At 51.7% G+C, this 57671-nt stretch carries 54 protein-coding genes and 1 pseudogene (1 of these 55 cut by a window edge); 39 read left to right on the top strand and 16 right to left on the bottom strand.

Going from position 1 to position 57671, the window contains the following annotated elements; genetic code table 11:
- From ACS5NO_RS28585 to ACS5NO_RS28575, 3 genes are all read right to left on the bottom strand, one after another.
- On the bottom strand, positions 1–18 hold the start of the coding sequence (locus ACS5NO_RS28585; protein ID WP_439418298.1) for a GntR family transcriptional regulator. It extends 1008 nt beyond the left edge of the window; only the first 18 of its 1026 coding nucleotides appear in the window; it begins with the start codon at positions 16–18; the stop codon falls past the left edge of the window.
- Between the two features lie 318 nt (positions 19–336).
- Entirely contained in the window at positions 337–1944 is a 1608-nt protein-coding gene (locus ACS5NO_RS28580; protein WP_439418297.1) for a RagB/SusD family nutrient uptake outer membrane protein, read from the bottom strand.
- Positions 1945–1966: 22 nt separating this feature from the next.
- Positions 1967–5167 (bottom strand): SusC/RagA family TonB-linked outer membrane protein, encoded by a 3201-nt coding sequence (locus ACS5NO_RS28575; protein ID WP_439418296.1) that lies wholly within the window; start codon positions 5165–5167, stop codon positions 1967–1969.
- A gap of 162 nt (positions 5168–5329) precedes the next feature.
- On the opposite strand from ACS5NO_RS28575, the gene ACS5NO_RS28570 reads away from it, so the two are divergent.
- From ACS5NO_RS28570 to ACS5NO_RS28520, 11 genes are all read left to right on the top strand, one after another.
- Complete coding sequence (locus tag ACS5NO_RS28570; protein ID WP_439418295.1) at positions 5330–7717, top strand: ankyrin repeat domain-containing protein; 2388 nt, start codon at positions 5330–5332, stop codon at positions 7715–7717.
- 23 nt (positions 7718–7740) lie between these two features.
- Positions 7741–9315, top strand: a complete 1575-nt coding sequence (locus ACS5NO_RS28565) for a glycoside hydrolase family 28 protein (RefSeq protein ID WP_439418294.1) — start codon at positions 7741–7743, stop codon at positions 9313–9315.
- A 242-nt stretch (positions 9316–9557) separates the two neighbouring features.
- Complete coding sequence (locus ACS5NO_RS28560) at positions 9558–11402, top strand: glucosidase family protein (RefSeq protein WP_439418293.1); 1845 nt, start codon at positions 9558–9560, stop codon at positions 11400–11402.
- A 268-nt stretch (positions 11403–11670) separates the two neighbouring features.
- Positions 11671–14850: a PVC-type heme-binding CxxCH protein gene (locus tag ACS5NO_RS28555; RefSeq protein ID WP_439418292.1), complete on the top strand. Its 3180-nt coding sequence runs from the start codon at positions 11671–11673 to the stop codon at positions 14848–14850.
- A gap of 20 nt (positions 14851–14870) precedes the next feature.
- Positions 14871–15782 (top strand): TIM barrel protein, encoded by a 912-nt coding sequence (locus ACS5NO_RS28550; RefSeq protein ID WP_439418291.1) that lies wholly within the window; start codon positions 14871–14873, stop codon positions 15780–15782.
- A gap of 35 nt (positions 15783–15817) precedes the next feature.
- Complete coding sequence (locus ACS5NO_RS28545) at positions 15818–16228, top strand: gluconate 2-dehydrogenase subunit 3 family protein (RefSeq protein WP_439418290.1); 411 nt, start codon at positions 15818–15820, stop codon at positions 16226–16228.
- Positions 16174–16350 carry a gluconate 2-dehydrogenase subunit 3 family protein gene (locus ACS5NO_RS28540; protein ID WP_439418289.1) on the top strand — a complete coding sequence of 59 codons (177 nt, stop codon included), beginning with the start codon at positions 16174–16176 and terminating at the stop codon, positions 16348–16350. The genes ACS5NO_RS28545 and ACS5NO_RS28540 overlap by 55 nt, the downstream gene beginning before the upstream one ends.
- A 2-nt stretch (positions 16351–16352) precedes the next feature.
- On the top strand, positions 16353–18062 hold the full coding sequence (locus ACS5NO_RS28535; RefSeq protein ID WP_439418288.1) for a GMC oxidoreductase: 1710 nt from the start codon (positions 16353–16355) through the stop codon (positions 18060–18062).
- Positions 18063–18130: 68 nt separating this feature from the next.
- Complete coding sequence (locus ACS5NO_RS28530; RefSeq protein WP_439418287.1) at positions 18131–19000, top strand: sugar phosphate isomerase/epimerase family protein; 870 nt, start codon at positions 18131–18133, stop codon at positions 18998–19000.
- A gap of 36 nt (positions 19001–19036) precedes the next feature.
- Complete coding sequence (locus ACS5NO_RS28525) at positions 19037–19258, top strand: hypothetical protein (protein ID WP_439418286.1); 222 nt, start codon at positions 19037–19039, stop codon at positions 19256–19258.
- Complete coding sequence (locus ACS5NO_RS28520; protein WP_439418314.1) at positions 19192–19419, top strand: rhodanese-like domain-containing protein; 228 nt, start codon at positions 19192–19194, stop codon at positions 19417–19419. The genes ACS5NO_RS28525 and ACS5NO_RS28520 overlap by 67 nt, the downstream gene beginning before the upstream one ends.
- Positions 19420–19427: 8 nt before the next feature.
- Here the strand turns inward: ACS5NO_RS28520 and ACS5NO_RS28515 are convergent, their stop codons facing one another.
- From ACS5NO_RS28515 to ACS5NO_RS28500, 4 genes are all read right to left on the bottom strand, one after another.
- On the bottom strand, positions 19428–19661 hold the full coding sequence (locus tag ACS5NO_RS28515) for an integrase core domain-containing protein (protein WP_439418285.1): 234 nt from the start codon (positions 19659–19661) through the stop codon (positions 19428–19430).
- Between the two features lie 177 nt (positions 19662–19838).
- Complete coding sequence (locus tag ACS5NO_RS28510) at positions 19839–20312, bottom strand: IS3 family transposase (RefSeq protein ID WP_439418313.1); 474 nt, start codon at positions 20310–20312, stop codon at positions 19839–19841.
- Positions 20309–20611 carry a transposase gene (locus ACS5NO_RS28505; protein WP_439418284.1) on the bottom strand — a complete coding sequence of 101 codons (303 nt, stop codon included), beginning with the start codon at positions 20609–20611 and terminating at the stop codon, positions 20309–20311. The genes ACS5NO_RS28510 and ACS5NO_RS28505 overlap by 4 nt, the downstream gene beginning before the upstream one ends.
- A 137-nt stretch (positions 20612–20748) precedes the next feature.
- Positions 20749–21009 carry a hypothetical protein gene (locus ACS5NO_RS28500; protein WP_439418283.1) on the bottom strand — a complete coding sequence of 87 codons (261 nt, stop codon included), beginning with the start codon at positions 21007–21009 and terminating at the stop codon, positions 20749–20751.
- A 120-nt stretch (positions 21010–21129) separates the two neighbouring features.
- Here ACS5NO_RS28500 and ACS5NO_RS28495 point away from each other — a divergent pair, with 120 nt between their 5' ends.
- The gene (locus tag ACS5NO_RS28495; RefSeq protein WP_439418282.1) at positions 21130–22587 is read left to right on the top strand and encodes an SGNH/GDSL hydrolase family protein; all 1458 of its coding nucleotides are present in this window, start codon (positions 21130–21132) and stop codon (positions 22585–22587) included.
- Between the two features lie 7 nt (positions 22588–22594).
- On the opposite strand, the gene ACS5NO_RS28490 is transcribed toward ACS5NO_RS28495, so the two are convergent.
- Positions 22595–23620 (bottom strand): glycoside hydrolase family 2 TIM barrel-domain containing protein, encoded by a 1026-nt coding sequence (locus ACS5NO_RS28490; protein ID WP_439418281.1) that lies wholly within the window; start codon positions 23618–23620, stop codon positions 22595–22597.
- Positions 23621–24161: 541 nt separating this feature from the next.
- Between ACS5NO_RS28490 and ACS5NO_RS28485 the strand changes: the two genes are divergently transcribed.
- The 6 genes and pseudogenes from ACS5NO_RS28485 to ACS5NO_RS28460 all read left to right on the top strand — a co-directional run.
- Positions 24162–24767 (top strand): Crp/Fnr family transcriptional regulator, encoded by a 606-nt coding sequence (locus tag ACS5NO_RS28485; RefSeq protein ID WP_439418280.1) that lies wholly within the window; start codon positions 24162–24164, stop codon positions 24765–24767.
- Between the two features lie 63 nt (positions 24768–24830).
- Complete coding sequence (locus tag ACS5NO_RS28480) at positions 24831–25364, top strand: GlcG/HbpS family heme-binding protein (protein WP_439418279.1); 534 nt, start codon at positions 24831–24833, stop codon at positions 25362–25364.
- A gap of 11 nt (positions 25365–25375) precedes the next feature.
- Positions 25376–25783: a hydroxyisourate hydrolase gene (gene uraH / locus ACS5NO_RS28475; protein ID WP_439418278.1), complete on the top strand. Its 408-nt coding sequence runs from the start codon at positions 25376–25378 to the stop codon at positions 25781–25783.
- Between the two features lie 534 nt (positions 25784–26317).
- Positions 26318–26689, top strand: coding sequence for a helix-turn-helix domain-containing protein (locus ACS5NO_RS28470; RefSeq protein WP_439418277.1), 372 nt, complete (start codon positions 26318–26320; stop codon positions 26687–26689).
- Positions 26686–26916 carry a hypothetical protein gene (locus ACS5NO_RS28465; protein ID WP_439418276.1) on the top strand — a complete coding sequence of 77 codons (231 nt, stop codon included), beginning with the start codon at positions 26686–26688 and terminating at the stop codon, positions 26914–26916. Before ACS5NO_RS28470 ends, ACS5NO_RS28465 begins: the two co-directional genes overlap by 4 nt.
- A gap of 24 nt (positions 26917–26940) precedes the next feature.
- Positions 26941–27612: pseudogene (locus ACS5NO_RS28460) on the top strand (IS3 family transposase); the annotation flags it as partial.
- 115 nt (positions 27613–27727) lie between these two features.
- On the opposite strand, the gene ACS5NO_RS28455 reads toward ACS5NO_RS28460, so the two are convergent.
- Together ACS5NO_RS28455 and ACS5NO_RS28450 are read right to left on the bottom strand one after the other, a co-directional pair.
- Complete coding sequence (locus tag ACS5NO_RS28455) at positions 27728–28426, bottom strand: hypothetical protein (RefSeq protein ID WP_439418275.1); 699 nt, start codon at positions 28424–28426, stop codon at positions 27728–27730.
- 18 nt (positions 28427–28444) lie between these two features.
- The gene (locus ACS5NO_RS28450; protein ID WP_439418274.1) at positions 28445–28870 is read right to left on the bottom strand and encodes a plasmid pRiA4b ORF-3 family protein; all 426 of its coding nucleotides are present in this window, start codon (positions 28868–28870) and stop codon (positions 28445–28447) included.
- A 709-nt stretch (positions 28871–29579) separates the two neighbouring features.
- On the opposite strand from ACS5NO_RS28450, the gene ACS5NO_RS28445 reads away from it, so the two are divergent.
- The 9 genes from ACS5NO_RS28445 to ACS5NO_RS28405 all read left to right on the top strand — a co-directional run bounded on the left by ACS5NO_RS28445 (position 29580) and on the right by ACS5NO_RS28405 (position 37698).
- Complete coding sequence (locus ACS5NO_RS28445) at positions 29580–30584, top strand: alpha/beta hydrolase family protein (RefSeq protein ID WP_439418273.1); 1005 nt, start codon at positions 29580–29582, stop codon at positions 30582–30584.
- 4 nt (positions 30585–30588) lie between these two features.
- Entirely contained in the window at positions 30589–31794 is a 1206-nt protein-coding gene (locus ACS5NO_RS28440; RefSeq protein WP_439418272.1) for a DUF418 domain-containing protein, read from the top strand.
- A 42-nt stretch (positions 31795–31836) separates the two neighbouring features.
- Positions 31837–32649 carry a LytR/AlgR family response regulator transcription factor gene (locus ACS5NO_RS28435; protein WP_439418271.1) on the top strand — a complete coding sequence of 271 codons (813 nt, stop codon included), beginning with the start codon at positions 31837–31839 and terminating at the stop codon, positions 32647–32649.
- Between the two features lie 448 nt (positions 32650–33097).
- Positions 33098–33805, top strand: a complete 708-nt coding sequence (locus tag ACS5NO_RS28430; protein WP_439418270.1) for a S41 family peptidase — start codon at positions 33098–33100, stop codon at positions 33803–33805.
- A 20-nt stretch (positions 33806–33825) separates the two neighbouring features.
- Positions 33826–34494 carry a S41 family peptidase gene (locus ACS5NO_RS28425; RefSeq protein ID WP_439418269.1) on the top strand — a complete coding sequence of 223 codons (669 nt, stop codon included), beginning with the start codon at positions 33826–33828 and terminating at the stop codon, positions 34492–34494.
- A 476-nt stretch (positions 34495–34970) separates the two neighbouring features.
- The gene (locus ACS5NO_RS28420) at positions 34971–35564 is read left to right on the top strand and encodes a hypothetical protein (protein WP_439418268.1); all 594 of its coding nucleotides are present in this window, start codon (positions 34971–34973) and stop codon (positions 35562–35564) included.
- Entirely contained in the window at positions 35561–35989 is a 429-nt protein-coding gene (locus tag ACS5NO_RS28415) for a DUF2846 domain-containing protein (RefSeq protein WP_439418267.1), read from the top strand. Before ACS5NO_RS28420 ends, ACS5NO_RS28415 begins: the two co-directional genes overlap by 4 nt.
- Entirely contained in the window at positions 35986–37002 is a 1017-nt protein-coding gene (locus tag ACS5NO_RS28410; protein WP_439418266.1) for a sensor histidine kinase, read from the top strand. The genes ACS5NO_RS28415 and ACS5NO_RS28410 overlap by 4 nt, the downstream gene beginning before the upstream one ends.
- Complete coding sequence (locus tag ACS5NO_RS28405; RefSeq protein WP_439418265.1) at positions 37003–37698, top strand: LytR/AlgR family response regulator transcription factor; 696 nt, start codon at positions 37003–37005, stop codon at positions 37696–37698.
- Positions 37699–37836: 138 nt separating this feature from the next.
- On the opposite strand, the gene ACS5NO_RS28400 is transcribed toward ACS5NO_RS28405, so the two are convergent.
- The gene (locus ACS5NO_RS28400) at positions 37837–39021 is read right to left on the bottom strand and encodes an AraC family transcriptional regulator (protein WP_439418264.1); all 1185 of its coding nucleotides are present in this window, start codon (positions 39019–39021) and stop codon (positions 37837–37839) included.
- Between the two features lie 169 nt (positions 39022–39190).
- On the bottom strand, positions 39191–39604 hold the full coding sequence (locus tag ACS5NO_RS28395) for a hypothetical protein (RefSeq protein WP_439418263.1): 414 nt from the start codon (positions 39602–39604) through the stop codon (positions 39191–39193).
- 146 nt (positions 39605–39750) lie between these two features.
- Between ACS5NO_RS28395 and ACS5NO_RS28390 the strand changes: the two genes are divergently transcribed.
- Positions 39751–40959, top strand: coding sequence for a serine hydrolase domain-containing protein (locus ACS5NO_RS28390; protein WP_439418262.1), 1209 nt, complete (start codon positions 39751–39753; stop codon positions 40957–40959).
- A gap of 24 nt (positions 40960–40983) precedes the next feature.
- Here the strand turns inward: ACS5NO_RS28390 and ACS5NO_RS28385 are convergent, their stop codons facing one another.
- Entirely contained in the window at positions 40984–41865 is an 882-nt protein-coding gene (locus tag ACS5NO_RS28385; protein WP_439418261.1) for a helix-turn-helix transcriptional regulator, read from the bottom strand.
- 205 nt (positions 41866–42070) lie between these two features.
- Between ACS5NO_RS28385 and ACS5NO_RS28380 the strand changes: the two genes are divergently transcribed.
- The 11 genes from ACS5NO_RS28380 (at position 42071) to ACS5NO_RS28330 (ending at position 52517) form a co-directional block, all read left to right on the top strand.
- Entirely contained in the window at positions 42071–44458 is a 2388-nt protein-coding gene (locus tag ACS5NO_RS28380; protein WP_439418260.1) for a TonB-dependent receptor, read from the top strand.
- Positions 44459–44460: 2 nt separating this feature from the next.
- Positions 44461–45291, top strand: a complete 831-nt coding sequence (locus ACS5NO_RS28375) for a DUF4249 domain-containing protein (RefSeq protein ID WP_439418259.1) — start codon at positions 44461–44463, stop codon at positions 45289–45291.
- Positions 45292–45406: 115 nt separating this feature from the next.
- Positions 45407–45913, top strand: coding sequence for a nuclear transport factor 2 family protein (locus ACS5NO_RS28370; RefSeq protein ID WP_439418258.1), 507 nt, complete (start codon positions 45407–45409; stop codon positions 45911–45913).
- Positions 45914–46034: 121 nt separating this feature from the next.
- Positions 46035–48305 carry a carbohydrate binding family 9 domain-containing protein gene (locus ACS5NO_RS28365; RefSeq protein ID WP_439418257.1) on the top strand — a complete coding sequence of 757 codons (2271 nt, stop codon included), beginning with the start codon at positions 46035–46037 and terminating at the stop codon, positions 48303–48305.
- Between the two features lie 84 nt (positions 48306–48389).
- Complete coding sequence (locus ACS5NO_RS28360) at positions 48390–49502, top strand: sensor histidine kinase (RefSeq protein WP_439418256.1); 1113 nt, start codon at positions 48390–48392, stop codon at positions 49500–49502.
- Positions 49465–50187: a LytR/AlgR family response regulator transcription factor gene (locus ACS5NO_RS28355; protein WP_439418255.1), complete on the top strand. Its 723-nt coding sequence runs from the start codon at positions 49465–49467 to the stop codon at positions 50185–50187. Before ACS5NO_RS28360 ends, ACS5NO_RS28355 begins: the two co-directional genes overlap by 38 nt.
- A gap of 157 nt (positions 50188–50344) precedes the next feature.
- Positions 50345–50701 carry a hypothetical protein gene (locus ACS5NO_RS28350; RefSeq protein ID WP_439418254.1) on the top strand — a complete coding sequence of 119 codons (357 nt, stop codon included), beginning with the start codon at positions 50345–50347 and terminating at the stop codon, positions 50699–50701.
- On the top strand, positions 50649–51020 hold the full coding sequence (locus ACS5NO_RS28345) for a hypothetical protein (protein WP_439418253.1): 372 nt from the start codon (positions 50649–50651) through the stop codon (positions 51018–51020). Before ACS5NO_RS28350 ends, ACS5NO_RS28345 begins: the two co-directional genes overlap by 53 nt.
- 38 nt (positions 51021–51058) lie before the next feature.
- Positions 51059–51376, top strand: coding sequence for a helix-turn-helix domain-containing protein (locus tag ACS5NO_RS28340; RefSeq protein WP_439418252.1), 318 nt, complete (start codon positions 51059–51061; stop codon positions 51374–51376).
- A 24-nt stretch (positions 51377–51400) separates the two neighbouring features.
- Positions 51401–52024: a hypothetical protein gene (locus ACS5NO_RS28335; protein ID WP_439418251.1), complete on the top strand. Its 624-nt coding sequence runs from the start codon at positions 51401–51403 to the stop codon at positions 52022–52024.
- Between the two features lie 40 nt (positions 52025–52064).
- Entirely contained in the window at positions 52065–52517 is a 453-nt protein-coding gene (locus tag ACS5NO_RS28330; protein WP_439418250.1) for a nuclear transport factor 2 family protein, read from the top strand.
- Between the two features lie 51 nt (positions 52518–52568).
- On the opposite strand, the gene ACS5NO_RS28325 is transcribed toward ACS5NO_RS28330, so the two are convergent.
- From ACS5NO_RS28325 to ACS5NO_RS28315, 3 genes are read right to left on the bottom strand one after another with little or no spacing between them, the layout of a single operon-like run.
- Positions 52569–54755: a xanthine dehydrogenase family protein molybdopterin-binding subunit gene (locus tag ACS5NO_RS28325; RefSeq protein WP_439418249.1), complete on the bottom strand. Its 2187-nt coding sequence runs from the start codon at positions 54753–54755 to the stop codon at positions 52569–52571.
- Positions 54752–56953 (bottom strand): xanthine dehydrogenase family protein molybdopterin-binding subunit, encoded by a 2202-nt coding sequence (locus ACS5NO_RS28320; RefSeq protein WP_439418248.1) that lies wholly within the window; start codon positions 56951–56953, stop codon positions 54752–54754. The genes ACS5NO_RS28325 and ACS5NO_RS28320 overlap by 4 nt, the downstream gene beginning before the upstream one ends.
- Positions 56950–57417, bottom strand: coding sequence for a (2Fe-2S)-binding protein (locus ACS5NO_RS28315; protein WP_439418247.1), 468 nt, complete (start codon positions 57415–57417; stop codon positions 56950–56952). Before ACS5NO_RS28315 ends, ACS5NO_RS28320 begins: the two co-directional genes overlap by 4 nt.
- Positions 57418–57671: the final 254 nt, after the last annotated feature.

Raw genomic sequence — 57671 nt, 5'->3', positions numbered from 1 at the left:
TTCGGAATGGCTATTCATAGCAAAGGCAGGATAAAGGTTGGTGGTTGAAACACCTTAACCGGGGAGAATAAGCCAGAGACTAAACAGCAACAGCGCACTCAGCAGGAGCAACATCGCTACTTCCAGCCATTGCAACCAGCGCTTTACTTTACCATTCATTCTGTTTTATTTTTCCCCGGTAAAGTGCTACAAATCTACCTGCCAGGACACCTGTTCACGCTGGATAAATCCGCCAAATAATAGCACAAAACCGCCTGATCAACGTTTAAATTAGCCGAAAGGCCAGATCCTGGCCTTTCGGTAAGCATTACCAACCAATTATTCTTCTACTGATCATCAATAACCCGGATTTTGAACCAGTGCCGGGTTGAGGTCGCGCTCGCTTTGCGGAATGGGCTTCAGCAAGTTCTTCGTCGTCCAGTTTTTGTTGGGATCGACCCGACCAAAATCAATATCTTTTTTGATGTCGATCTTCCCGGTCCGCTGCCAGCGCACCAGGTCGTTGTAGCGGTGACTCTCGAAAGCCAGCTCGACCCGGCGTTCGTGAACCAGGGCTTTGAACAGGTCGGCTTCGGTGCCCACCGGCACGTCGGGCAGGGCTTTGGCGGTCGGGTCGGCCCGCCGACGCACCTGATTGATTAGCGCAGCCGCCCCGGCGAGGTCTTTGGTCGGTCCCAGAATTTTGCACTCGGCCAGCATCAGCAGCACATCGGCGTAGCGAATGACGCGTTCATTGTTGACACTTAGGGGCGAACGAAAATCGATATTGTTGTCGCCCAGCACATATTTGGCAATGGACGATCCGGTTGCCGAATACACACCTTTATACATCCACTTTTTAGATCCATCTACGTTCTCACCGGTGTTGAAGGGGTCGCCGTCAAGAAAAAGAGTGCTCACCCGGCGCGGATCGCCCGGTTCAAACTCCCGTTGCAGCGAACTTGTAACCACCACCTCCCCGTAGCCCTGGGCATTGGCACCCGGCGCACAATCCTGCGGATTAAGGCCGCAGGAAGCCCGAAAATAAATCAGCCGGGCGGTGCCGGCCGAGATGTCCTCGCCGTTGCCGTCGAAATTGAAATCGACGGGAAGCCAGGGATTGAAACCGCCAATCCCCATCTGAATCTCAAAAACTGATTCCGCGTTGTTTTCGGTGGTGGGTGTAAAGTTATCCTGAAAGTTCTTCACCAATGAATAACTGCCTGCCAACCCCTGAAACTCAGTTGCGGCCTGGCCATACAGATCGTTTTTGTTCTCCCATTGGGCCCGGAACAGCAGTGCCTTCCCCAACAGGGCCTGCGCGGCTCCGCTCGTTGCCCGACCCAAATTGTCGTTATTCCATTTCCTGGGAAGATTGGTTTTCGCAATGCGCAAATCAGCGATGACAGCGTCCCAAAGCTGCCCCGGTGACGAGTTGCCGGCCCGGGTTTCCTCCAGTGTGCGGGGCGTTTTTTCGATCAGCGGAGCCTGTCCAAAATGGATCGCCAGCACAAAATTGAAGTACGCCCTCAGAAATCGTGCTTCGCCCTCAAATGCTTTCTTCGATGAATCGGACAGGGCCGTTGCCAGGGGCAGCTTTTCCAGGATCACGTTCGACCGCTGAATGCCTTTGTAAGTCGTTTGCCACACCGCCCGGAATGGCCCGTCGTTGGGTGTCCAGTTGAAGATTTCCAGACCATTGACGGTATTGTTCTCCGGCGTTGTGTCATCGTCGGGCATCAGTACACTTTGAAACCAGCCCCCGCCATCAAACTGCTCGTAGGTATAATTGAGCAGGGATGAGTAGGCCAGCAACACGGCTCCTTTAAAATCGTCTTCGCTTTGAAAAAACGTTTGCTCATCGAGTTTACCCAGCGGGGCCAGGTTTAATTTTTTTTCGCACTGCGTAAACAGGCCACAAAGTAGCAGAAAAGTAAGCGTATGGGTTATCAGTCGTTTTTTCATGTTTTCGCTTTTGATTGGGACGTTAAAATGTCAGGTTGGCACCGAGTTGAACCGTAACGGGCTGGGGAATATTACCCGCGTCGGAACCGGCAAACAACTGTGACGAAGGCTGGCCGTACGTAACCACTTCAGGGTCAAGACCACTGTATTTCGTAATCCGAAACAGGTTGGTAGCCGCCACATAGACGCGGGCACCCTGGAACACTTTTATTTTATCGAGCACTACGCGGGGCAGCGCGTAACCAAGCTGCACGTTTTTAAAGCGCAGGAAACTTGCATCTTCTATCCACCGGTCCGAGAAGCGACCATTGCTGTTCAGATCGTTGGCTGTAGCGCGGGGCATCGTGTTGCTCGTTCCTTCGCCCGTCCAGCGGTTGGCGGTCGAGGCTAAGCCGTTGCGGCCTACTCCCCCTAAGTTTTCAGCACCCCGCCGAAACTGGTTATACACGCTAATGCCCGCAACGCCCTGAAACAGCATATTCAGGTCGAAGCCTTTCCAGTTGGCGTTGACACCGAAACCGTAAAAGAAATCGGGAATGGTTTTTCCCAGATAGGTCCGGTCTTCCACGTTGATCTGTCCGTCGGGCGTGCCGCTGAACTGCTGCCCATTGGTACCGGGCCCGTTGTTGTCCTGGAAGATGACATCGCCCGGCACTGGCTTGTTTCTACCGTTGGCAATATCGAGAATAGCGGCATCGGCCTGGGCATTGTTCTGGTAAATGCCCAGCGTTTTGTAGCCGTAGAAATACCCGATGGGGAAGCCCACTGCCGTTCGGTAATCGCCACTGGCAAACTCCTGAACGCCCGGCGCGAGTGACACCAAGCGGTTACGAACGGTGGTAATATTGCCGAATAATTCGATGTTGGCGCCCTTTCCTACTCCGGTGCGGTAGCTGGCTTCGATCTCAATGCCACGGTTGTTCACCTGCCCTAAATTAACCGGTATGCTGCTGAAACCTGAGGTGAGATTGACCGGCAGATTATACAGAAAGTCCTTCGTGTTGCGGTTGTAATACGTAGCAAGCAGATTCAGTTTACCAAAAAACGTTATATCGAAACCCGCGTCGATGCTCTCGTTAACTTCCCATTGCAAGTTCCGGTTGGTCAATACCGGAATGCCCGTTCCGCGCAGGGTCGTTTGTCCCGCGCCGATGGTGTACCACGGCTGCTGCACCACGCGGGCTACGTAGGGGAAGTCGCTGCCGATGCGGTCGTTGCCCAACTGTCCCCAGCTGCCCCGTAGTTTCAAATCGGTAATGAAGGGCAGCTTATTTTTGAAAAACTCTTCGTTGGAGATGCGCCAGGCTGCCGACACCGCCGGAAACAACTTGGCACGGTTTTCGGGCGCGAAGTTGGACGACATGTCGTAGCGGGCCGTTAGGGTCACTAAATACTTATCCTGATAATCGTAACTAACTCGCCCAAAGTACGCAAAATACGCCCGCTCCGACAGCCCCGACCCGACATTGGGGAAAACGAACCCTCCCTTACCGTCAGAGTTACCCTGCTGGTTGCGAAGGCTTCGGTAAAAATTAGGGTTGGTGCTGCTGAAATTAAAACCGGTATAACCCAGATTCGTACTCCTGATTTGCTGATACTCCATGCCGCCAATGGCGTTGATAGTATGGTTGCCAAACACACCGTCGTAGTTGAGCGTATTGGTAAAAACCTGTTGTACGCCCTCACCCCGGTCGTCGCCGGCACTGTTTGTGTTGCGCTCCTGCCCCAGTTCAAGGGCGGTGTAACCGGGTTGCCAGCTTGTGTTGCGGGAGGTGCTAAAATCCAGCGCGGCCACCGACCGCAACTTTAGGCCGCGAATCAGTTCCAGTTCGCCATAAATATTGCCCAGCAATCGTAATGAGCGGTCCGTAGCGCTAACGACCTGGTTGATTCCCGGCGTGTTGAGAATGGTCAGTCCGGCTACATTCAGGTTGCCTGTGTAGCCATACCGGTTGTTGGGGATTGAGTTGTTTACGTCGAGGTAGTTAAAGAACGGTGGCATCGTTGCCGCAGCCGCGTACAAAAAACCGTCGCCACCGGCATTGCTACCCCGCTCGGTCTGATTGTAGGCAATGGTAAGCGCCTGCCCAATTTTCAGCCGCTTCCCCACGCGGTGGTCGCTGTTGATCCGGAAAGAATAGCGGCTCAGGTCCCACTTCTTTACCATCGACTTCTGCTGAAAAAGCCCTGCCGAGACAAAATAGTTAGAGTTTTCGTTGCCGCCCGACAGAGAGAGATTGTAGTTGCGGATCGGCGCATTCTTCTCTACTACCGACTCGCGCCAGGTGTCGCGATTGTCGATTCCCAGCAGTTTACCACCGGGCCGCAAATCGGGGGGCAGAACCAGAAAGCCCGACGTGCCGGGTTGGGCCCCGCTCTGTGCGTTAGCCCGGTCGAAGCTTTCCTGCGCCAGCGATACGTACTGCGCGGTGCTGTTCATTTCGTAAAATTTCGGAAAGTTCTGCACGCCCGAATAAACGTCCAGGCTTACGCGGGGCTTGCCCGATTTACCACGTTTTGTCGTGATCAACACAACGCCGTTGGCCGCCCGCAACCCATAAATTGACGACGACGAGGCATCTTTCAGTACCGAAATCGTCTCGATGTCGGCGGGGTTGATCTGGTTTCCGGTGCCGTCGCCGATGGGAACACCATCCACTACAAACAGCGGCTGGTTGTTGCCCACCGTCGATACACCCCGAATACGGATCGAAACCGGGCTACCGGGCGTTCCGTCGACGTTGGTGATCTGCACGCCCGACACGCGCCCCTGAATAGCGGCTTCGGCGTTGGCAACGGGGAGTCGCGTGATGTCGCGGGCCTGCACCGTGCCGATGGATTCGGTGAGTTTGCGGGTCGTTTTCTGACCATAACCCACCACCACCACTTCGTTGAGCGAACGAATGTCGGCCTGGAGCGAAATGTTCAGGATGCTGCTATTGCCGATGGTCACTTCTTTGGTCTGGTAACCAACCGACGAGACGACTAACGTACTGGCTCCGGGCGGCAGGTTGAGCTGGTAAGTTCCCTCAGCGTTTGTCGTGGTGCCAACACTGCTGCCTTTCAGCACAATATTGACACCGGGCAAGCCTTTGCCGTCGGTATCGTCGGTAATCCGGCCTGACAGAGAGCGGGTCTGGGCATAAACTGCGTTTGTCTGAATCAGCAGCAGGGTAATCAGAACAGCCGGTAGGATGCGTATTAAGTAGCGGATCAAGGTCATAAAGGTTTACATTACAGGGTGTTTTAACCATAAAGAAAGAGAACCTTATCAGAAAATCTGGGGGGGTCTGGGCGGCTTCACATTGGCCGTGATCTGTTATATGTCCTTATTGCAATCTGAAAATATCGGCTTTACGTCATGCACCATACGCTTATTGTTCCAATGCGCTTAGCAGTTTGCCTAGGGGGACTGGCCCTGTCGGCCTGGGGGCAGACACCCATCCATGTTTCTATTCAACCGGCACAAACGCACCAGACCATTGAGGGTTTTGGCTCCTGCATCATCGATTTTACCGATGCGCCCTCCTTTTACGCCGATTCTGGGTTCTACGACCGGATTGTAGATGACCTCGGCCTAACGATGCTGCGGATGTCGATTCCGCAGGAACTCGAAGCAGTCAACGACGATGACGACCCGAATCATTTCGAGTGGAAAAACTTCAACATGTACTTTATGGAACGCCGGATGCGGTTTGCGCAAGCCCTGAAACGGCGGGGAGTTACGCGGTTCATTGCCGCTACCTGGTCGCCCCCGGCGTTCACCAAAACACACCGGGCCACCGTGCAGGGGGGGCATCTGCGCGCCGATATGTATGCCGAATACGCCGAAAATATGGCCGCGTTCATCATTGCCGCCAAACAGAACTGGGACATCGATATTGGTTCGATCAGCATTCAGAACGAACTCCTGTTCATTGAACCCTACAAGTCGTGCCTCTACAACCCCCAGCAGGTGCGCGAAGCGGTGCGTGCCCTGATGCGCAAGTTTAAGCGCGAGGGCATTACCACAAAAATTCATCTGCCGGAAGACATGATGTTTTCAGACCGAATGCTCAACAGTATTCGCCCGACGATGGCCGACCCCGAAACGGGCAACTTTTCCGGCCATTTTGCCACCCACCGGCAGGAGGAATTCGCGGGCGTTCAGAAGTGGCATGAAGCCACCAAACAGTATCACCGCCAGACGTGGATGACCGAAACCTCCGGCCACGACCAGACCTGGCCGGGGGCCTTGAAAATGGCGGGCGATATGCACGATTATCTCGTAGGTGGCAACATGAGCGCGTGGCTCTACTGGCAGATTGCTGAACCCCACAGCGTATTCGCCCTGATGGACAGCACCCGAACATCCCCTAAATATTTTGCGGCCAAGCATTTTTACCGCTACGTGCGGCCCGGTGCAGTACGGGTCGAAAGCGCATCAACCAATCCCGATGTACTGGTTTCGGCCTTCCGGCACCACACAAACGGGACGCTGACAACGGTGCTCATCAACCGAACTGACCGCCCGCAAACCGTGCAGGTAGCCCTTGGTGAAACCGGCGGTCCGGCGACGTACGCGGTTTTTCGTTCCACCGAAACCGAAGGTTGTGCGCAAGTCGGTACGTTTCGTTCAAACCAGCCGATTCTTACCCTGCTGCCCCGCAGCATCGTCACATTGTTTGGGCAGGGAATACCGGATGTTGCGGCCAAACAGACGGAATGGCCGGTGGCTTATGCGTCGAAACTGAGCGGAAAAATTGGTTCATTTGAAAAACCGGATGTGGGGCCGGGTTTCAATATTAATATCGTCTCGGAACGACCCAACATGACCGCACTCCGGGCGGAAATTAGCGGGGGAAACATTAGTATACCCATTGCCAACGGCTGGACGGCCCTGCACTCGGCCCTGCTCGGCGGCAATTATGATGCCGTGGAGCTGTTGCTGACGAATGGTGCCGATGTAAACAAACCTGCCCATGATGGCTGGACTCCGCTGCACATGGCCGCCGGCACGTTTGTGGGTACGGTCGATCATACGCGCCAGGGAGTCGAACAATCCAAATACGATCTGTTTCGGCTTATCATGGACAAAGCTCCCGACATAAACGCCCGCACCCGTGATGGCTGGACACCCCTTCACGCAGCCGTAGCCAACGCCCATTCAGCCTGGCGACAACCGGAGAAACACGCTCTCGACCGTATCCGGGACTTAATCGGGGCCGGAAGCGAACTCGAAGCACCCGACCAACAGGGCCGAACAGCGCTGCATTGGGCTGCCTGGCAGGGATATTCGCGCTTTACCGATGTCCTAAGCGTAACGGATGCGGTGGTGCAGGTGCTGATTGCTGCGAAAGCGAACCTGAACGCGGTCGATCACATTGGGCGCACGCCTTTACATTATGCCGCCGAAATGGGATATGACCCGATTGTGGCCGCGTTGCTGCGGGCCGGAGCCAGTCTGGTCATCCTCGACAAGGCCGGAAAAACACCCGCTCAACTCGCCGAAACCCGTGGGTTATCCGCTACACTAACTGTTTTGAAAACCGGTAAAATGGCGGTTTCAATACCCGAGAAAAAAGCTGTTTTCGCTGGAAATGGCAAGTTAGGTAAGGAATTGGTGCAGGCTGCCTGGAAAGGAGATTTGTTGGTGGTGAAGACATTGCTTGATGAGGGAGCCGATGTCTATTATCAGGACAGCGACGGGTTCCGGGCCATCGAACGCGCCCGCGACAACGGCCATCAGGCTATTGTAACGATCTTGCAGGAAATGGAAAAAGTAAAAAAGTGAAACGATTTGAATCTTATAACGCCTTGAAAAAAAGCATTTTTCTTCTAATTTCCCTTGCGTGGCTGAACGTACTCGCGCAGGCAATACCCCCGGTTTACAACATCCGCGACTACGGAGCCACCGGCCATAAAAGCGATAACGCCACCGAGGCCATTGCCAAAGCCATTGCAGCTGCCAAAGCCGCTGGCGGGGGGCTGGTGCAGGTGCCGCCCGGCGATTATACCTGCCTGGGTATTGTGCTTTACGATAACATTACACTTCAACTTGACGCAGGAGCCATTTTGTACTTCGATTTGCCCAATCCTGACTTCAAGGCGCGCGGGTTTATTTATGCGGAAAACGCAAGAAATATCGCCATCCAGGGTCGGGGAAAAATTGACGGGCAGGCCTGCTATCAGTGGACCGATTACAACTATGGCGATGTAGAAATTGCCAAGGAAGTGGAAATCGCTAAAAAGGCGGGGGTGGAGATGAAGCGGAGTTATCGGGTGGGTAAAAGTACGTTCGGAGTGCTGTTGAAGGAGTGTGAGAACATAACCATCGACGATGTCACCATCGTCAATACCTCGCTCTGGTGTATGCGTATATGGGGGTGTAATGGATTAAAAATTAGGGGGGTAACCATATTTTCAGATCTGAAGATGGGCGTCAATTCCGACGGTATCGACCTCGACGGCACCTCCAACGCCCATATCTCGGGTTGCACCATTTCGACCGGGGACGATGCCATTTGCCTGAAATCCGGCTCATGGGATTTTAAGGATAGCGGCAAAGCCTATCCGACCGAAAATATTCTGGTTGACAATTGCATTCTGACCAGTTCCTCAACCGCGCTGATGATCGGCACCGAAACCCTACAACCCATGCGGCATATTCTTTTTACCAACTGCGTGATTCGGAACGCCAACAAAGGCGTAGGTATCAACGTACAGGACGGGGCCACCATCAGCGACGTGACGTTCAGTAACCTCACCATGGACCTGCAACGGAGGCACTGGAACTGGTGGGGCAATGCCGAAGCGTTTTACTTTGTCCTTAAAAAACGAACCCCCGCTTCGCCCATCGGCACCATCAGGAACGTCACCATCGACAACGTGACGGCCTACGCACAAGGTACCAGCCGGGCCATTACCACGGTGGACAAACCCATCGAGAACCTGCGCATCCGCAACCTCCAGATTTTTATGGATCCCGAGGCCACACCCGACAAACGAACCGCCGACGCACTGCTGTTTTCCGGAGTCGATGGCCTAATTCTCGAAAACGTAACCGTACACTGGAACGACCGGAAGCCCGAACCAGCCTGGCAACACGCGCTGGTAATGAACAGGGTGAGTAATTTCCGCCTGCGCGACATATCGGTCCGACAGGCGCAACTTGCCTCTACCCTGCCCGCTATAGCGCTGACCGACTGCACCAACGGCATCATCAGCGAGTCGATGGCACAACCCAAAACCGGTCTGTTTCTGTCTATCAGTGGCAAGGACACCAAAAACCTGCTCTTGCACACCAACTACCTCAGAAACGCCCGCCAGCGAATAGCCATCGGTAAAGACGTTGGCAAGGGGATGGTGGTCTATAAACTGTTCGCCCAATGAGAAAACCGCCACCCATAACATACCCATCAAATAGTATGCGTAGCTCGAATCCAGCCCTACGACGGACATTACACTTTGGAACCATAACCTGCCTGTTGATGGCCGTCTTTCTGTCAGTGCACGGGCAGACACCGACCCCACCCGTCATCCCGCAACCTGACCGCTGGGCACTTTTACCGGCAGGGGCAATCCGCTGGTCTGTGGCAAAGGACGAACGTTTACCCCATAGCGACCATATTGAAATGAGCGGACGGAAAATTTCCGCCGTTATCCGGTACGGTGCAGATACCAACCGGCGTCTTACGCTGAGTCGGGTGATGTATTGGCCCACACTTCGCACCATTCCCGGCCCCGGCGAGCCGGACTATGCCAAATACCGGTCTTATCTCAAACGATCCTACGCAGCCGACGTTGCTCCTTCGGTTACGGTCGATGGAAAAGCGCTCGAAGCCAGTTCACTGAAACAGGTTGTGCTTGATGGTATCCTCACCCTATATCACCAGCCCAACCAGGGATTAACACTGACACGGACCCTCTTTCCATCGACCAGCCGGGGAGCTTTTGTCGAACACTGGAATTTGCGAAATACCTCTTCCCGGCCCATTCAGGTAGCGGTAACGGCAAGGCGTCAAACCGAGCAATTGACGGGATTGTATGGGGTCTACATCATCGAGACCACGGTAATTGCCCAACCCCTAATCACCCTGAAACCCGGGCAGTCGCTGACAACGGGTGTCGTGTTCAGTGCCCGTCTGCAGAGCGAACCCGCCATAACTCTATCCCCGACCGGTGAGGAAGCCTCCCGACGGGCTTTTCTGCGGGCGGTGAACACATCGCTAGTGCTGACCACGCCTGATGCGCTCCTGAACCGGGCTTTTGCTTTCGCTAAAATCCGCGCATCAGAAAGTCTGTTCGACACAAAAATGGGCCTCGTTCACTCACCGGGTGGCGGCCGCTATTATGCCGGCGTTTGGACGAACGACCAGGTTGAATACGCAGGGCCTTTCTTTCCGTTTCTGGGCTACGCACCCGCCAGTGAAGCATCGCTGAACGCCTATCGGCTTTTCGCCCGGCTCATGAAACCCGACTACGGGCGAATTTGGTCCTCGCTGGAAATGGAAGGTGATTTTCCGTGCTGTTCCAAAGACCGGGGCGATGCCGCCATGTACGCCTACGGAGCGGCCCGATTCAGCCTGGCCTCCGGAAATCCAGCCATTGCCGCCGAACTCTGGCCAGCCATCAACTGGGCCCTGGAGTACGGTCGGCGGCACACCAACGCCGAAGGGGTCGTGGAGTCGAAAACCGATGAGATGGAAGGGCGAATGCCTACCGGCACGGCCAACCTCTCTACCTCGGCCCTGACTTATGGAGCATTACGTTCAGCTGCTCACCTGGGGCGGGCACTTGGCCGGGCCGATACCGCCCTAATCTACGACCGCCGGGCCGATACACTACGGCAGGCCATTGAAACCTACTTTGGAGCTGACATTCAGGGATTTCACACGTATCGGTACTTCAAAGAACACCAGACCCTGCGCCACTGGATTTGCCTGCCTTTGACAATGGACATTCCGGACCGGAAAGAAGGTACGATACAGGCATTGCTAACGCGGCTCTGGACACCCGACGGACTGGCTGTTGAAGCCGGAGATCCGCAAATCTGGGACCGGGGAACCCTGTATGCGCTGCGCGGAATACTCATGGCAGGTGAAACCGAAACCGGTCTGGCCTACCTTCATGCCTACACCCGGCAGCGATTGCTGGGCAACCACGTTCCATACGCCGTCGAGGCTTCACCCGAAGGTGGTCAGGCGCATTTATCGGCGGAGAGTGCGTTGTATGGCCGCATCATCACCGAGGGATTGTTTGGTATTCGACCCACGGGACTTCGCTCTTTTACGTGTGTGCCCCGTTTGCCCGCGGCCTGGCCGCAGATGCGGCTGTCGGGTATGAAGGCATTTTGCCTGGACTCGGACGTACTCGTTATGCGCATCCGCGACCAGATTCGATTGGTCATCAGCCAGCAAAACCGTGTGATTTTCGACCAGGTCGGGCCATTGGGAACGGCTTTTACGGTAGAATGGTAATTATTTTAGTGATCCTACTATCAATTCCGATTGGTTTGCCAAATGCTGGTCTGTCCGATTCCATTCCCCGCGTTTCGCTGACCGACTTTGGCGTGTACCATTTTCACCGGCCTATCGACCTGCCCTACCCAGACCCACCCAGATACGGGATTATAAACCGTGATATTGGAACGCCGATCACACTGACAAAGTATACACTAAGTTAAAATCGAGTAATATCGGGGTACATTCAGCTTATGTATCAAGTAGTTATAACGTACTTTACCCTATGCTTCTACCAAACCTACGCCCACTGTTTCTGCCCCTTTTTAGTGCTGCGGCAATGGTCGGACTATTGAGCGGGTCAGAACCGCAGCGACCCGCCATACTGGTAACTCCTAATCCCTTCTTTCAGGCAGCAGCAGCCGAAAAGTTAGCCCATATCCGCGTGCCGGACGGGTATAGTGCAGAAGTGGCGGCCGGGCCGGATCTGGTCGATTTTCCGATGTTTGCTACCGTGGACGAAACCGGGCGCCTGTTCGTCTATGAATCCATCGGTCATGTATACAAAAAAACGAAGGACGCACTCGACCATCCGCAGTTCCGGATCAAACTCCTGACCGACACCAACGGCGACGGAAAATATGATAAAAGCACCATTTACGCAGATAAAGTGGGTTTCCCGCAGGGGGGCGTTTTCTACAAAGGCAGTCTCTACGCCACGTCGGCCCCGGACCTGATCAAATTTACCGATACCGATAACGACGGCGTTGCCGACAAACGCGAGGTAATACTGACGGGCTGGGTGTTGAACGTCAACGCCAACAGCGTTATCGGCCCGTTTGCCGCGCCCGATGGGTGGCTCTACGTAGCCAGTGCCGGTACGGGTTTTGACATTATGTCCAGAGAAGGCAAACGCTTGAAGGGCAGCACCGGCCGCATTTGGCGGTTTCGGCCCGACGGGTCGGGGCTGGAATGGATTTCGGCTGGGGGCATGAACAACCCCGTCGAACTGGCTTTTACCGAAGCTTCCGAACCCATCGGCACCGAAACCTACTTTACCGAACCCCAGGCCGGGCTACGCGATGCCCTCGTTTACTGGACCGAAGGGGGTGTATATCCCAAACCCAGCAACCGCATTGCGCAGGACAACCTGGTCCGCACAGGTGAGCTGATGCCGGTTGTCACGAAGTATTCGCGGGTAGCTCCGTCGGGGATTGGCCGCTACCGGCATACGGCACTGGGGGCCGGTTTCAAAGATAATCTGTTCAGTGCCCAGTTTAATACCCACCGGGTACTGCGTCATAAGCTCATCCGGGAGGGCGGGTCGTTTCGGACTGAAGACTCCGTCTTTTTTTCGACTGACGACGAAGATTTTCACCCCACCGATGTGCTGGAAGATGCGGATGGGAGTTTGCTGGTGGTTGAAACTGGGGGCTGGTTTATTGAAGGGTGTCCGCTTTCGCAGGTATCGAAGGCCGGGTTAAAGGGCAGTATTTACCGGGTGCGCCGGAAAGCCGCTCCGCCCGCTACCGACCCCACCGGCAACCGCATCGACTGGACGAATTTACCCACTCCCCAGGCGATCAGCTACCTGACCGATACCCGGCCTACCGTTCGCGACCGGGCCGTAGAACGGCTCGTCGACCTCGGTGCGACTGCGGTGGGAGCACTGACCAGCGTGGCGAAGCAATCGAAAAACGCCGATGCCCGCACAAAGGCTGTTTTCGCATTGTATCGGATTGGTACGGCTCCTGCGCTAGCGGGGGTTCGGGCGGGCCTAACCGATGCCAACGGGCAGGTGCGCGTTGCCGCGGCCCGCGCGGTAGGGCTGGCGCGGGATGCTTTGGCGATGCCCATGCTAATACAGATGCTGGAAAATCAACACTTGGCCACCCGCCGACAGGCCGCTACGGCCCTGGGTCAATTGGGCATAGCCAAAGCGGTTCCGGCTCTGCTGGCCGCTACGGCCAAAACCGAAGACCGTTTCGTGCGGCACGCGCTGATTTATTCGCTTATAACTCTCAACCAGCCCCAGCCCGTTGCGGCTGCGCTGACAAACTCGTCGCACTTGGTGCGCGAAGCGGCCCTGATTGCCCTCGATCAGATGCGTCCTTCATCCCTGCGGGCAGATCAGTTAACGGCTTTTCTGACCAGCCCGGACAAGGGGTTGCAGCGTACCGCCCTGTGGGTTGCGTCGCACCATGCCGACTGGTCAGGCGAGATGACCGCGTTCCTAAGAAAACGGTTTGGTGGACCGCCCCTCACCGCCGACGATGAGCAACTGTTTGGCGATATGCTGGTGGCATTCAGCGAAAATGTCTTGATGCAGCAGTTTATGGCCGACCAGCTCAAAACGGCTCCGGCGGCCCGGAAACTGTTCCTGCTGAGCACGATGGCCCGTTTTCCGAAAGAAAAACTACCCGTAAACTGGGTGGAGGGGATCGGGCAGCAGCTTGTGTCGGGTCGTGAACCCGGAGTCCAGGCCCGCGCCCTCGAACTGACCGGCCTGCGCAACCTCACCGCGCTGACGGGTCAGCTCCGGCAGGTAGCCGACAATGCGCAATTACCCGCGTCGCTGCGGATGAGCGCACTGGGTACGTTGCTCAAAACCCAGCCAACGTTCTCAGATCCGCACTTTTCGTATCTGTATGACCAGCTCAGTGCGGGGGCCGATGCCCCCCTTCGCCAACAGGCCGCAACGGTTTTGGCACTGGGGAAACTGACGGATAGGCAATTGATGAAACTGGCGCAGGACTATCTGCCCAACGCCGACCCATTCATACTGCCGCGCCTGGTGCCGGTATTTAAAGGAAACCACCCGGCACCCATTGGGTTGGCTCTGGCTAACACCCTGGCTAATTCGCCGGGGTTGGGGAGTTTTTCGGAGGAAACCATCACCGCTCTTTTTGCCGATTATCCCGCCGAGGTAAAACATGCCGTTGCCAAACTGACCACGAAACTGGCCGGTTTGCAGGCAGGGCGATTGCAGCGGCTGAAGGAACTGGAAAGCCTGATTGCGGGTGCCGATCTGGAACGGGGCCGGGCGCTGTTCTACGGCAAAGCCATCTGCTCGACCTGCCACCGGGTGCGAGCCGAAGGCGGCCAATTCGGGCCGGACCTGACCTCGATTCAGAAAGACCGCTCGGCCCATGACCTGCTCGAAGCCATCGTGTATCCGGATGTTAGTTTTGTGCGGGAGTACGAAACCTACCGCGTCAAAACCAAAACCGGTGAGCATACGGGTATCATTCAGGAGCAAAGCCCGTCGGTAGTCGTGCTGGGTACGTCACAAAACAGTTCGGTACGGATTCCGCGTGCCGACATTCTCTCGATGGAGATGCAGCCGGTGTCGATGATGCCGCAGGGGCTGGAGCAGCTGATGACCAAACAGGAAATGGCTGATTTGTTGGCCTTTCTGTTGGGGCAAGACCAGGACCCTGCCACCGACCAGGCCATTTTACGCTAACGTTTTTCCCACTCTTTATCATGCATCGTCGTACCTTTGTCAGAAATACGCTTACCGCCGGAGCTTCCATGATGGCCGTTATGGATACCGTCAGGGCAAGCCCGGCCAACAATGCCCCTGCATTTAAAACCAAATTCTCGCCCGAATTCAACATCTTCAAAGGGCTGGCCCCCACCGATCCGGTGGACGAAATCAAGTGGGGCTACGACCAGGGTTTCCGGGCGTGGGAGAATACCATGCTGCGGCAAAGACCCGTGGCCGAGCAGGAACGCATCAGCCGGACGGTGCAGCAACTGGGTATGGATTTCGGGCAGTTTGTGGGTACGCTGACTTTCAAGGACGTAACCTTTGCCGGGCGCGATGCCAGTCTGCGCGAGGGGGTTCTGGCCGATGTGCGGGCCTCCGTTGAAATTGCCAAACGGATGAATACCCACGTGATTCACAATGTGCTGGGAGTTGCTGACCCACGTTTGCCCTGGGATTTTCAGACCGCCAATGCCATCGACCTCCTCAAACGCATCGCCGACATTTACGAACCGTACGGGATTGTGATGGTCATGGAATCCATGAATCATAAAGTGGACCACCCCAATATGTTTCTGCATACCATTCCGCAGGCGTATGCGCTGGCCAAAGCTGTGGGCCGACCGAGTGTGAAAGTACTCTTCGATTTTTACCACGTACAGGTACAGGAAGGCCACATGCTGCCTACCCTCGACTATGCCTGGGACGAAATCGCCTACATTCAGGTTGGTGATACGCCGGGCCGCAAAGAACCTACCGCGGGCGAAATCAACTACCCTAACGTGCTGAAACACCTCTGGAACAAAGGCTATCGTGGTTTTGTGGGAATGGAACACGGCCTGAGCAAACCGGGTAAAGAAGGTGCAGAAGCCGCTCTGAAAGCCTATAGAACTATTGATATTCAATAAGTTATGACACAGTAATCCAGACATTCTAACTTGATATGCCACGCCGGGAGGCTGCGCAAACCCTGTTGATACTCATTGGCAGTGTACTGTCGCTACTCGTGCAGGCTGCTTTACTCCAGAAAATTAGTAATAGTAATCCGGGCCGGTTTTCTATTGAAGAGCAAGCCTTCATCACCGAACTGGCCGAGGTAATCATACCTGCTACCAACAAGCCCGGGTCTAAGGTTGCAGGCGTGGGTAAGTTTATCGGCTACATCATCGGCCATTGCGCCGATACCAACCAGCATAAATCCTTCCGGCGTGGTTTGAAGCAAATTGAAACGCTGAGTCAGTCGGCGTTTGGCAAAAGAAAAGATTTGATCTGCTCGAAGCCCCGCAAAAAACCGGACTTATGGAACTACTCACACGGCAGGAAAAATCTTTTTTTACCATACTGCGTGAGTTGACGATTGTGGGCTATTTTACCTCCGAAACGGGTGCCTCCCAAGCCCTCGACTACGTAGCGATACCGGGTCGCTTTGTCGGCGACATTCCCCTAAAACCGGGCCAGCGAGCCTGGGCCATTTAAGTATGAATCTTAACATTGATGCCGAAAAAGACCTGCGCTATGATGCCCTTGTCATTGGCTCGGGCGTGAGTGGCGGGTGGGCCGCCAAGGAGTTGACAGAGAAGGGCCTGCGCGTACTAATGCTGGAACGGGGCCGACCCCTCGAGCACGTAACCGGCAACACAGAGGCCATGAAAACACCCTGGAAAGCCAGTGAAACCGAACGGCTGGGTGGCCTTGCCAAAAAGTACCCACAAAGTCCGCAGGATGTAGGTGTCGCCAACAGTGCCCCCAGCTACTGGATGCCCGGTGCCAGTACCTCGTACCGGCAGGAAAAACCGTTTCGCTGGATGCGGCCCAACATCGTGGGCGGCAAATCAATCATGTGGGGGCGACAATCCTACCGGTTCAGCGACATTGATTTTGAAGCCAATGCCAAAGAAGGAATTGGGGTCGACTGGCCCATTCGCTACAAAGACATTGCTCCCTGGTATTCGTACGTGGAGAAAATAGCGGGTATATCAGGCGAAAAGCTGGGCCTGCCCCAACTCCCTGACGGTGATTTTCTTCCGCCTATGGATCTATTTTTTATCGAGAAAGAAGTGCGGAAACGCATTGAAAAAAACTTTCCGGGCCGGGTCATGACGGTGGGGCGTTCGGCCAATCTATCTAAAGCAGATAAAATTCATCTTGATAACGGGCGGGCATCCTGCCAGTACCGGGACATGTGCAGCCGGGGCTGTCCCTTTGGCGCGTATTTTAGCACCCAGTCCTGCACATTGCCGCCCGCCGTCCGAACCGGGCGGCTGACCCTCCGGCCTGATTCAGTGGTAACCGAAATTCTGTATGATGTACAGAAGCAAAGGGCAATGGGTGTGCAGGTGGTGGACGCTGTTACGCTCGAAAGTCACCTGTATTTTGCCGATGTCATTTTCGTATGTGCCAGTGCCATGGCCTCTACGGCCCTGTTGCTCAACTCGATATCCGACCGCTTTCCGAACGGGCTGGGCAACGATTCGGGGCAATTGGGGCATAGCCTGATGGACCACCATTTTGCGATTGGTGCGTATGGCCAATTGGAAGGCGGGAAGGATCGGTATTTCCACGGGCGACGAGCCAATGGCATTTATATTCCCCGGTATCGCAATATTGGTACTGATAAACGCGATTACCTGCGCGGCTTTGGCTATCAGGGGGGCGGCAGTCGGCAGGGCTGGCAACGCCGGGTGGCTGAACTGGCCTTCGGCGCGTCGTTCAAAGACGAACTGACGAGTCCGGGGTTGTGGACAATGGGTCTGGTGGCCTTTGGTGAACACTTGCCTGAGTACAAAAACCGGTTGCATCTAGATAAAAATCAGCGGGATACATGGGGGATGCCTACGGTTGTGTTCGATGCGGAGTTTGGCGAGAACGAAAAGAAAATGCGGGTCGATATGCTGAACGATGCCAAAGAGATGCTCGAATCGGCGGGGCTAATCAACGTCGGTGGATACGACAATGAGGCAGCGGTGGGAGAAGCCATTCACGAAATGGGTACGGCTCGTATGGGTCACGACCCTAAAACTTCGGTTCTTAACGGACATAACCAGGTTCATGCCTGCAAAAACGTGTTCGTGACCGACGGGGCCTGCATGACTTCCTCTTCGTGTGTGAACCCATCACTGACTTACATGGCTTTGACGGCCCGTGCGGCCGATTTTGCGATTCGGGAGCGGAAAGCAAAACGTCTGTAAGGCGGATCTGGATGGTATCAGTCGAATCCGGTAGCGGTGTTGATTTTACGCGCAAACTACATTTATTTATGCTTTCTAACGGGACACATACGCATTTATCCCGGCGAGACTTTGTCACAAGTCTAACGGCGGGCATTGCTTCGCTGGCTGCGTTGCCGGTATTGGGCGAACCGGCGGCAAAGCGACTCGACCGATTGGGCTTCATTGCCGGTATTGTCAGCAGGGAGTTAAAACAGGATTGGCAGGGGGGCCTTAAAAAAGCCGTTGCCTACGGATTCAGCGAGATGGAGACGGGCCGTTTTTACGGCAAATCGGCCCCGGATTTTCTTAGGTTTTGCGGCCAGATTGGTCTGAACGTTATTGGCGGAGGTGGTCTTTCCCTGTCCGCCAGCCCTGATAAGCTATGGCCCAAATTAGATGACTTAAAGGCCCTCAATGCCAAGTATGCCGTGGTCTACTGGCCCTGGTTAGTAAGCGGCCCATTTACCCTGTCCGACTGTCAGCGCAGTGCTGAACTGATCAATAAAATGGGTGAGCAATGCAAACACCGGGGCCTTGCGTTATGCTGGCACAACCACGATAAAGAGTTTATCCCGATGGAAGCCGGGTTGCCTTTCGAATATCTGATGACCCATACCGACCCCGCTCTGGTGAAATGCGAAATGGATTTGTACTGGGTTGCAAAAGGGGGAGTCGACCCATTGGTTATGCTTCAGAAATACAGCGATCGCTATACGATACTTCACGTGAAAGACCTGGCTCCGGGAACAGATCAGGGCTTTGTCTGCCCCGGCAGCGGCATTATCGACTTCAAGACGCTGTTTGCCGAAGCCCATCGTCAGGGCATCCGTCACTACATGGTGGAGCAGGATAATGTTGTCGATGGTTTGGGCTGTTTGCTGTCAAGTGGTCAGTATCTACATCGGTTACGGTTTTAGTCGTCTTTTCGTCCCTCAATTAATCCAATACCAATAATGAATATCTTTGGCAGAAACACAATTATCCTCCTCCTGGGCGGCCTTTTATTAACCTATACCGGCCACGGTCAGGCTATGTTACCTGATTCGTTTGCCCGTCAACTTGCCAATAGTCCACAGGCGCAGTTGATTGACGTTCGTACTGCCAATGAATTTGCACAGGGCATTTACCCGATGCGAAGAACATTGACTATAAACGGTCTGACTTTGGCCGCTTAATCAAAGACCTGAATAAACAAAAGCCGGTTTATGTCTATTGTCTTTCGGGTGGCCGGAGTAAGGCCGCAGCCGAGCAGTTACGGTCTTTAGGATATGGCCCCGTCTATGAACTGACCGGGGGCTACCTGGACTTGCAACAGTATAGTGGAGATTTTTCTTAAGCAGCCATCTAGGAGGTGTAAAAATAGGTTTCCTGTTGACAGGGTGTGCGGTAACCCAATGCCGAATGTTTTCGTCGTTGATTATACCAACCCTCAATGTACTCGAATATAGCCAACCGAGCTGCAGCTCGTGTTGCAAAATGAGTGTGATTCACCAACTCGCTTTTGAGCGTCTTGAAATAACTCTCGGCAACCGCATTATCCCAACAATTGCCCTTGCGGCCGCCGGGCGGCCCCGTCATGCTCTGTGCAACCGGTAGGCCCTTCAACTCATCTCCAAATTCTGTACAGGCATACTGAACACCCCGATCAGACCGGGCTGCTGGCACAGTGAAAGATAAGACGGCTGTCTATCGCTCTGTTTTTGAAGGCCATCCGCCAGAAAGCTACGCTCGTATCTACTGCTTTTAAACTTTCACTCAACGCCCAGCCAATCGCTTTCCGGTCAGCCAAATCAAAATCACTGTCAGGTATAGCCAACCTTCTTTCGTAGCAATATAGGTGATGTCAGACACCCACTTTTGGCTTGGCCTTTCAGCACAAAAGTCTCTATTTAATAAGTTTATAGCTAGCGGGTAATCATGATTCGAGTCGGTGGTTTGTACCCGATACTTTTTGTAAACAATGCTACGAATACCTATTTTCCTCATGAGCCTGGCAATACGGTTGCGCGAGACCTTCACACCCTGCTCGCGGAGTTCATCAGCAATCCGAGGACTACCATAACTGCTTTCACTCTGCTTATGCACTCGACGGATATGGTTCACCAACTGATTCTGGTTTTGTTGCCTGATATCGATGGGATGCTTGCGCCAATAATAATAGCCACTACTACTCACATTCAACACTTTACACATCTTCTCAACGGGAAACAGGTGAGCGTTCTCCTTTATAAACTGGAATATCTCTCGTCGATCCTGGAGAAGATGCTGATGGCCTTCTTTAGCATATCGCGCTCAAGCTGAGCGTCTTTCAGCTCTTTCTGTAGCCGTTTGATCATCTTCTGATCCTCGCTCAGCTCGAGGGCCGGAGTTGCAGATTGACCAGGGCTTTTGTAGCTATGTCGCCATTTGGTGATCCGGCTCGAATCAATGCCGAGTTCACGGGCGGCTTCCTGCACGGAGACTTTGGCGTGGGCTAACTCAACGGCCATTCGTTTGAATGCCTGGTCAAATAAACATCTTTTCTTCATGGGTATTTTTGGGTTTTTCCCCAAATGTGCCTAAAATCCTTCTCCAGTCAAATGTAGCGAGTCCAAAAGCCTGCTGACACAGTCCAGCAAGCAGTCTCTTATTTGCTTTCTAAAACGGGTAGTGCCTCCGTTTGAACTTACTTATTATTAAATAAGATTTCTTCCCATTCCTGTTGTAGTACCTGCAAAGGCCTTTCTATAGATTCTCCATCAAAGGCTTCAACAGGTAGCCATGTGACATTGCCAGTATAATCCGATAGCCTTATATTGTCCAGTTGCCATCCATTTTTCACTAAACATGAAAGTCCTTCAAGACAGAAATCAATGTTTTCTGCACCTAAACTACATTCCTGATAGGTTCCCATTGGATTACAACAGGAGAAATATACAAATGCCATATGGCTGTAGGTTTACGTTGCCATCCTACGAATATAGCCGGTGCATGGCGTGTTATGTAGCGAATTGAGGTCCTAGATACTAGCGATAGAAAATAGTTTATCCATAAATAACCGAAGCCTGTGTCGAAAATCTGGGTGGGTCTGGGTAGTTACCAGCAGGATAAATACCTGAAATTGCACTTCTTGCAGCTGTTCATTACCGGTTTTATCCCTAAAGCTATGCCCCTCCGCTTCTCATTTCTGATTCCACTGATTGGACTTGCCATGAACGCTGTCGGCCAGTCATCCCTTCCGCTGCCGCCTATCTCGATCCCGGCTTCATTTACCGCCCATCTACCCCACACAGCCCAGTTGCTGAGCACCATCAACCCAAACAGGCCCCAAAACGTCCGAATACTGGTTTATGGGCAATCAATTAGCGAACAGAAGTGGTGGCTAGAGGTGAAGAAATTTTTACAGCAGCGCCATCCTGCCGTGGATATAGTTATGGAAAACCGGGCCATTGGTGGCTTCAGCAGCGATCGGCTGAAACTGATGGTAGCTAATGATGTGGCACCGTTTTATCCCGACCTGATTCTGTTTCATGATTATGGAGGGGAAGAGGAGTATGAACAGCTCATTCGGGTTATCCGTAGCCATACCACTGCCGAAGTCCTGATTCAGACTGACCACATTGGCGTAGGGCAGAATCAAGAATGGCATGACCGGCACAGCGAGGTGTGGCTCCCGGCTTTATGCAACACCTACGGGCTGGCCCTGCTCGATGTACGGGCGGCATGGAAGGCATATCTTCAGCAATACCAGTTAACACCTGCCGCGCTGCTCTCGGATAACGTTCACCTCAATGAGCATGGCAACTATTTGATGGCACAAATTATTACCCGGTATCTGGAGGCACTACCCCGCCAGACCGAAGTTCCGGTCACGACCGTTCAGACATTGCGCAGGGGTAACAATTTCTCGCCTAAAAAAGCTAAAATCCGTCTGCCTGTGGACGGCAACCGGATTGACCTGGTCTGGGACTCGGGAAGCCCCACTTGGCAAACCGTAGCGGTAACCATCGACAACCATCCGCCGGACAGTCAGCGGTATAGTTACTTTTATACGCGTCCAGTGCTGAACGAGAATCGCTCTTTCCTGAGCCATATGGGTCAGTTGCTGGCCATGCAACTAGGCGGTAAACCGCAGGCCGAAGACTGGACGCTGACGGTTACCGCGGTCGATACGGTTCGACAGCAGCTTCAGTTTAGGGTAAAAGGCAGTCAGACCGGAGACGATGGCGTAGGCAGCAGTGACCAGCCGTTTTCGTCGACATCCGGGCATATACGAATTGATTCGACCGGCTGGTTCCGGCGTAAAAATCCGGCTGATTTTCGGCAGTTTCCCTGGCTAAAGGCGGGTGACCAACTGCACTGGAAGGTGTTATCTTGCTGTGGAAACAGCGTCGAGCCTGTCAGTGGCCGTGTTGTCACCGTCATGCAGGGCGCAACAAATGGTACCCATGTGTTGGAGCTAAGCGGTAAAGGCGTACAGCATATTCAGGAAATAAGGGTGTATAGGCCTCCATTGCGGCCTTAACCGCGAATCACTTCCTAACGAAGAAAGGGATGTTTGCAGTGGCCCAATTCCCGTTGCCGTCGTAGGCATACACAAACAACCGGTAGGCCCCTTCGTCGGCAGGGGTCCGAAAAGAAAGTCGGGTGGTATTGGGTATGTCGATTAGGCCGGGAACATCAGGTGGTTTCCGTTCGCCATTGACACCATACGGGAACGCCGTTCCTTCGCGAAGCACCTCCCAATAGTAGCGTAGCTGCTCTCCGTCGGGGTCTTTCACCCAGACCTGGGCCTCACTCGCCTGACCAGGTGGTAGGTAGATTTCCTGGTAGGCATTTCTGCCAGTTAATTGGACCGAATCAAGTCGTGGAGCGCGGTTCGTTGGCCATCGTCCCGTCCATGCATACTGCATCACGTCAACGGCTTCCGTTTCCAGCCCTTGCGCATCGAACATGCCAAACCAGGTGTGGGTACGTTCCTGATGATGCTGCCATAGAAATACAAATGACCCTAGGCACATGGATTTGTCGGCGGCAATGATCCGCTCATACCGCTTCTGATACTGGTATGCCTTCATGCTACTGGTTTCTTCGATGGGTGCTTGCCAGGGCGTTTTGGGCACCTGCCAGAATCCGGTGGGGACCCATTCGGTGACGGCATACGGTTTTTGCCAGCCGAACTTCCGGAGCCACAGGGGTATTTTGTCCAGATCGCCGTATTCGTTCACGCCCAGCAGGTCCAGTTCAGGGCATGAGGTGTTCAATTCCTTAATTTTCCCCTCATTGATAGAGCCGACTACCGTCATAACCGGATGATTGGGATCGATCTGATGAATCTCCTTCGCCAGTGCGTCAACGGCCTGCCAGACCTTTACGTTGTAGTGTTCCTTCACATTGGCCTGAATAAAGTCGAGTTCATTGCCCAGTGCCCACATCAGCACGGCCGGGTGGTCTTTTGTCTGACGCACAATCGCCATCACCCGCTCATGTTGCTGACGCACAGCAGCCTCATTATCATAATCCATCCCATCACGTTCCGCCCGAACGGGTAGATTCACCAAGGCGGTCAGGTCCAGGCTGTCAGCTAGGTTTAAGGTCTTTGGGTTGGGCCCGGTTCGGATGGAATTGCCCCATATTGCTTTAGTTTAGCTAGGTAGTCACTCCCAACAGCCCCTCTAATGAAATACGGCTTACTATTACGGATCAAGGCGAAGGAATCCTTATTTTTTTTGATATGTACCTGGTTAGACTGGGCAAACACAGCGATGACGCAGATTGCCAATAACAGAACGAGAATACTTTTCATAGGTAAGACATTGCATTGGTTAGTAACGATGAAGCTGTTCGAGATTTTCACATTCAGTGTATCTTTGGTGCATTTTGATAGGCTATTTCATTCCTATGAACGGGAATATGCTCTGGGTTGGTTCGTAACTGTTTCGCCAACTTTGAGAACCAGGCCTTCATTACAGACTACTTCACGGATCAATAAGTACCTTGAACGTTAGAATAATTTACAGTTCATAGTTTTTATTTAGCAACATTCAAGCACGCCAGTTTTGGAATAATTGAAGAGTTCATCACCATTATACTATTTATATGGCTACTATAACGTCAATTCAAGAACTACCGCTGATATATCAGCCCTTGGCATCTTATATATTGCACAGACATAAAATTGATCGGGAAAAACTTAAAGATATATGTTCTTTTTTTCAACCTGTAAAGGCTCACCGCAAACAAATTTTAATAGATTATAACGCCACTTGTAGAGTTTACTACTTTATTAATACCGGCTGTCTTCGGATTTTTACCATAAACAATGTAGGAATTGAAACATCCCGTTATTTTGCGTTTGACGGTATGTTTGCCACTGCCCTTCCCAGCTTTATAGACCAGAGGCCTGCACTCGAGTATTTGCAAGCCATTGAAAAGTCAGAACTGCTAGTAATTTCCCGGAAGGACTTTTTTCAACTTGTAGATACTGTGCCCGAGTTTAGTCACATCTACAGGGAAATTCTTGAATTGGGTTTTGTTAACGCTCAAAAACGTATTTATGGGTTCCAAGGATTTGATGCGCTGGAAAAAGTAAAGTGGCTCATCGAATCACAGCCAAACTTTTTGCTCCGGGTATCCAATAAGATGGCCGCTTCATACCTGGGAATTTCTCCATCTACGCTAAGCCGGGCAAAATCAATGCTTTAAAACGTTGACTTAGATCAACACTTACGGCAGATTGATATTGTAGTTTTGCAAAAACAAATTACAATGAAATTCAAACTGCTAATTTTAACTTACCTATTTCCAAGTATTTTGATTGCGCAAGAAGGTAATCCTGGCAAAAGGGTCTCTACCAAAGCAACCACTTATCTTAGCCCCTCATATCAGTTAACACTTGATGCGGCAGTAGCACTTGCTAAGCAGGCAAGAGCTTGCGCCAGCCATTTAGGCAAATCAGTCACGATTTCAATTGTGGATGCGGCAGGTCAAGTAATTCTCATCAGTTGCCAAGAAAATGTTGGACCGCATAATACGGAAGCAGCCAGAAGAAAGGCCTACACGTCGGTTTCAACCAAAACCCCCACCTTAACGTTGTCCAGAAGTGCCAGGTCAAATCCTGATACTGAAAATCTGGCCAATCTACCTGAACTGCTGCTGCTTGGTGGTGGCTGCCCTCTTTGGTTTGAAGGCAAGCTGATTGGGGCTGTTGGCGTTGCAGGTGGTGGTAGCCCTGAGAACGACGATTTGATCGCAAAATCGGCTGGTATTTCAGAGGCCGGAATTTTTACACAACTTAATTAACTTTAAAGCAGATGAAAAACTTACTTCTTACGCTGGGTTTAGCTTTGAGCACTACACTGGCCTACTCGCAGACAAAAACGTTCCAGTTATCAAGTCATATCCTTGACATTTCCAAAGGTATGCCGGCATCAGGTGTACCCATCCGACTTGAAAAGATGGACACAAATAAAAAAACGTGGTCGATAATTGAGGAAAAAATCACTGATGCCAATGGCCGCATCTCCGACTTTCTTAGTTCTGAAAGTTCTAATGAAGGTATTTACAAATTGACCTACTTGACAGCAGATTATTTTAAAAGCCAAAATGCACAGAGTTTTTACCCCTTTATCGAAGTCGTCTTTGAAATCAAAGACGGCAAACATTATCACGTACCAATTACACTCTCCGCATATGGTTATTCTACTTACAGGGGTAACTGAGCTGAACAAACTGACATAGTTGTTGGTATTTCCTAAGATAATTTAAACGAAACATCTCCGGAGTTTTGTTTATTATGCTCTTGCATCTAAGCAGGCTTAAAATGACGAGTGCTATGGTCATACAAACCGCAATTAAAACGAAGATGCTGATCAGCCCGCAGCTTACCTATGAGCACTTTTTACTACTTTTTTTTCATTGTCAGACCGTATTTGAACAATGGAGGAAAGAGTGGTAACACTTTCTTGAAAAATGTGATGACCTCCTCCTTAAAAGCGGGCTCTTACGCACTTTGTGTGGCTCAGCATCGATAAATCACTCGTTGTCGTAATAGATCCAGCTTGGCCCGTCCATACATCTGACGCTTGATGAGCTTGATTCGGGTCACTTGACCTTCGGTTTGACCGCGCCACGGTGGCCATTGCTCCATTCTGTAAATAGGGCCGCTCGTACAGCATCATTGTCTAGTCCTGAAATAGCTTTACATAAAGCTTATCAGGATGACACACGAGAATACGAAAAAACAGGGATTTCGAATGGGCAGCCGACATCCGTTCGAGCGACGATCCGAAAAAGAAAAGCGCCGGATTGTTCAGGAAGTCAACCAAGGTATCATCGGCATACGAGCCGCTTGCCGTAAGTACGGGCTCAACCGCAATACCTTGCGAAGTTGGCTGGTTCTGTTTTCTTTGCCAGTGACGGACACAGTTGCTACTCCTGAGCCGTCTCCTGCCATGCCCAATCCCCAAACGGACCAACTAGTAACGCGACAAGTGAAAGCCCTGACCAAAGCACTCGCACAGGCTGAACTAAAAATCAGCACCTTACAAACAGTAATCGAGGTGGCTGAAAATGAACTAAAAATCAAGATCCGAAAAAAGTCTGGTACCAAACGGTCAAAAGAATGAAGCAAAGCCATCCTCAAACCAGCCTGGAGCAGCTTTGTGATCTGTTTGGTGTGACACGTCAGGCTTTTTATGAAGCAGCTGCCCAAGAAAAAAAAACCAGCATTGCTCATGTAGTCGTGCTCAGATTGGTCAGTGATCTGGGCAGAGATATGCCCCTGTTGGGCACCAGAAAGCTGTTTCATTTACTGCAATCCCAGTTAGAGGCCCACCAGATCAAGATGGGCTGAGATCAGTTTTTTGATTTACTTGGCTTTCATGGACTGTTAATTCGCCGACGCAAGCGCATGGTTAAGACGACCGATTCTCATCACTGGCTGAAGAAATATCTCAATCTGATCAAGGAATTGACGGTAGACGGCCCTGAACAACTGTGGGTTAGCGATTTAACCTACATCCGAACCGTACAAGGCTTTAGCTATCTCAGCTTGATCACTGATGCCTACTCTCGGAAAATAGTTGGTTATGCGCTTTATCCAACTTTAGAGGCAAGCGGTTGTGTTCTAGCTTTGCGAATGGCCCTTAAAGGCCGAAAACGGTTAACCGACTACACGTTAATCCATCATCCAGATCGTGGTATTCAATACTGTTCCGCTCAGTATATCACATTGTTGGAAAACGAGCAGATCGCAATAAGCATGACTCAATCGGGCAGCCCTTACGATAATGCTTTGGCCGAGCGGGTAAATGGCATCATCAAAAATGAGTTTTTCTCTCAAACCATTTACCCAAGCCATCAGGAAGCTGAATTAGCGATCAGCCGCTCCGTTACTCGGTATAATACCCAACGTCCGCATTCTAGTGTGGATTATTTGACCCCCGAAGTGGCTCATCAGCGAAGTGGTCTATTGAAAAAACGGTGGAAGCAGTATCAAAGACCGAAACCAGTCAAGCAGCAAGAGAAGGTTGAGCCGGTAGTAGACTGAGAATCCGATTGTTGACAATGGGAAAATAAAAACAGGGATTATAATAGATAATGCAAGGGCAAAATAACCAAGTAATGGTGGCCTTGAAGTGACAAGTAGAATTTAGGATTAACTTTCAGAATCTGTAAGGTTTTTTCAGGACGTGACACTCCGTGCCAGGTGGGTCAGTTTGCTCCGAAATACTCATGTGCCAGTGACGGACATAGCCTCCGTCAATACCCACCACGAGTGGACGGTCAGGAATCGGCAGAGCTTCCCGCTCCATCTGACAACAACCATTGAAGAAAGTTGCTTCAGGCGGTAGTTGCTTTTCCTGCTCCTCAACAACGGCATGGAGATGATGCTGGATCGTGGTGGCATTGAGTTTTTGGTTAATCGGGAGCACTTCTTTGAGTAGGTCAGCGGTTTTCTGGTAAGGAATCAGGTTGGCCCATTTAGTCTCCAGATACAGCCGTTCTGGAGTCACGTGCTGACTGAGTATATCTTTGAGGGGACTGAACGTTTTGGCTCCGGTCCCTTCGGATAGGAGATAGTAGCGAGGGCTGTTTATTGTTAAATCGCCGAACAAGGTTTTTAACCGAATGGGGTAAGCTCCTTTCTTGCGTAAGTCGGTGGGCAAGTGAGCCTGCATATAGCTGGCAAGCTGGGTCTCAATCAATTTTTGCTGGATCGTTTTGAGCAGATCTTTGGACTCAGCCAGCGTCAGCCCCAGATTTTCTAAGGTCAATTCGTCCCGATTTAGGGTGAAAATAGCTTTCATTATTGGCACCTGTTCATCGGACAGGTAAGAAACTACTTGCAGTTTGAAGTTCATGGTAAAGGGAAGTAAGGATTACGGGCAAGCTCGTTGTCCACTTAGGCAGAAAGGGGGTTGTAGCGGTTTAGCAGCCGATTGAATTTTTTCGATGCGTATCTGATGCAGCCAACGACCGGTGAAATCGTAGGTGTAGGTGAACTTGTCATTTACCCGCCAGGGAAAATCGCCAAGTCGAACGTGATTAGCATCGTCGGCAAAATAAAAACCGCCGTACCGAATGCCGTACTGCTTTCCCCAGATGTGAAAGCTATGCAAGTGCCAGTTCTCCCAGCCCATGACAACCTGAAAAATATGATGGAGTTGGGCTAAGGTAACATCAGCCCGCACCGCCAGCCGTCGGGAAATCTGGGGACTGATGCCCAATAGATGAATCTTGAGTTGATAGGTCAGCTCACCAGGCAGACCTTCTTGGGGAACTGGGTTGGTGGGCTGGTTATCCATGTGGCTAGCGGATTTATAGGCTCTTCAAAATTAGTCAGTTATAATTAGAATGCCAGATGCCCCACACTTTTTGATGCTCTCCAATTTTGGTATTGTTCCTACCGGTTCTTCGAAGATGAGGACAAAACCCAGGCCGCTTCCGGAACCGAGCATTTGTTAAAACATACCGAACGATTGGAAGGAAATCGCATTGAACGACTGAACATTATTTTCGTCGATCCATATTATATCACCCGTCAGGTTCCCCAAGACAATAAGCTCATTGACCGGGAACTGGATACTTACCCAACACGGATTAGGCAAGGCACGATTACACTTTATGTGAGAAAATTGTAAACTTCTGTTGCTTAAATAGGTAAAATCCTTAATAGAGATTTAGGTGATCTAAAATTTCCCTCTAACCAGATCATCTCACAAAACGTTATTATTGATCCGTGAATAAGTCTGTAAAGCTCTCCCCCGATAGATAGACACAACACCGTCCAAGCAGACGATGTCGACTTTATGCTCTCCATCAGTCTCTATAGGGTCGTGTTCTGCATGATTTGGTTATACCTACTTGTGCAAACAAGTGACAGGTTGCCAAACGGGAGAGGTTTTGACTCTACTTCACTCCCGAATAACGCTACTTCGGTTTTTACTGGTATTGTCAGGACAGTGGCACCCAATTACTCTTCTTTACTTTGCCGCCGGTTCAGACAATAATTCAATGAAAAAAATAACAGTAGCCTTAATGGCTTTCTTTTTGATTACGGGCTCTGTCGCGCAGGCCCAGATCGACACTACTCTCCGTCGAGTGCTGATTCCCAATGGCGATTTAGTTATAGACGGCTTACTCATTCTGCCTAAAAAGCAGACCGTACCCGCTCCAGCCATCATCTGGGTAGGTGGCTCGGGTGACTGGGAGATGATTAGCAATTACAGTAACGAGCCAGACATCTTCTATCGCTACTACCTCGAGCACCAGTTATTAGCCAAGGGTTATGCCATCCTCTACATGAATAAACGCGGCAAGGGCCGTTCAACCGGTAACTGGCAGAAAGCTGGGTTTGAGGACCGTGCCATAGATGCGAATGCCGCTCATCGTTATTTAGCTACCTTACCCGGGATCAACCCCAAGCAGATTGGCATGGTTGGTCACAGCCAGGGGGGCTGGATCGTACAGTTGGCGGCTACTCAAAATCCGAACGTAGCGTTTACGGTTGCCCTGTGTGGCCCAACGGTTGACGTGTATACCCAAACCATGCAAAATTACCAACGGTTGTATGAGTGCGAGGGGCTACAAGGCAAATCCTTAACCCGCAAATTGAAATGGAAGAAGCGTGAGTTAGCCCTCGGCAATGTTTTGGGTCGCGTTTTTAAAGGGGGCGAAGCTGGTCAATGGGCACGTATACGGCATTATAGCCACGATGCTGCGTTGAGAAAGCTACTAACGCCCTCGCTAATGGTGTTTGGTGAGTTAGATGCGTATGTATGGCCTCAAGCTAATCTAAATCACCTGCGTTCGGTATTTCCCGAGGGCGTTCCAACCCATATACAGACCTACCTGCTACCTCATGGTGAACACATGCTCCATGTGGTGCCCAATGGCTGTGTCCTTGACTGGGATGAACTGAAGGATAACACAAAACATCCTTATTCGGAAGCACTACGTGACTATTTGACCACCTGGATTACGGCTGTCACGGCCAAACCCACCACAGCTAAACAATAAAATTATGGCGTCAATCGGTTCCTTTCAAGCGACCCAGCCCCATGAACGTATTCATCTAATGGATGGTTTGCGTGGATTTGCCCTTTTTGGTATTCTAATCGTAAATACCTGGTCTTTTTCGCGTGTTGAGTGGTTGCCAGTCGAGCAGCAGACCCAGCACTGGCTCACTGATTCACTTAAGATACTGGTCGATACGAAGTTTATCACCATCTTCTCTATGCTGTTTGGAGCGGGCTTCTACCTTCAGCAGCAACGAGCACTGGCGAAGGGGGTAAACTTTCCCGCTTACTACACCAAACGCATGCTGTTCTTGTTCGTCATTGCCTGCCTACATGCTTATCTGTTCTGGTTCGGTGATATTGTCCGCAATTATGCCTTATTAGGAGTAGCTTTACTTACTGTACGGCATCTATCGGCCAAAGCAACGCTACGGCTGGCCCTGCTCTTCATTGGCTTCTTAACGCCAGTTACTTACATCCTAAATGAAGCGATCGGTAAACACACTAACCCGGATCAGGTTGACGGTATGCCACTGACTACCTATATCTTTACCGCCTTCACAACCGGATCTTATCCTCAAATTTTGCGGGCCAATTGGATCATTGATCCCTGGCACAACTTTATACAGGATCTGCCAATTGCCTTAGTGGCAATGTTTGGCCGAATGTTGCTGGGCGTTTGGCTGGCAAAGATCGGTTTCTTTCGTAATCCAGCGGCTCATCAACGACTTATTGGGAGATGGCTTTGGTGGGGCGGCACGGTTGGCGTTAGCAGTAGCGTAGCTTTCTGGGCGATGGGTAACGGACGATTGCCGATGGACGAACTTTATATGATTCCGGTTATTTTCCTGGTGACTGGAGGTCTAGTACTCCACAGCTTATTCTACGTGGGTTTGTTTATCAAAAGCTATTCCAGTTCGCTGGGAACTTTATGGCAAGGGAGTTTGGTGCCGGTTGGACGAATAGGTTTGACTAACTACTTTAGTCAGACGGTGCTGGCCTTTACATTTTTTTATAGTACAGGAATGATTGGCCACATAGCCCCGACGATATTACTGGGCTGTGCCTTGGGCTTGTTTGCCATTCAGGTTTTGTTGAGCCGTTGGTGGCTCTCCAACCATAAATCCGGCCCGGTTGAATGGGCATGGCGAGTGTTGTCCTATTGGGCAGTCGGTGCAATATCCCCGAAGGCAGAACCTACTGAATCGTGAAGTGCTAACTATTCTTTGTTTGATTGATAAATCAGTGCATTAATGATCCGTGAACGTTGGATACAACTGGTTGGAGCAGCTTTTACTGCTGTTTTTCTGGTGACGTTTGACAATGTCCCGCTGGTTGATCTCCTGCAGAGGCCTACTTATTACCGCGATTTAAGTACCACCCTGATCGCTACATTTCTTTTGATTAGTTACGTTAGTTTTATAACAAGCCAGCTTGATAAGCGAATTGGGTGGGCGGGCGGTTGGCTATGGCGGTTAGCGGGACAAGGTGTGTTGGGGGTAGTGAGTAGTTCGGTGCTGGCGTATGGAATTGCTTATGCTCAATATCGGTTCATTGATTCTGAGCACGTTTTTGGAACGGATTCGTTCCTGCAGGTCGAGCTTCCAGTCATAGTTTTATGCCTACTGTTCATCAATTGCCTATACTTGGGGGGCTCCTATTTCCGATGGAAAGAACATTCGCAGCCAATACCGCTTCAGGAGCAACCGACCCCGGCCGAAACTTCTTACGTAACAACAATAATTGGCATTCATGGGAATCGAAAGATAAATGTGCCTACAGATAACATAGCATTCATCTGTGTAGAAAACGGTCTAACCTGGCTATTCACTTTTGATAACGCCCGATACCATCTCGATGAACCTTTGCATTTACTCATTGAGCGACTTAATCCTGCCCAGTTTTTCCGGGTTAATCGTCAGTATATTGTTCAGTTGTCGGCTTGTTTTTCTTATCAACCTGCTGATTTTAGCAAGCTGACGCTGCGGCTGATTCCTCCGTTTAATGTAGAACTAACAATTAGCCAAAAGACTGCACCTGGCTTCCGACGTTGGATCGAGCGGTAGGCATCAGCGGAGTGACTATCTGCTTTTATTGAGTAACCTCATCAACCAGTAGGGTCTTAGCAAACCAGTCGTGGGCTACTTTGCAAATGTATTCACGAGCAGTTTGATAAGACCCAATTGGCTGGGCAGACTTTCTGAAAAAGTTGTGGAGCAAATCACCTCTGTCTCTACTGGCCGATCAATGGTTATCCGCAAAGTAGTCTATATGACCAACCCGGTGATGTGATGCCAAATCTGGCTCACCTTCATAATTTTAAACGGTTTTGATCAAGCCATTTCGGTATAGCATACAAAAGCGTGGCATGGCCCCTCGAAGAGCTTAATCGATTACTTTCTACTTCATTGTCTTCTTTCACTGCTTCACTCGTAAACCCATTGGTTTACAATGCTCTACTGACGCCATACGCTTTAATTTGCCCTCAGTTTCAACTTAAATTTACTTCAAATTATGAAAGCAATCTTTAGCAAACTGCTCTTATTTGCACTAATTTGGCTTACTATTGACGCCTGTAGCCCACGCGATGAATGGGAAGACATTCCTCCTCAAAACATACCAACAAAGTTGGAGGGCTTTTGGGAGTCCGAAGGTTATGGGTTTGTCCTGTCGATTCGTAATGGAGAGGCCACCGTATATGATGTGACGTCAACGACTTGTCTGCAAATGCGCCGGGATCATTATCTGATCGAACAGGGTAAATCTGTTGCCAAATGGAAAGTTCGTATTCACACCAATGGCAATGAATTTAGGTATATAAGCACGGGCTATACGGCAGAAATTCTGTTCAAACGACTACAAAAGCTCCCCTACAAGTGCGAAGCCAATCTAATTCAGCCTACCACAGATGCACAACAAAATTTTGATGTACTTTGGCAAACCTTCCAGGAACACTATGCTTTTTTCAAGCTTAGGGGAGTCGATTGGAATAAAATTCTCGCCCACTATAGACCCTTGGTCACTGAGCAGAATCTGTTCGAGGTCTTCTCCGAAATGCTCGCCCCTTTCCAGGAAGACCACGTTAACTTAACGACGTCGGATGGCCGTTTTTTTGAAGCTGGTCAAGGCCCCCTATTAGTTAGCAAGTTTTATAACGACTATTTGACCGATAAGCCCGGGGGAAGCTTTGAAGAATATATTCACAAGAATATGGTAAACTGATCGGCATTACCCAAAGCTATTTGAAAGGTTCGGTTAAAACGGCCGCAAACGGAAAGCTGATTTGGGGAAAACTCAGCGATAAGGTAGGATATCTACAGGTTGTGGAGATGTCAGCCTTTACGGAACCTTTTGATTATCAAGCCGAGCTGCCTACTCTTCGCGCTGGCCTGGATGAGGCCATGCGTGAATTGAACACGTTTCAAGCATTAGTGGTCGATATTCGGCTCAATGCAGGCGGAAGCGAATTAGCCGCTCTTGAAATTGCTGGCCGTTTTACAAACCAAGTTTTACCGGTCCTTACTATCTGTGCCCGTACAGCAACAGGCTTTGCACCCCCTTATCGAGTAGAGTCGACTCCGAAAGGGGGAAGTGCTTATACTAAACCGATGGTTGTGCTAACGAGTGCTTTTACGGCCAGTGCCACAGAATATTTTCTGTTGGCAGTTCGGCAGCTATCTCATGTCAGGGTAGTAGGCGAAAACACCAACGGTGTATTCTCCCAAGTCTTTAAAGAACTACCCAATGGCTGGTTGTTTAATCTCTCCAATGAGATTATCACAGATTTAAAAGGAGTATCCTATGAGAAAATTGGTATTCCTCCAGATATCGATGTACCCTTCTTTCCACGTGCGGATAGGAAAGCAGGCAACGATAGAGCACTGGAAAAGGCGCTAGATCTGTTAGAGTAAACAACCTAGTGCATCAGTTACAAAAAGAATCGTGCAAACTGCCGACTCGAACTACGATTATGCAGTAGCTAAAAATCTGCTAAACAGGAAACAGCAAGCCTATTTTTACACATCCTCGATGGCTCCGTAAGAAAAACTTCGCTGTATTTTCAAAAGTACTGTTTTTGTCTTCAGCTTTTTACTAACGGGAAAGAGGTCGCACAGGGATCGTCACAAAGTTTTCACACTTTCCCACAAACTTAAGCTCGTTGGCCACAAACCATTGATCAACTAAGAGATAAAAATTTGCTTTGAGACAGGATTCACCACATCTCCAATTGTTTAAAACTATGAAATACTGTTTTGTTTATTTACTGCTCTTTAGTTCACTGGTTCAGGCCCAAGATTCGGATTCATCCGCCAGAGTGATCCCTCCGAAAAGTAACTTTACCTTTGGATGGGTTAGCGAGGTCGGCTTGAGCCTTACCTCTACCAGTATGCCCGGCCTTCGCACTTTTTTTAAGGAAAACCAAATTGAACCGGATTTCCACCTTGATCCGTTTTTTCACATTGGGGTAGGCGCCCGCATGGAACGCATTAAAATCATGCTACAGGCCGGGTATGCTTTCCACTTCTTTTCGAGGCCCTCAGAAGCCGTTTCGGTAGCCCGCCAGGTCAATGGCCGGTATGGGGCACTGTTAGCGGGGTATGATCTGGCCAATAGCCGCAATCGACGGTTTTATGTAAACGGGGGGGTAGGTGGATTAGGGTACGAGTATTCGGTGTACCAACGAACGAATCAACGGGTTCCGTTGCAGGATTTATTAAAAAATCCACACCAGGGTTCTATACCTTCCTTAACCCTCCATCGCCCGTTTTGGGAGGTAAGTGTTGAGTATTCGCAGCGGGAAAAGCGAAAGCAAAGCACTGAAAGTGTATTACGGTTTGGCTACCGGCAGGGTTTCGACCGGCAAGCCTGGTCATCCGATGCGTTTCAAATAACGGATGCGCCCTTGGACCGGTTGAGCCAGTTCTTTTTTCAAGCAACCTACTATTTTTCCAGCAATTACTCGAAGACGAACCGGAAATGAAACTAGCTCCACTATTCCTACTCGCCAGGCTACTGCTGGCCATTTCAAATAATGATCTGGCTAGTCAAGCCAGTCATGCCCGGCTAATAATTTATCGGCAGCGGGAGTTTGCCGGAAATGCGTTTGAAGTAAAAGTCAACGAGAAAAATCAGGGTTTTTTGCCAACCAATCGGTATTTGGAGTTGACGCTGGACGCTGGACGCGTTAAAATCGAAACAGGACGTGATTATTTTTCGGACCCGCAAACGCTTTGGCTCACTTTACAAGCGGATCGGACGTATTATGTTAAGGCCGTCGAAGAGGTTGATTTCTTATCAAGGACGCTGTTATTAGCGCCAATAAAGGAGACACAGGCTCTGGAAGAACTTCGCACAGTCAAGCCATTGACGCCCCAGAGGGCTGGTGCAATCAAGGATAGGCCATGATGGTAAGGAAGAAACGATCGGTAGTTTTATTGAGTCTATCCCTGACAAGCTTAGTGCTCTACTGGGGTTATCGGTTGTACGAAAGTAGCTGGCAACAAGAAGCTATGGGGCCTAACCTGGCTGGTTTAGCGCGCTATATTGCTGGTATACTAATGCTGTTAATCTGCATATTGGTGATGGCGCACCTGAACTACCGCTGGGTATTTCGACACTGGGCACGAGAACGCTCCACCGGACTGAATTATTGGAGCTGGATATGTTTATTGGCTTGGATACTTTTTGAGCTGCTTCAGCTTCGGACGGATCAGGAAGCATCCTTTGTCGATGAGAACCTATTGGTAACGCTCCTCATTCTGGCGGGCCTTGTTGGTTATGGATTTGTGGCCGATGGCGTGCGTACACGTAGCGAGCAGGCTGATTTGTTGCAGCAAAAAACGGAAGCGGAACTGACGGCTCTAAAGGCACAGATCAATCCCCATTTTTTATTTAATGCGCTTAACACCATTTTCAATGAGGCCCAAAAGGCCCATAATCACAAAATTGCTGATTTGATTCAACAGTTATCGGGGATAATGCGCTTCACATTGCTGGAATCTACCCAGTCGTTGACCTCCATTGAAAACGAATTCGAATTTTTGACAAAATACCTGGCCCTGCAGCGCGCCAGGTTGCCAGAAACAGAAGCTATTCGGGTGACAACCCTACTTGATTGGGATGGGGAGCCTGCCCAAATTGCACCGTTGTTGCTCATACCGTTTGTTGAAAATGCATTTCAGTATGGTATCAGCTTTGCCCAGCCATCGTTTATTGATCTTGCGATTCGTGTTGAAAATCAACGGCTATGCATGCGCCTGGAAAACAGCGTACCGACTCTCAATTTAAGACATCTCAGTACAGGTACTGGTATTGCCACGGCACGCCGACGTCTGGAACTGATGTATAGCGGTTGCCATCGGCTGGAGATTGCGCGGGCCGATCATACATTTCTTGTTGAATTAACTCTAGATTTATAGATGGATATGCTGTATGCTGTTGCAATTGATGATGAACCTGCGGCTTTGGAAGTGCTCGAGCGTTACATTGAAAAGGTTCCTTTTATTCGGTTAGCACACCGGTTCCTTAGTGCTACAGAAGCGCTTCCATTTTTGTACCGGGAGCGCGTGGATCTGCTGTTTTTAGACATCCATATGCCCGATCTCAATGGGCTGGAAGTTGCTCACCTGGTGGCCAGTTTACAAATACCAATCATCTTTACGACGGCCCATGCCAACTTCGCCGTTGAAGGGTTTACCTTGCAGGCACTTGATTATCTGATTAAACCCATCGACTTTAGCCGTTTTTTGCAAGCCTGTAATCGGGCTTACGCCCAGTTGATGGTACAAAGGCAGGGCTCTTCGAGCATCTTTGTAAAAGATGGTTATGATTGGGTTCGCGTGAGTTTGGAGAAAGTGCTCTACATCCAGTCGGACACAAATTTACTCTATATCTATGAACAGGATCGGCGCATTACCACCCGAATGACAATGAGCGACATGGTCGCGAGTTTACCGGCCGATCGGTTTATTCGCATTCATAAATCCTATATTGTGGCCTTAAACGCCATCCAGAAAATTGAGCGCCATCAGGTAACCGTAGGCAATCACCTGATTCCCCTGGCAGGTAGCTACCGGGATGCCTTGGAAAAGCGACTTCTCAACAAGATCGGCTAACTTAGATTCGGGCCACCCGTTGTGCTTTGGTGAATTTAATGGTCAAGTTCCTGTGGAGACGTCAAATCTGGACTCTTGTATCTGGTACTTTAGGTACTCCCATTTCGTAGCGTATGGAGAACCTTCAAAGAAAACTCATCACGGCTCTGCTCTTTTTAGTGGTAAATGGGGTGGATAGATCAGAACATGGGTTCCCGTCAAACTAGCTTTACGATATTCAGAAGGCGTTTGTCCCGTTACTTTCTTGAAGACGGCATTAAAACTGGCTTTTGAATTGAATCCCGCGTCCAAACCGATGCTGAGAATTGTCAAATGATTTTTTTTAGGGTTGATCAGTTCCCGCTTGGTTTCCTCGACCCGGTAATGATTGATAAAGTCAAAAAAGGTTTGACCAAACAGACTATTTAACACCTGCGAAATATGGTATGCCGGCGCGTTGAGGTCGGCCGCTAATTTCGCCAGGGTGATGTCGGGGTCGAGATACCCTTTCTTGGTTTCCATCCATTCGATTAGTTGCAGGCTGTACTGACGGGCATGTTCGTCTCGTAAAGTCGATTTTCCATATTTTGCCGGTTCGACCCTGACTAGGTCGTCAGGAATCGTTGTCTTATAACTAACCGGAGGATGAAGGAAATGCAGGTAAGCAATGCTGTACAGCGAAACAACAACCAGCAATTCAAGCATCATGTACAGCGAGTAGGATGCGAGGTAGATGGTCAGCGCCCAAAACAGGGAGATGACACAAAGACCGATGAGGATATTCCGCAGCCAGCGCATACTCACCGGCTCAATCGTCGAGAAGAATTGGCGGATGTGACCACAATGACGAATCAACAGCCGGATGGACGCTGCCAGGTAAACAAACAGGTAAACAATGAAGAGGACGGTTCCTTCATTGACAAAATAAGCTTCCTTGGTGGCGTAGAGGCTTTGGGCAAACGCTTCCGATTCCCGCTCATTCATCAGAAAAAGCGGCAGTTCGAGGAGTGCAACCAAAAGAGCGGGCAAGCAGTGCAGGACTTCCCACCCTTGAAAGACGCGGTCCGGTTTAATTTGTAATCGGGTGTAGAAAAAGAGTAGGGGAGGCAGAACGAAATAGGCCGGTGCCGTCAGGCCCTCCAGCAACGGAAGGTGGTAGAGCAGTTTCGATTCATAGGCAAAATCCGTCATATTGGTGGCCGCAAACACCCAGACAAAAGCCCCCAGCCAGCGGTTCAACCGACGGTTGGCATCCGGACGAAACCATAAAACCGCTCCCAAAAGAGCACCCTGGATAAAGATCAGGAGGGCAAAAAGGGCCATCAGACCAAAAGAAAGTTGCATACGGATCGCTTCGTTCAGCCATGTTCTGTTCGCTAAAGTAAAGAAACCGTTTTTGCCTATTCGTCACTTCCATTTTTAAAGAAGTGGGTGTAATTCGTGATAAATGGTTCTACACTCTCCCCATTTATCCGCTCAATGTGTATCGAAATCTCTTTAAAACCCGCCTGCTTCAATCCATTGATTTCCGATAAAAAGCCCTGATTACATACGGAAGTGTCATGGTAAAAAGCCACACCCGCCAGCCTAACCCGATCAATAAAACCTCCCAGTTTAATTTTATTCCCAGGAAGTAAATGGCCAGTATAACCAGTGGCAGATTAAACAAATATGTGAGAACCTTTAGCCTTTTTTCGAGCATAGCAGGCGTATCCATCTGATTTTCAGTGGTTATTAATACTATCGATACAAACAAACAAAGAAAGGCAACGGACACATCAACGGAGCCAGCCACCCAATAAACCTGCCCGGTTTGGTTTACGATCGAAGCGGTTATGGGAAATAGTAGCGATACACTGAACAGGCCTAAAAACAACCGGGACAGCCACTTCCGGTGGGTCGGTGAGAAATACAACTTCAGATTCATGGTGTTAAAAATTAATATAGTGGATCGATCCGGCTTTAAAAGTAAACGTCGGCTGAAATAATGCTAAAAAAAGAGGTATAGCCTTCTAAGGCTGGACGAATGCTGCGAATTTTCATTCCACTTTTGGCAAAAAAACAATTCATACCATGCACCATTTCAGAGAGAAACGTACCTCTTCATTCATTACCCGTTCCATCGCCTGGATTTTCAGTTTAGCCTTCTTATCCGCCTGTGACCCGGGTAATGAGTCACTCAGCCCCGCCAGGGATTATGCGACGTTTTTACAAGGTCTCCTGGATAAAGCTGTGGCCGAAGATCCTATGGTTCACAATGCGGTTTTACGGGTGGAATCGCCGACGTTATCGCTCCATTGGAAAGGCGCCAGCGGACTCGCCAATCCGGCAACGGGTCAGAAAATGAAACCCAACCACGCCTTCCGGTCGGCCAGTATTGGAAAAACGACGCTCGCAGCCCTCGTCCTGAAACTGACGGAAGAAGGAAAAGTGGCCCTCAACGACCCTATCGGCAATTACCTGCCAGAGAACATTTTGACGGGTATCCATGTCCTGAACGGCGTCTCCTATCAACACCAAATTACCGTGCGCCAGTTGCTGAATCACATCTCCGGCATCGGAGATTATATCGAGGAGTTTATCAGCGAAGAAGATAAGACGGACGGTTTACCGTATTTGATGGAACTGGTGCTCGCCAAGCCGGACAAACGCTGGACGCCCCTCGAAACGATCCAGTTCTATAAACAGTACCTAAAGCCGCATTTCAAGCCCGGGGAAGGGTGGTTTTATTCAGATACGAATTACCAATTGCTCGGTTTGCTGGTCGAGAAGGTGACGGAGATGCCCCTGAATCAGGCGTACAAGAAATGGCTCTTCGATCCCCTGAAGATGGATAATACCTACCAGGAATTTTATGACCAGCCCCGGGGCGAATCCGTCGCCGACGGGGTTTCGCACTCCTTTTTCCTGACGTTCGATATCACGGATTTCAAAAGTGTTTCGGTGGATTGGGCGGGTGGGGGCCTGGTAACCACGACTGACGATCTGCGAAAGTTCATGCGTGCCCTCATCGGGAATACGTATTTCAGTAAGTCGGCGAGTAAAAATGAAATGTTTAGCTGGGTTCCGGTTTCGGGTCAGGTGGGATACGGACTGGGCATATCGAAAATCAGGCTGGCCGGAGAAGAACTGATCGGTCATGAAGGGTTTTATGGTTCTTCCTTGTATTACTGGCCCGCCCGGGATGCGGTCATTGTCTCCACCATCAACCAGGGTGTACCGGAAAAAAGTGCGGAGGAAGCGATTCTGATTCCGCTTCTCAACGAACTTAAAAAACCGTAGGGGAATGCCTGTGTAAACCGTGTTTTAAGCAACCGGAATCATGACTTCGAACTGATCGGGTTTTGCTGGTTCGATCAGGACGAGCGAATGATGATCACGCAGGTGGAAAAGCCCTTCCTGAACGGACTGTTGGATGACGGAATACGTCAACATCCCGCCCGACGGTAACGCTCCATTGAAACGAGCCATCAGGAAGTTTCCGGCTTCTAATTGGTGCCTAAAAAAACCGCATTGCTTCAAATACGGCGTTTGCCTTTCGTCCTGAACCAGAAAACCGGCCCGGATGATGGCCTTCGCCGGCGACGTGGCGCAGCCGATTCCCGAAGTGCCGAAAGCCAGCGGCAGCTTCAGCAGCGCCTGAATTTCGAACAACCTCCCAAGCCGTTGCCCGAACGCTTCGGGCGAACCCGTTGCCATCGGACCGAGGTAGTGGAAAAAATATGGAGTCGACGGATGCTGACGAATTACGTACTGGTTATCAAGCATTTGCTGTTTCCACTGCTGATCATAAACCGTCGATAAGCGGTCCTGCTGAACAAAACTGCCGGGAACTATCAGGTGACGTTGCGACCGGATCTTGGTCGGTGACTGATTAAAATACTGCGAAAATGCCCGGCTAAATGAATGTTTGGAGCCAAAGCCGGTCAAATCGCCAATATCGCCCATCGTGTAGCCGGAATGTTTTACGTACCCGAAGGCATGTTCCAGGTTGACCCGCCGGATCAGTTGCCCCAGGTTTTCGCCTGCTGTCTGACCAAACAGATGATGGAGGTAAAAGTACGATACGCCCACCTCCTCGCTAATGTCCCGGATGGTGAACGGCTGACCCAGGCGCGTCTCGATGTAATGCAGAACCTGATACGCCAAGTTGAGGTGAACCGGATGGGCTGCGGGACGGAAAAACATAATAGCAAAATTTGACAACCAGAACCAGGATGATCCAAACGATTTTTGCCCTGCGGGAGGACCTGCCACGAAGATACCCTTTGCGTAAAAAAGGTTGCCCCGAATTACATTGACGGAATAATAGGCTGACAGACAGTTTTTTCCTCCGGATTACTCACAACCATACCATCCGATTACCTTGAAAAAACCGCTCTTATTCTTTCTGATGCAAACCCTGCTTCTGATTGGCCAACACGCCGTTGCCCAACCGAAGCTGACACTAAACGGGTACGTCCGCAATACCGTTAACGGCGAAGGACTGATCGGCGCGTCGGTCCAGGTAAAAAGCCAGCCGGTCGGCGTCATCACCAATTCGTACGGCTATTTTTCGCTGACGCAGCTTTCCCGATCCGATACGTTGCTGATTCGTTCCATTGGTTTTCAGCCCCAGGAAATCCCGGTTGCGACCCTGCCCGCGACGGAGTCGATCCAGATTCGATTGCAACCGGACGCTCGGCAACTGGCCGAAGTAAGCGTAAAAGCCAGCCAGCCGAGCCAAAGCCTGCGGAATTTGGAAATGGGCACAACCACCCTGGATATGAAGACGATGAAAGCCATGCCCGCCCTGCTGGGCGAAGTCGATGTTGTTCGGAGCATTCAGTTGCTGCCGGGCGTCACCTCCGTTGGCGAAGGCGCAACGGGATTTAACGTACGCGGTGGGGGCGTAGATCAGAACCTGATTCTGCTCGACGAAGCCCCGGTTTATAACGCTTCGCACCTGATGGGTTTCTTTTCAGTCTTTAATCCGGACGCGGTCAAGGACGCGAAACTCATGAAAGGAGGCATTCCGGCCCAGTACGGCGGACGGCTTTCGTCGGTACTGGATGTGCGCCTGAAAGAAGGCAATACGCAGCGGTTCGAAGCCTCCGGGGGCATCGGCACCATTGCCAGTCGCCTGACCCTCGAAGGACCCTTAGTGAAGGATAAAGGATCGTTCCTGATTGCAGGCCGTCGTTCGTACTCCGATTTGATTCTGGGCCTTTCCGGCGACGAGCAGCTTAGTAAAAACGCCGTCTATTTTTATGACATCAGCGCGAAACTGAATTACCAACTTGGAGCCAAAGACCGGCTTTACGCGTCGGTCTATTCCAGCAAGGATGTGTTTCGGGTTGATTTCGAGGGTAAAAAAGTGGACATGCGCTGGAATAATCAAACCGGTACCCTGCGGTGGAATCACCTTTTTTCCCGGCGGCTTTTTGCCAATTTCACGGCGGTCTATAGCGCCTACGACTACCGGCTGGGCATTCCTCAGGAGGCACAGGGTGATATTTCGCTCGATCTGCCCGCCGGAATCCGGGGCGCAGACTGGACGTCGGCCATCCGGACCTACAACTTGAAAGCCGATTTCAGCTTTTACCTGAATCCCACTAATACCGTAAGCTTCGGCGGAAACTTCCTTCGGTACCGGTTCGAACCTGGCGCCCTGAAGCCGACCAACGAATCATCGCCGATCGGGGGACTGGAGCTGCCCGCCAAACACAGCCGGGAATACGCCCTTTACGCCGACAACGAGCAAACGCTGGGCGATCGCTGGGCGCTGCAATACGGCCTCCGGTTGTCGGGCTATGACTACCTCGGTCCGCAGCTTGTTCATGAGTATGCCGGCGCAGAAGAAGGACCTCAAACACCGGTCAATACCCGGCAGTTCGCGCGTGGTGAAGTCATTAGGTCCTACTATAACCTGGAGCCCCGGCTATCGCTTCGGTACCGGGTGACGGACGAAAGTTCGGTGAAAATGAGCTACAACCGGATGGCGCAGTATATTCACCTGATTTCGAATACAACGGCCGCTTCTCCCCTGGATAGCTGGACGCCGTCGACGAATAACATCCGGCCCGAACTCGCCGACCAACTGGCCGCCGGTTATTTCCGAACGCTGGGCCAGAACCGCTGGGAAGTGTCGGCGGAGGTGTATTACAAACAATGGCAACAGGCGATTGACTACCGGAATGGGGCCGAAACCCGGTTGAACCCCGATCTGGAAGGCGAGTTACGGTTTGGTCGCGGTCGATCGTATGGCCTGGAGGGTTCAATCCGTAAACACAGCGGTCGGCTGACCGGCTGGCTTAGTTATACGCTCTCGCGGGCCGAACAGCAAATCAACGGCATCAGCAACAACGCCTGGTACCCAGCCCGGTACGACCGGCGGCATATGGGCTCTCTCGTCAGCACGTACGCCCTTCCCCGACAATGGCGGTTTTCGGCCAATTTTACCTACACGACCGGCGTAGCCACCACGGCTCCGAACGCTCGGTATGAGGTAGACGGGGGAAGCATCGTCGTGCCCATCAATACGACCAAAGCACGCAACAATTTCCGGCTACCGGCCTACCACCGCCTTGATGTTTCGGCAACCCGAAAAGGTCGTCAGCAACCCGGTCAGCGCTGGCAGAGCGAATGGGTCTTCTCGGTGTACAATGTTTACGCCCGCCGAAACCCTTTCTCCATCTACTTTGAACAGAATGACGGGCCAAACACAAAACAGACTAATGCCGTTCGACTTGCCATTCTGGGAACGGTTTTGCCTTCCGTAACCTACAATTTCAAATTCTGATCATGAAAAACAAACAATTCCTTCTTGTGGTTATCCCACTGATTATATTTGTTTTAACCGGATGCGAAGATATTATTTCCCTCAAGGTTACGGACAGTGAACCCCAACTGGTTATAGACGGGTTGATTACCGACCAGCAGGGGCCTTATACCGTGCGCCTTTCCACGACGGCTCCGTATTTCGCCAATCGGGCGACGCCACCCGTCGAAAAGGCCAGGGTCATCCTCACCGACGAACGGGGCAGCACGGAGATGCTCACCGAAAAGCAGCCGGGTTTGTACAAAACTGCGGAATTTCAGGGCCGGATTGGCGGAAACTACACGCTTTCGGTTCAGGTGGCCGGGGAAACCTACACGGCCCGGACGGCGATCAACCGGGTTCCGGACATTGACTCCATCGGGACGGTTTTTCGCCCGGAAACGGATGACCGGGATGCCGGGTATTTTTTAACGTTTTACGGTCCTGAACTGCCCGGTAACTCGGACCAGTACCGGATAAAAGTCTTCCGCAACGATACACTGCTGAATAATCCGGAGCTGGATTTATTTTTCTTTACGGACGATTTTATCGACGGTCAGTACCTGAATGGCCTCGAACTCAGCGCCGGACCGTTTCAAAAGGGCGACCGGGCGCGCGTCGAAATTCATTCCATCACCAGCGAAACGTACCGCTTTCTGGTCGAATTGCAACGGCAACTGCGCAACGACGGTTTGTTTGCGAGCCCCGCCGAGAATGTTTCCACGAACATTACGAACACGAATACCAATGGAAAACCGGCTACGGGCTGGTTTGGCGGTTCGGCCGTGCGGAGTAAAACGATTCAAATCCGGTAATAACCGGTGGTTGTCGGGAAAAGTAATATCAGAATCGTGTTTTTGGAAGACTTACTGTCAGCCGACGGTTTCCTTGCGGACCAATACACCCATCCGTTCACCAACAAACCGCCCCATGCGTCAAAACTTTTCGATCATCAAAACCGGCTTTCTGGCCTTTCTGCTGCTGATCACCGTTCAATTTGCCCAGGCAACGAGCGATACATTGGAGACCAATCACCGCATCCCGCCCGATTTTGTAACCGCGTATTACAACGCGTACAGCGGCCTACCGAAGGCGGAGCGGCTTTCCCCTTTCTACGCCGACGATGTGATCCTGGAAGATCCCACCTTCCATTTTGTCGGGAAAGGGCGGCAGGCACTTTTTCAAAATTTCGATCAGGCCAACTTACCCAATACCTACCGGTGGGACATCCATCAGCAGATCATCGAGGGCAATCACCTTGTTACGGAAGGCCTGCTGCACGCGCACTATTTCGACCTGCCATATACCATGCGGTTTGTGAATATTTTTCACTTCAAAGACGGCAAAATCGTCCGGCAGTACGACTACTACGATACCGCCGATTACGATAAAGTAGTGGAAGCCTGGAAAGTCCGAAAGACGAATGAAACAAAGTAGCCAACGGAGCCTCCCGGTAAATAATCCCCCGTTCCCTGCAAACTGCTTTCGGGCGGCCGGCAAGGCACTATTTTTGTCTTGATCCACACCCAAAACCGGTTTTGGGACTAAGAAACAACCTATGAGGTTTTTTGCGCTATTCCTGTTTCTGACGATGGGACGAAGTTGCCTCCTTGTTGCGCAGGACACAACGTATCTAAGCAAGCCCCCGCTCGTTATTTACCGGGTAAATGGCCCCATCAAGCTCGATGGCCTGAGTAACGAGGCCGCCTGGCAAACCGTTACCCCGTTTCCATTCATTGTTTTTGAGCCGGTTTGGGGCGCGGCTCCGACCGAAAAAACGGAATTCCTGCTGGCCCACGACGATCGGTTTCTGTACGTAGCCGGGCGGTGTTACACCCGGGATGCCCGAACGATCGTTGCCCGAAATCTGGTCCGCGACGGCTGGCGTGGCGACGACTGGGTAACCCTGCACATCGACTCCCGATTCGACCACCAGAATGCCCTCGTGTTTTCGATTTATCCACTGGGTAGCCGGTTTGATATGGCCACGGCCAACGATGCGATCGAGTTTGGCAACAGTACCTTCAACGATGCCTTCAACATGGTTTGGCAGGGCAAAACGGTCATGAACCGGGAAGGGTGGTTTTTTGAAATGAAAATTCCGCTCTTCAATCTGCGCTACAAACGCGGGCCGTCCGGGGAAGTCAGGATGGCCATCAGTTCCACCCGCGCCATTCAGCACAAGCAGGAGTATCACCAGTTTCCGGCCATTTCCCGGAATGTGATCGAGCCCATCATGAAGCCGTCGGTGAAGCAGCCCGTTGTTTTTCAAAACCTGCCCCAGCAAACCTTATTCCTTCTGACGCCTTACGTTGCCGGTGGCACCGACCGTCGCTTCGATTGGCAGGATACTCAGGGTCGCTATCGGGCCAATCGGAAAAACAACCTGCAGGCCGGGCTTGACGCCAAGATTGGCCTTTCGCCCAATCATACCCTGGATCTCTCAGTCAATCCGGACTTTGCTCAGGTCGAAGCGGATGTTCAACAGGTAAACCTAAGCCGGTTCAACCTGCTTTTTCCCGAAAGACGCCTGTTTTTTCAGGAGCAGGCCGGACTTTTTGAATTGAATCTAGGTGATGACAGCCAGTTATTTTATAGCCGCCAAATCGGTCTGTTCAATGGTCGGCTCTCACCGATTTACGGCGGGCTTCGGCTGACGGGCAAGCTGACGCCCAAAACCGACCTGGGTATTTTAACCATGCAGTCAGCAGAATCCCAGGTCGAAGGCAATACCGTCCTGCCCACCGAAAATTTCAGCGTCGTTCGGTTACGGCACAAAGTGTTCAACGATCGCAGTTTCGTGGGGGCCATGTTCACGTCCCGACTCGGTGCAGCCCGTCAAAACTACGCCTACGGAGTCGACGCCCTTCTCAATCCATCCCGCGATTCCTACCTGAAACTTGCGGCCGCCATCACCCTGACGACCGAACCCGGCAAACTCCAATCGCTTAGCCTCGACCAAAGCCGGTTGGCCTTCCAGTGGGAAACCCGGCGCAAGGAAGGCTGGATTGCGAAAGTTGGGTATGGGTATTCGGGGAAAGAAGTTCGGCCGGAGGTCGGTTTCATCGACCGCACCAACTTTCACAACGGGTTCGGGCAGGTTCATTTTGGGCGTTTTTCAAAAGGGCGGAAAGGGGTTTTTCAATACCAGCGGTGGACCGTGGGGCGGGTTAAAACGTATTGGAACGCGCAAAATGGCCACCTGGAAAGCCTGGAAGCCGGTACGGGCTGGAATGCCAACACGTTTCTGGGCACGAACTGGACCGTCGCCCTCAACCACAACACCGAATACCTGACTGAGCCGATCGACTTCGGGAACGGGGTTTTGGTCCAACCGGGGCACTACCATTTCCTGGGCGTGTCCGCTTCGTTCGCTCCACCGCGTAACAAAACGATTCAGGTGCCCATCGAGCTTGGCGAAGGCGGTTTCTACGAAGGCCGCAAATTCTTTCTGAACCTGAGTCCAACCATCAACCTGGGCCGGCACGCGGAACTATTGACCGAATACAAACTTACCTACCTGCGTTTTCCGGACCAGAACCGGGCGCCGGTCATTCACATTGGGCGGCTAAAGGTAGGCTATGCCCTTGACCTGCATTTCTCGGCCAGCCTGAATGTGCAATACAACAGCATTCAGCAAAAGTTTTTTACAAATGCCCGGCTGCGTTACAACTTCCGGGATGGGCATGACCTGTACGTGGTTTGGAATGAAAACGGGTACGCTACCAGCCGATTCAATGGCCTTACCCGCCTGGTTTCGGACCAGCAAACGATTCTCATGAAGTATTCTGTTACGTTTCAGCCTTTGGCCCGGCGCTACCGGACCTGAGCCGGAATGGTCGAGGCAACAGCCCGTGTTCGGAAAGTCTGTATTTATCCGTTATTTTGCAAATCAAAACACTTTATACTTACCATGTTAGCGGGCCGGTATGCATTCGTCCGGGTTCTGACCGGCTGGTTTTTCCTGAGCCTGCTCTACGGTTTTCAGCAGTACCTTTTGTATTCGCTGGACGGGATCAACTGCGGTTTTTGGGAAAGCCTGTTCAGTCAGGTGCCTAACTTTATGCTCTGGAGCGTCTACGGCCTGTTGATTCGGCGACTCGACGAACGCTTTCCCCTCTTACAAACGCCCGCTCCCCGGTTGCTGGCCATCCACGGCCTGACCGCTACGGGTATTGCTTCCCTGCACATTCTGGCCCTGGGAACATCGCGGTGGCTTTTGATCGACTGCTGCAACTTCGAAACTTGGCGGCACAGCCTGACCGCGTATTCCCGCGCCTGGTTCTTTTTTCAATACATTCTGTACGGAACCATTCTACTGGTAATCAACGGATTAAACTGGTACCGGCAATTTCACGAGGAGCGGACGCAAGCCTTGCTGCTCGAAAAACAGTTGACTGAAGCCGAACTGCACATTCTGAAAATGCAGCTCAATCCGCACTTTCTGTTCAACGCACTCAATACCGTCAGCATGCTGATTCGGGTCAAACAACCGGAGCGGGCTACGCAAACCCTGGCGTCGCTTGGTCATTTGCTGCGGGAATATCTCAAAACCAGCTCGACCCAACTGGTTTCCTTGATTCATGAATTGACCAATGTGCAACGGTATCTCGATATCGAACGCATCCGGTTTCAGCACCGGTTTACGTATTCGGTGGACGTGCAGAAGGATCTGGAAGACGCCCTGGTGCCCGATTTGCTGTTACAGCCGCTGGTCGAAAATGCGATTCGGCACGGCTTCAGCCAACCGATTGCCAATTGTCATCTTGACCTTCGGATTTACCGGCAGGCCGACCAGCTCCTGATGAAGGTGCAGGACAACGGCATCGGTTTCGATCCGTCTACCTGCAACGTGGGCATTGGCCTGACGAATACCCGGCAGCGACTCGCTAGAATTTACGGCAAAGCGGCCACCTTCCGGGTTCAAACTGAGCCCGGTAAAGGTACGGTGCTCTTCTTGACGATTCCCTTTCAAACCGCAAACGACCATGAACAGCCGGAAGCCCTTGAGAGTGTGCATCATTGACGATGAACCACTGGCCCGCGAGGGACTTTGCTGGCTGGTTGGTCAGGAGGCTGAGGTCGAGGTCCTCGGTTCGTTTGCCATTGGTCAGCAAGCCGTTGAGCAGCTGCGGCTTTTCAAACCCGACCTGTTGTTTCTGGACGTGCAAATGCCCCAGTTGAACGGGTTTGAGGTTTTGCAGGATATTGTCGAGGTCCATCAGCCGGTCGTTATTTTCGTCACGGCCCACGAAATGTATTCTTTGCAGGCCTTTCGTGTGAAGGCATTCGACTACCTGCTCAAGCCCTTTTCCGACGAGGATTTGCGGACCACACTCAACCGGGCCCGGCAATACGTGCAAGGACAGCAGGCCTTGCAGGAAAAATCCGAAACCTACCTGACGACGCTCGTCGTGAAAACCAAACGCGGTACCGAACAGATTCCGGTTTGTCAGATTGAGTCCATCACGTCCTACGATTACTACACCTGCGTTTTCGTGGGTTCGCAAAAACACCTCCTTCGCCAATCGATGAACGAACTGGAGAAACAGTTGAATCCGGCGGAGTTTGTGCGCATACACCGGACGGCGATCGTGCCCATCCGCCTGATCCGGTCGTTTACTTCGGATCAGGCCACCACGTTTTCCGGCCTGTGTTTTCCGGTCAGTCGGGCGGGTTTAGCCCGGTTGAAAGCCCGGTTGTTGCGGTAAGTTACGGAATGTGCGCATTTCGTACGGTTTTCAACTAATTGTGATTTCTGAGCGGGCGAATAAACTATCAGGATCATGTTTTCGATAGATTATACCACGTAACGGTGTCAGTTTTGCCGGGCAGAAACCACGCGAGAAACTCCGATTCAATCAAGTTATGACGGTTTTTGACTACCTTCTTTCAGTTGCCTGCGGTTTGGGCGTCCTGCTGGGCTTTTACGTCGCGTACCTGCTCTGGCACCGAACGGGCCCGGATCGGCTCGCCCATCAACTGCTGGCCCTGACGGTGGTTTGTGTGTCGTTGCGCGTCAGCAAACCGCTGTTGGTTTTATACGTTGACCTGCCGCCGTTTGCGGAATTTATAGGGCTGGCGGGCAGTCTGGTGGCCGTGCCGGTTTTTTTTCTGTTTCTAAAAATCCGGCTCGCGAATCAGAACCGCTTGCGACCCGGCTACGGGTGGCATGCCCTTCCTGCCGGCCTGTACGTGGTTTGGATTTCATCCGTATTACGATGACCGGATTTATTCGCTGATCCTGCTCCACAACCTGCTTTACATCAGTGCCTGTCTGTACTGGGTCTGGGTCCGGCGTTATCGAAATGTTCTTTCCAAACCCGTTTACAGGGGTCTGGTGGGCTTAACCGCCGGAATAACCACAATTTGGCTGGCCTACCTTTATTCCTGGCTGGTCGAACCGCCGATTATCCGAATGCTCCAAACCGCCACCGTGAGTTACAGCGTTCTGGTCGGCTTTTTACTGCATATCCTGATTCGAAAAAGTACCTGTTCGCCGAAATTCCCACTCCCAAATATGAACGCTCCCGGTTATCGGTAACCCATTCGCGGGATTATTTCAGGCGGCTGGAGCAAACGGTGGAAAATAAACACCTATACCTGGATGCCGGTCTGACGCTTCAGTCCCTGTCGACGCTCACGGGCCTGTCTACGCGCCTCATCTCCCAGGTGGTCAACGAAAACGCCCGCGTCAATCTCTCGGATTGGCTGAATAATTTTCGGGTCGAGGAGGCCAAACGGCGCCTGGCTGATCCGGCTTGGCAGTCGGCCAAGATTGCCACCATTGCCTTCGACTGCGGATTCAATACGCTGTCGTCGTTCAACACGGTTTTTAAAACCAAAACGGCACAAACGCCCTCCGAATACCGGGCTCGTTACCGAATGAATGCAAATTGATACGCGTCGGCCTTTAAGCTGAAAATGAACTCACCTATCCACCTGTTACTGATTGTGTTAGTATTAATTACCCTGCCGACGTGGGGAAGGTGTCCGGTTGACTCAGTAGCGCGGGGCCTGCTGCCGCACGAAGGGATAACACTCGACCTTTCGCTCGGATACGCGTTACCCCAACGCCAGAAAATTCAGCTGTTGGTACCTGCCTCCAACCAAACTTTTGGTGGGGCGAGTGCTTCGCTAGCTCTGTGGAAGTATGTATTCACCTACGGCGATGGCACCCGGTTTTTTGATCTGGGAGCCGATGGTTCGTATTTGCCCTTTGTTCAGTCTTCCAAAAAGGCCTCTTTATATGAGGAACTACGTTTTTATGTTATCAAAGCCGGCGTTCGACATTCCATGTACTTTTTGTCAGAAAAAGGTTTTGAACAATCGGTTATGATTGGGCTGGCCTTTCCCGGCAAGACGCTCGACCGTCGGCTACGGCAGGTTAACCCAACGCTAGGCGGCTATTTCGGCTATTTTACGCCGGTTGTTGGAAAGGTGCGCTTCGGCATAAAGTGGAATTGGAATTTTATCCGGCTACCCAGTGTGCCGTCCGGAACAATTTACGCCCATGTCTTTAATTTGGCCGTTCGTACATCCATTTGAACTTCTCCCAATAACAGTCAATCTATCAATCATAAATCTCATGAACACAACCAATTTTGCTGAATTACAGGACAAGCAACAACTGACCGAATTAGTCAATCGCTTGTTTATGTACACCGACGTCCGAAACTGGTCGGGTTTGCTGGCTGAAGTTTTTACGCCGACGGTTTACCTCGACATGGAATCGAACGGGGGTGGCGCCCCGGGAACCGTAACGGCCCAGGCCATTGCCGATGGCTGGCACCAGGGTTTTCAGGGCATCGACGCGGTGCACCACCAGGGCGGGCATTACCTCATCACGGTCCGGGAAAACCGGGCGGATGTATTCGGCTACGCAGTTGCTACGCATTACCGGGCGGCTGCCACGCGGAGTACAAGCCGAACCTTTGTAGGGAGTTACGAAATAAAAGCGGAGCGAACGGATGCGGGCTGGCGGCTAAACCACCTGAAATACAATCTCAAGTTCAGTGAAGGAAATGCTACCCTCGAGTGAGGGTTGCCTAAACGATGGAGGAGGACTGGCTACGAATGGGCAGAGTCTTATTTAGGGATTGAACATCTCGTCCAGCGCAAACGGCAGTTTCCGGATGCGCCGACCGGTCAGGTTAAAAACCGCGTTGGTTAAAGCGGGTGCCATAGGCGGCAGGGCGGTTTCGCCAACGCCCGTTGGCTGGCCGGTCGTACCGATCACAAACACCTCGATTGTGGGTATTTCAGAGATGCGCAAGACCGGATAATCGTGAAAATTGCTCTGCTGTACCCGGCCTTGCTCGATGGTGATGCCTTTTTTAATGGCCACCGTCAGGCCCATGATGATATTCCCTTCGGTTTGCGCCCGGACATTATCCGGGTTGATCGCCAACCCGCAATCGATGACCGAAATCACGTTTTCAATTACAACGGAAGCGGTTTTCCGGGCAACCACGCAGACATGCGCGCAGTAACTATCGGCAAACCGGGTGATGGCCATCCCGCGTCCTTTTCCCACCGGAAGCGGTTTGTGCCAGCCCGATTTTTCGGCCAGTAAGGTCAACACCTGCTGGGCGCGGTGATCATCTGCCAGGAGCCCGGATCGAAACGTCAGCGGGTCTTTCCCGGCGGCAACGGCCAGTTCGTCGACAAACGATTCATACGCAAAATTGATGTTGGAGGCATAAACGGCCCGCCACCAGACGATCGGAATCCGGGTTTTGGCCAACTGAAAGCTATACTTCGAATTGGGGAAATGGTAAATACCGTCGCCCCGCGCCCAATCGTCGGCTTGCGTTTCCGGAAGTCCACCCTCAAAACCGGATTGATGCCGAATGGAGGCCGTAGCCACTTTGTGTTGAAAGGCAACGACCTTACCGGCCGAGTTCAAGCCTGCTTTCAATGTATTCAGCACGCCGGGCCGAAAGGGTCCCTGTTGCAGGTCGTCCTCCCGGGTCCAGATTACCTTAACCGGAGCGCTCACCTGTTTTGACAGATAAACCGCTTCGAGCAGGTAGTCGTAATAGGCTTTCCGGCCAAAGGCGCCCCCCGAAAAAAGGACGTTAACTTTTACGTGTTCCGGAGGAATCTGGAGGTACGCGGCAATTTCCCTAACGGCCCAATCCGGTGCCTGAACGGGTGCCCAGATTTCACAACGATCGCCCTGAACGTGGGCGACGGCCGTTTCGGGCTCCATCGGAGCGTGGGCCAGAAAAGGGGTTTCGTACTGCGCTTCGAGTTGGCGCGGAGCCGTTGCCAGCGCAGTCTCAAAATCACCGTCCTGTTGGTACACCACGCCCTCCGATTTTGCAAGCTCGTACAGGCCGCTGAAATAGTCGGCGGTGCTTTCGCTGGAAGAATCCGCATCCTGCCACTTCACAACCAAGGCTTTGCGCCCTTGCAGCGCGGCAGCATACGAATCGGCCAGCACCGCAACCGCAGCCGGGCGGGCGTGGAGCATGGGCCGTTCCGCAATCAGGACTTTCCGAACGCCCTTGATTCGCAACGCGTTGGTTGCCTCCAGGCTTTCGACGGTGCCATAAATGGTCGGCGCGTGTTCAATAGCTGCGTAGCGCATACCCGGCACGGTGGCGTCGATGCCAAAAACAGCTTTTCCCGTCACTTTGGGCCGAACGTCGGGCCGGTGGGTTGCCTTCCCGATCAGGGTAAAATCCTCTTTTCTTTTGAGTTTTGGTTCTTCCGGGATGTCCAGTCTGGCCGCATCCTTCACCAATTCACCGTACGGAAAAGGTCGGAGCCCCAGTTTGGTTCGGCAGTGAACGGTTCCTTCCCGCGCGTAACACTCCGTCACGGGCACCTGCCAGCGTTGGGCAGCCACCGTCAACAGCATTTCTTTGGCGGCTGCTCCGGCTTTTCGCATCGGCTCCCAGGACGAACTGACGCTGCTGCTGCCGCCTGCCAACTGATAACCGTATTTCTGGCTCCCATCCGAAAACTGAATCGTTACCTGATCGAGTCGCACCTCCAGTTCTTCGGCCAGCAGCAGGGCAATTGCCTGATAGGTCCCCTGGCCCATTTCCGGATGCGGATTGATCAGCGTGATTTTTCCGGTTTGGTCAATGCGGATGAAAACCGTCAGCTCGGAGACATTCGTGGCTACTAAACCGGGTTTTTTACCGGGTTCATCCGTCCCTGCTTGGGCAGTGCCCGACAGCGAAAAACCGAGCATAAGGGCCACCCCCGAGAATAGGGTCTGTTTGACGAAGACCCGGCGATTGGTTGATTTATGGATTGTATTCATGGTTCTACCCGGTTTAAATCAATCGGCAACCGTCGAATTCGCTTTCCCGTAGCGGCAAATAGGGCGTTGCAAAGAGCCGGGATGGCGGGCGGCAATCCCATTTCGCCCAGCCCCATCGGATGCTCGTCACTCGGAATAAAGTGAACGTCAATGTGGGCCGGAGCGTCATGGATGCGCATCAGTCGGTATTCGTCAAAATTGCTCTCCCGTACCCGGCCTCCCTCCACGTGGATCGCGCCATTCATGGCGGTGCTAAAACCATCCAGAATGCCACCTTCAATCTGGGCCGTAGCCCCGCTGTGATTGATAACACGTCCGCAATCAATCGCAGCAACGACCCTCAGAATTTGATAGGTAGTGGACGTTGGCCGGGAAATCGTCACCACCTCGGCGCAATACGTTCCGAACGTGTAATGGGAAGCAAAACCACGAAACTCGCCTTGGGGAGTGGGCTGGTTCCAGCCTGATTTCTGGGCAACCAGATCAATAACGGCCCGCATCCGGGCGGTGCTGAACACCTTATTCCCGTAAGTATTCTGGGCAAATAACCGGTCCGTGTCCCCCAACAAGTCAAGCTGCAAGTCAACCGGGTTTTTGCGGGCCATCGTAGCCAGCTCATCCAGAAACGATTGCAGGTAAAAGGCCGTCACGTTATGGCCCGGCCCGCGCCAGGCACCGTTGGGAATTTTGGTGTTCACCCAAACCGTATCGGCGCGAAAGTTGGCGATCTGGCCCGCCGGAAAACTATCGGGCCAGAAATATCCGGCGGTTTTGGACTGCCAGGCCACCAGCCGGTTCGCGGCATCAAAACCGGCTTTCAGCCGGCATTGGCCGTACAGGTTGTAGAAATCGTGCTGGAAATCGTCTTCGCGGGTCCAGACGACCTGGACCGGTTGGCCTACAGACTTGGACAAAACAATCGCTTCAACCGCGTAATCGGCTTCCAGCCGCCGACCAAAGCCCCCACCGGCACGCGTCATCTGGACGGCTATTTTCTCCGCCGGAAGGCCGGTCAGTTCCACTGCCCGCTCCTGCACCGCTTTGGGAACTTGCGTGGGACCCACCAGGTCGGCCCGATCGGCCCGTACATCGGCGCAGTAATTCATGGGTTCCATCGTCGCATGGGCCCAATACGGAACCTCATATACGGCCTCATGAATGGTAACACATGTTGTAAAGGCCTGATCGACATCGCCTTCGTGGCGTCTCGGTGCACCGGAAACCGCATCCAGGAGGTCATTGGCTTTTTGCCGAATGGTCTGGTCCGACTCCTGTTGACCACCCTGAAAGTCCCATTCGACGGACAAGGCTTTTCGGCCTTTCAGGGCGGCCCAGGTCGTTCGGGCGATGACCGCAACACCCTGAAGGGTAGGCTGGGACGCCACCGCCGGCAGTTGCACGACCTGAAGGACACCGTCGATCCGGAGCGCAGCAGTGGCGTCAAACCGTTTTACTTTCCCCTGAAAAACCGGACACCGCGCAATGACCGCTACCAGCGCGCCTTTCGGTCGGCTATCCAGGCCAAAAAGAGCGTTGCCCGTTACAATTTTGCGGTTTTCAATCCCGGAAACGGCCGTCCCAATCAAGCGAAAGTCTTTCGGGTCTTTCAAACGCGGAAACTCGGGCGTAATCACCCGGGAGATGGTATCATCGACCAGTTCTGCATACGTGAAGGCCTGCGTCGTTCCCCGGCGGTGTACCGATCCGTTCCGGGTAAAACAATCGCTCAACGGAACACCCCACCGTTTGGAAGCAGCTTCCAGGAAGATTTCACGGGCAACGGCGCCCGCTTTTCGGAGCAGTTCATAATTTGTTTTAATAGCCCCGCTACCCGCGGCAACCTGCTCGCCAAACCGGCCATCGAGAACCGCTTGCTGAACGTCGATTTGTGACCAGTCTACGTCCAATTCTTCGGCAATCAGCATGGGTAATGCCGTCATTACGCCCTGGCCAATTTCTGGATTTTTAGCCAGAATGATAATCTTTCCGGTATTGGTAAACTTCAAATAAACATTTGGTTCAAAATTCTTTTCGTCAACGACTGCGCCCGCGTTGGCGAGCGGAATACCGATGAGCAAGCCGATCCCGGCTAGACTACTGACGGTCAGGAACCTCCGCCGATTCATCGAATCAGCCAAACCGGTCGTTGAGGAAGGGGAAGTGCCCTCGTTGGGGGGCGTTTGACGGGGCGATTTCATCCTTTTCCGGTTTTCTGAGCCGCCAGTTTGATGGCCTTCCGGATCCGGACGTAAGTACCACAGCGGCAAAGATTTCCGGCCATGGCTGCATCAATATCCGCATCCGTTGGATTTTTCTTTTGGGCTAGCAGGCTGGCTGCCGACATAATTTGTCCGCTTTGGCAATAGCCGCACTGGGGCACATCCATTTCGATCCAAGCTATCTGAACCGGGTGAGTCCCGGTGGCCGAAAGTCCTTCGATGGTTGTGATTTTCGATTTTCCAACGGTCGTAACCGGGGTCAGGCAGGACCGGATCGGTTGGCCATTCTGGTGTACGGTGCAGGCACCACACAAGCCTTTCCCACAACCGAATTTAGTGCCGGTCAGCCCCAACTCATCCCGGAGAATCCACAGCAGGGGGGTGTCCGGATCGGCCTCAACGGAACGGGGCTGGTTATTAACGAATAAGGTGAACGAAGCCATTAGCAAACGGTGGTAAATACTCTTTCGATTCTGTGAATAGCCACTCCAAGTTTACCAGACTATTCCGACATCAAAAGAATTCGTCAGCGAATGCACTCGTTTATGCAGGGAAAGAGTGGACTTGCTACATTTGACTGGAGACTTTTTTTAGGCAGATTTGGGGCAAATCTAAAAGTAGCCATGAAAAAAAGGCGTGTATTTGACGAAGCATTCAAGGAAATGGCCCGCGCGGATTTCTATGGGTTAAGCAAGTG

Source organism: Larkinella fluvii, assembly GCF_051857545.1.
Taxonomy (GTDB): Bacteria; Bacteroidota; Bacteroidia; order Cytophagales; family Spirosomataceae; genus Larkinella.
Note: the sequence above shows the minus strand (reverse complement) of the source record. Positions and strands in the feature narration are given on the sequence as shown.

Excerpts from the sequence above, each read along its gene's own strand:
- ACS5NO_RS28440 (WP_439418272.1), top strand. The coding sequence starts at position 30,589 with ATGGCGTCAATCGGTTCCTTTCAAGCGACCCAGCCCCATGAACGTATT.
- ACS5NO_RS28485 (WP_439418280.1), top strand. The coding sequence starts at position 24,162 with ATGGCTACTATAACGTCAATTCAAGAACTACCGCTGATATATCAGCCC.
- ACS5NO_RS28450 (WP_439418274.1), bottom strand. The coding sequence starts at position 28,870 with ATGGATAACCAGCCCACCAACCCAGTTCCCCAAGAAGGTCTGCCTGGT.
- ACS5NO_RS28575 (WP_439418296.1), bottom strand. The coding sequence starts at position 5,167 with ATGACCTTGATCCGCTACTTAATACGCATCCTACCGGCTGTTCTGATT.
- ACS5NO_RS28560 (WP_439418293.1), top strand. The coding sequence starts at position 9,558 with ATGAGCGGACGGAAAATTTCCGCCGTTATCCGGTACGGTGCAGATACC.
- ACS5NO_RS28390 (WP_439418262.1), top strand. The coding sequence starts at position 39,751 with ATGCACCATTTCAGAGAGAAACGTACCTCTTCATTCATTACCCGTTCC.
- ACS5NO_RS28335 (WP_439418251.1), top strand. The coding sequence starts at position 51,401 with ATGAACTCACCTATCCACCTGTTACTGATTGTGTTAGTATTAATTACC.
- ACS5NO_RS28365 (WP_439418257.1), top strand. The coding sequence starts at position 46,035 with ATGAGGTTTTTTGCGCTATTCCTGTTTCTGACGATGGGACGAAGTTGC.
- ACS5NO_RS28385 (WP_439418261.1), bottom strand. The coding sequence starts at position 41,865 with ATGTTTTTCCGTCCCGCAGCCCATCCGGTTCACCTCAACTTGGCGTAT.
- ACS5NO_RS28550 (WP_439418291.1), top strand. The coding sequence starts at position 14,871 with ATGCATCGTCGTACCTTTGTCAGAAATACGCTTACCGCCGGAGCTTCC.
- ACS5NO_RS28315 (WP_439418247.1), bottom strand. The coding sequence starts at position 57,417 with ATGGCTTCGTTCACCTTATTCGTTAATAACCAGCCCCGTTCCGTTGAG.
- ACS5NO_RS28405 (WP_439418265.1), top strand. The coding sequence starts at position 37,003 with ATGGATATGCTGTATGCTGTTGCAATTGATGATGAACCTGCGGCTTTG.
- ACS5NO_RS28555 (WP_439418292.1), top strand. The coding sequence starts at position 11,671 with ATGCTTCTACCAAACCTACGCCCACTGTTTCTGCCCCTTTTTAGTGCT.
- ACS5NO_RS28380 (WP_439418260.1), top strand. The coding sequence starts at position 42,071 with ATGCAAACCCTGCTTCTGATTGGCCAACACGCCGTTGCCCAACCGAAG.
- ACS5NO_RS28535 (WP_439418288.1), top strand. The coding sequence starts at position 16,353 with ATGAATCTTAACATTGATGCCGAAAAAGACCTGCGCTATGATGCCCTT.
- ACS5NO_RS28350 (WP_439418254.1), top strand. The coding sequence starts at position 50,345 with ATGACGGTTTTTGACTACCTTCTTTCAGTTGCCTGCGGTTTGGGCGTC.
- ACS5NO_RS28540 (WP_439418289.1), top strand. The coding sequence starts at position 16,174 with ATGGAACTACTCACACGGCAGGAAAAATCTTTTTTTACCATACTGCGT.
- ACS5NO_RS28360 (WP_439418256.1), top strand. The coding sequence starts at position 48,390 with ATGTTAGCGGGCCGGTATGCATTCGTCCGGGTTCTGACCGGCTGGTTT.
- ACS5NO_RS28400 (WP_439418264.1), bottom strand. The coding sequence starts at position 39,021 with ATGCAACTTTCTTTTGGTCTGATGGCCCTTTTTGCCCTCCTGATCTTT.
- ACS5NO_RS28375 (WP_439418259.1), top strand. The coding sequence starts at position 44,461 with ATGAAAAACAAACAATTCCTTCTTGTGGTTATCCCACTGATTATATTT.
- ACS5NO_RS28505 (WP_439418284.1), bottom strand. The coding sequence starts at position 20,611 with ATGAAGAAAAGATGTTTATTTGACCAGGCATTCAAACGAATGGCCGTT.
- ACS5NO_RS28470 (WP_439418277.1), top strand. The coding sequence starts at position 26,318 with ATGGGCAGCCGACATCCGTTCGAGCGACGATCCGAAAAAGAAAAGCGC.
- ACS5NO_RS28435 (WP_439418271.1), top strand. The coding sequence starts at position 31,837 with ATGATCCGTGAACGTTGGATACAACTGGTTGGAGCAGCTTTTACTGCT.
- ACS5NO_RS28345 (WP_439418253.1), top strand. The coding sequence starts at position 50,649 with ATGCCCTTCCTGCCGGCCTGTACGTGGTTTGGATTTCATCCGTATTAC.
- ACS5NO_RS28420 (WP_439418268.1), top strand. The coding sequence starts at position 34,971 with ATGCCCGGCCTTCGCACTTTTTTTAAGGAAAACCAAATTGAACCGGAT.
- ACS5NO_RS28355 (WP_439418255.1), top strand. The coding sequence starts at position 49,465 with ATGAACAGCCGGAAGCCCTTGAGAGTGTGCATCATTGACGATGAACCA.
- ACS5NO_RS28415 (WP_439418267.1), top strand. The coding sequence starts at position 35,561 with ATGAAACTAGCTCCACTATTCCTACTCGCCAGGCTACTGCTGGCCATT.
- ACS5NO_RS28530 (WP_439418287.1), top strand. The coding sequence starts at position 18,131 with ATGCTTTCTAACGGGACACATACGCATTTATCCCGGCGAGACTTTGTC.
- ACS5NO_RS28455 (WP_439418275.1), bottom strand. The coding sequence starts at position 28,426 with ATGAACTTCAAACTGCAAGTAGTTTCTTACCTGTCCGATGAACAGGTG.
- ACS5NO_RS28545 (WP_439418290.1), top strand. The coding sequence starts at position 15,818 with ATGCCACGCCGGGAGGCTGCGCAAACCCTGTTGATACTCATTGGCAGT.
- ACS5NO_RS28325 (WP_439418249.1), bottom strand. The coding sequence starts at position 54,755 with ATGAATACAATCCATAAATCAACCAATCGCCGGGTCTTCGTCAAACAG.
- ACS5NO_RS28500 (WP_439418283.1), bottom strand. The coding sequence starts at position 21,009 with ATGGCATTTGTATATTTCTCCTGTTGTAATCCAATGGGAACCTATCAG.
- ACS5NO_RS28410 (WP_439418266.1), top strand. The coding sequence starts at position 35,986 with ATGATGGTAAGGAAGAAACGATCGGTAGTTTTATTGAGTCTATCCCTG.
- ACS5NO_RS28515 (WP_439418285.1), bottom strand. The coding sequence starts at position 19,661 with ATGACGGGGCCGCCCGGCGGCCGCAAGGGCAATTGTTGGGATAATGCG.
- ACS5NO_RS28395 (WP_439418263.1), bottom strand. The coding sequence starts at position 39,604 with ATGAATCTGAAGTTGTATTTCTCACCGACCCACCGGAAGTGGCTGTCC.
- ACS5NO_RS28465 (WP_439418276.1), top strand. The coding sequence starts at position 26,686 with ATGAAGCAAAGCCATCCTCAAACCAGCCTGGAGCAGCTTTGTGATCTG.
- ACS5NO_RS28370 (WP_439418258.1), top strand. The coding sequence starts at position 45,407 with ATGCGTCAAAACTTTTCGATCATCAAAACCGGCTTTCTGGCCTTTCTG.
- ACS5NO_RS28430 (WP_439418270.1), top strand. The coding sequence starts at position 33,098 with ATGAAAGCAATCTTTAGCAAACTGCTCTTATTTGCACTAATTTGGCTT.
- ACS5NO_RS28320 (WP_439418248.1), bottom strand. The coding sequence starts at position 56,953 with ATGAAATCGCCCCGTCAAACGCCCCCCAACGAGGGCACTTCCCCTTCC.
- ACS5NO_RS28480 (WP_439418279.1), top strand. The coding sequence starts at position 24,831 with ATGAAATTCAAACTGCTAATTTTAACTTACCTATTTCCAAGTATTTTG.
- ACS5NO_RS28580 (WP_439418297.1), bottom strand. The coding sequence starts at position 1,944 with ATGAAAAAACGACTGATAACCCATACGCTTACTTTTCTGCTACTTTGT.
- uraH (WP_439418278.1), top strand. The coding sequence starts at position 25,376 with ATGAAAAACTTACTTCTTACGCTGGGTTTAGCTTTGAGCACTACACTG.
- ACS5NO_RS28330 (WP_439418250.1), top strand. The coding sequence starts at position 52,065 with ATGAACACAACCAATTTTGCTGAATTACAGGACAAGCAACAACTGACC.
- ACS5NO_RS28445 (WP_439418273.1), top strand. The coding sequence starts at position 29,580 with ATGAAAAAAATAACAGTAGCCTTAATGGCTTTCTTTTTGATTACGGGC.
- ACS5NO_RS28525 (WP_439418286.1), top strand. The coding sequence starts at position 19,037 with ATGAATATCTTTGGCAGAAACACAATTATCCTCCTCCTGGGCGGCCTT.
- ACS5NO_RS28570 (WP_439418295.1), top strand. The coding sequence starts at position 5,330 with ATGCGCTTAGCAGTTTGCCTAGGGGGACTGGCCCTGTCGGCCTGGGGG.